This window comes from Bacillus sp. LR_5 (assembly GCF_042709275.1).
This window is the reverse complement of the sequence record NZ_JAVAXX010000013.1, coordinates 1-57,671: the sequence shown is the minus strand read 5'-3', so window position 1 is coordinate 57,671 and position 57,671 is coordinate 1. Positions and strand designations below refer to the sequence as shown.

The following is a 57,671-nucleotide window of genomic DNA, read 5'->3' as shown; positions in this document are numbered from 1 at the left end:
GCAAAGAGGATCAAAATTGTGCTTCATTCGTCGAAGTGGGAAAGCCTATTGATTACTGCCAAATTCGAATCTGTAATGAAGCAAACGAGAGATTGGAAGACGGATTTATCGGTCATATCCAGATCAAGGGGGAGAATGTAACCCAAGGGTATTATAACAACCCCGAAAGTACGAACAGAGCGCTGACTCCTGATGGATGGGTGAAAACGGGAGATCTTGGCTTCATTAGAAAAGGTAATTTAGTCGTAACCGGAAGGGAAAAAGACATTATTTTTGTGAACGGAAAAAATGTGTACCCCCACGATATTGAACGAGTCGCCTTTGAGATGAAAGACATTGATTTAGGAAGAGTTGCAGCCTGCGGTGTATATGATCAAGAGTCACGAAGCAGAGAAATCGTACTTTTTGCTGTTTACAAAAAATCAGCGGAGCAGTTTGCACCACTTGTTAAAGACATTAAAAAGCATTTGTACCAGCGAGGCGGATGGAGCATCAAAGAAGTCCTGCCGATCCGAAAGCTGCCAAAAACGACAAGCGGGAAAGTTAAACGCTATGAGCTGGCTGAGCAGTATGAGTCGGGGAAATTTGCGCTAGAGTCAACCAAAATCAAGGAATTTCTGGAGAGTCATTCGACGGAACCGGTACAGACTCCTATTCATGAAATCGAAACAGCATTGCTGTCTATCTTTTCCGAAGTGATGGATGGAAAAAAGATTCACCTAAATGATCAATATTTTGACATGGGTGCAACTTCAATACAGTTATCTCAAATTGCCGAACGCATTGAACAAAGGTTTGGTTGCGAGCTTACAGTTTCTGATCTCTTTACGTATCCTTCAATCGCTGATTTAGCGGCATTTCTTGTCGAAAGCCATTCCGCAATCAAACAAACTGATACAGCAAAGCCAAGCCGCTCCTCGTCAAAAGACATTGCCATTATTGGAATGTCTCTCAATGTTCCAGGAGCATCGGGTAAGAGTGATTTTTGGCACCTGCTCGAAAACGGCGAGCATGGCATTCGGGAATATCCTGCACCAAGAGTTAAAGATGCGATGGATTATTTACGATCCATTCAAAGCGAATTTAATGAAAAACAATTTGTAAAGGGCGGCTATTTAGATGAAATCGACCGTTTTGATTATTCGTTCTTTGGTTTAGCTCCCAAAACCGCAAAATTCATGGATCCCAATCAAAGGCTATTTTTGCAATCCGCATGGCATGCGATTGAAGATGCAGGCTATGCCGGCGACACCATTAGCGGGAGTCATGTCGGGGTATATGTAGGGTACTCGAAGGTGGGTTACGATTACGAACGTCTCCTTTCTGCGAATTATCCGGAGGAGCTTCATCATTATATTGTGGGCAATCTTCCCTCGGTGTTGGCGAGCCGAATTGCTTACTTTCTAAATTTGAAAGGGCCAGCGGTTACCGTGGATACAGCTTGCTCTTCATCACTTGTTGCTGTTCATATGGCATGTAAAGCATTGCTTACAGGCGATTGTGAAATGGCTCTTGCCGGGGGTATTCGAACTTCGCTATTACCGATGCGTATCGGTCTCGATATGGAATCTTCCGACGGGCTCACGAAAACGTTCAGCGAGGATTCGGACGGAACAGGCTCTGGCGAAGGCGTGGCAGCAGTCCTGTTGAAACCTTTGCAGGCTGCGATTCGCGATGGAGATCATATTTATGGTGTGATCAAGGGAAGCGCGATGAATCAAGACGGGACAACTGTTGGAATCACCGCACCGAGCCCGGCAGCTCAGACCGAGGTGATTGAGATGGCCTGGAAAGACGCTGGCATTACTCCTGAAACGCTGTCTTTCATCGAAGCGCACGGCACCGGAACCAAGCTCGGGGATCCTGTTGAATTTAACGGTCTTTGTAAAGCGTTTGAGAAGGTTACGGAAAAGAAACAGTTTTGTGCGATCGGCTCTGTTAAAGCAAACATTGGTCATTTGTTTGAAGCGGCAGGCATCGTTGGACTGATAAAATCTGTCCTTATGTTGAATCACAAAAAAATCCCTCCGCTGGCTCACTTTAATAAACCGAATCCATTAATTCCATTTCACTCTTCTCCATTTTATGTGAATCAAGAAGTGATGGATTTCACACCTGAAGACCGACCGCTGCGGGGTGGTATCAGTTCATTCGGTTTTAGCGGAACGAATGCACACGTAGTACTGGAAGAATATACTCCTGAAAGTAAGTATGCACCGGAGGAAGGGAATGATCCGCATTTATTTGTGTTATCCGCCCATACTGAAGCTTCACTATATGAACTGGCTCATCAGTATCGGCAATATATTTCGGATGACAGTCAATCATCATTGAGGTCAATTTGCTATACGGCCAGTACAGGAAGGGCTCATTTAGATTATTGTTTAGCCCTGATTGTATCCAGCAAACAAGAATTAATAGATAAACTGACCAGTTTGATTCAAGGCGAAAGAAATCTTCCCCAAGCACACTTTGGCTATAAAAACATCAAGAAAATGCAGCCTGCCGAAAAAGACGATCTGAGTAAACAAGTCTCTGATCTCATGCAGCATCGGGCCTGCACAAAGGATGAACGAATCATTTGGTTGAATCGTATTGCGGAATTATATGTGCAAAGAGCCGTGATTGACTGGCGAGCGGTTTATTCCAATGAAGTTGTACAAAAAACGCCATTGCCTTTGTATCCATTTGAACGGAATCGCTGTTGGGTTGAGGCTGTCCATGAAAGCGCCAAGGAAAGAAAAGAGAAAGGGGAAGTAGCATTGGATATAAATCATACGAAGACGCATATTGAATCCTTTCTGAAGACTGTCATCAGCAATGCATCGGGAATCAGAGCGGATGAGATCGATTCGAATGCCCATTTTATCGGGTTCGGATTGGATTCCATCATGCTGACACAGTTCAAAAAAGCGATCGCAGATGAATTTAATGTGGATATTCCGATGGAACGTTTTTTTGATACGATGAACAACATTCAAAATGTTGTCGATTATTTGGCAGAGGCTGTTCCATCAGCTGCATTCACTCCACCTCAAGAAAATGTTACGGCGCAGGAAGAGCTTGTTATTTCAGAAGCACAGCCCGAGTTGGAACATCAAGAGCATATGTTGGACAAAATTATTGCTTCACAGAATCAATTAATCCAGCAAACTTTACAAGCTCAATTGGATAGCTTTAATTTGTTGAGAAACAACAGCCATTCTGTATCGAAAGAATACGAGATTTCGCAAGATAAGTCGAGCCTTTCTCCCAAACCTGTCACTGTAAAAAAGAATTCGGCTCAAGAAGCAAAACCTTATGTTCCTTTTCAGCGTCAGACCTTGAATGAACAGGTCAACTATACTCCGAAGCAAAGACAATATTTAGAATCATTTATAGAAAAATACGTAGACAAAACGAAAGGTTCCAAGCAATATACGGACGAAACCCGATTTGCTCATGCCAATAACCGCAACTTGTCCAGCTTCCGATCTTATTGGAAGGAAATGGTTTACCCGATCATCGCTGAACGTTCGGAAGGTTCTAGAATGTGGGATATTGATGGAAACGAATATATCGATATCACCATGGGATTTGGGGTGAACCTTTTTGGACATCATCCGTCCTTTATTACTCAAACTGTCGTTGATTCAACACATTCTGCATTGCCTCCGCTTGGTCCGATGTCGAATGTTGCCGGAGAAGTTGCGGATCGAATTCGTGCATTCACAGGAGTTGAAAGGGTCGCTTTCTATAATTCCGGCACGGAAGCAGTCATGGTTGCCCTACGTTTGGCGAGAGCGGCAACAGGAAGAACGAAAGTGGTAGTGTTTGCGGGCTCTTATCACGGCACATTTGACGGCGTATTAGGTGTTGCCAACACAAAAGGCGGGTCTGCGCCTGCGAATCCGCTGGCTCCGGGCATACCGCAAAGCTTTATGAATGATTTGATTATTTTGCATTACAACAATCCTGATTCATTGGACGTGATTCGCAATTTGGGAAATGAATTGGCAGCCGTCCTGGTGGAACCGGTACAAAGCCGCAGGCCGGATTTGCAGCCGGAATCATTTTTGAAAGAACTACGGGCAATCACACAGCAATCCGGAACAGCCCTGATTATGGATGAAATTATTACAGGATTTCGGATCGGTCTCGGCGGCGCGCAGGAATGGTTCGACATTCAAGCCGATTTGGTCACTTATGGGAAAATCATCGGCGGCGGCCAGCCTCTAGGTATTGTTGCCGGAAAATCTGAGTTCATGAATACGATCGATGGCGGAACATGGCAGTATGGAGACGACTCCTATCCAACGGATGAGGCAAAACGCACGTTTGTAGCGGGCACCTTTAATACTCACCCGCTTACGATGAGAATGTCATTAGCCGTGCTTCGACATCTTCAAGCCGAGGGAGAAACTTTGTATGAACGGTTAAATCAAAAGACAGCCTACTTGGTTGATCAATTGAATTCCTATTTTGAACAATCGCAAGTGCCCATTCGTATGGTTCAATTTGGTTCCTTATTCCGGTTTGTCTCTTCGGTTGATAATGATTTGTTCTTTTACCATCTCAATTATAAAGGAGTCTATGTTTGGGAAGGACGCAACTGCTTCTTGTCTACGGCTCATACTTCGGATGATATTGCTTATATCATTCAAGCCGTTCAAGAAACGGTGAAAGATCTTCGCCGCGGCGGATTTATTCCAGAAGGGCCGAATTCTCCTGATGAAGGAGGCCATAAAGAACCCGAAACATACGAGCTTTCTCCTGAACAAAAACAATTGGCTGTAGTATCCCAGTATGGGAATGATGCTTCTGCGGCATTGAATCAATCTATTATGCTCAAAGTGAAAGGGGCGGTGCAGCATACGCTGTTAGAACAAGCGGTGCGAAATATTGTAAAACGCCATGACGCTTTACGCACGGTCATTCATGTCGATGACGAAGTACAGCAAGTGCAGGCTCGAATAAATGTTGAAATTCCTGTCATCGATTTTACCGGTTACCCCAATGAACAGCGAGAGTCGGAGGTTCAAAAATGGCTGACGGAAGATGCCAAGCGCCCGTTTCATTTCCAGGAACAGAAGCCCTTGTTTAGAGTTCATGTGCTTACGTCGAATCAAGACGAACATCTGATAGTGCTGACATTTCATCATATCATCGCCGATGGCTGGTCGATCGCTGTTTTTGTACAAGAGCTAGAGAGCACGTACGCTGCCATCGTACAAGGAAGACCGCTTCCATCTCATGAGGTTGCTTCGTTTCGCCAATATTTAGATTGGCAGCAAGCTCAGATAGAGAATGGTCATTATGAAGAAGGAGTTCGTTATTGGCGGAAGCATCTCTCTGAACCAATACCGCAGGCATTCTTGCCCAGCATGAGTTCTTCCCGTTATCCGCATGGTTACGAGGGAGATCGCTATACAGTTACACTGGACCGTCCATTGAGCGAGGCGATAAAGTCATTAAGCATTCGGATAAAAAATAGCGTATTTGTAACTATTCTGGGAGCATTTCATCTTTTTTTGCAGCAGCTTACCAAGCAGGATGGCCTTGTAATTGGGATTCCAACCGCAGGCCAATTGCATATGAAACAACATATGCTGATTGGAAATTGTGTCAACATGGTTCCCGTGAAGAACACTACTTCTTCAGAAAGCACATTAGCCGATTATCTGGGTCATATGAAGGAAACCATGGATCAAGTCATGCGACATCAAGATGTTCCGATGACATTAGTGGCCAGCCAGCTTCCGCACGATCAAATGCCGGATATGCGTATTATTTTTAATTTGGACAGACCTTTTCGAAAGCTTGACTTCGGACAGATGGAGGCTGAGCTCATTGCGTACCCTATAAAATGCATTTCATACGATTTATTTCTTAACGTAACGGAGCTGGATCAAGAGTATGTTCTTGATTTCGATTTTAATACGAACGTCATCAGTCCGGAAATCATGAACAAGTGGGGAGCGGGCTTTGTAAACTTGCTGAAAAAAATGGTTGAGGGAGACTCGGCTCCTCTTGATGCCTTAATCATGTTTTCCGAGGAAGATCAATTCGACTTGCTTGAGCTGTATGCCGATCATCAGCTGCGTATCTCTTCAACATTAGACCATAAGGGTGTTCGTGCCGTTTATGAAGAGCCAGAAAATGAAACAGAACGGCAAATTGCGCAGATTTGGGCGGAGCTTCTCGGCCTGGAGAAAGTGGGCAGATCTGACCACTTTCTGTCTCTGGGAGGAAACTCGCTAAAGGCGACACTTATGCTTTCTAAGATTCAGCAAACATTTAATCAAAAGGTATCTATAGGGCAATTCTTCAGCCATCAGACTGTTAAGGAGTTGGCGAATGTCATCCGGGGTGAAAAGAATGTCAAGTATCCCCCAATGAAGCCTGTTGAGCAGAAAGTCTTTTACCGGACATCTCCAGCTCAGCAAAGAGTATATTTCCTCCATCAAATGGAACCGAATCAAGTTTCACAAAACATGTTTGGCCAAATATCGATTATAGGGAAGTACGATGAAAAAGCCTTGATCGCATCCCTTCAACAGGTCATGAAGCGGCATGAAGCGTTTCGCACTTCTTTTCACATCATAGATGGTGAAATTGTGCAGCAGATTGCTGGCGAGCTTGGTTTTAACGTTCGTGTCCATTCGATGGACCGTGAAGAATTTGAAGCCTACGCAGATGGGTTTGTACAACCTTTCCGTCTGGAACTAGCTCCTTTGGTTCGTGCGGAGCTGATCAAGATCGATAATGAACAGGCTGAATTGCTCATCGATATGCATCATATCATTTCCGACGGCTATTCCATGAGCATACTTACAAATGAATTGTTCGCTTTTTATCACGGTAACCCATTACCGGAAATTAAATTTGAATATAAAGACTTCGCAGAGTGGCAAAACCAGCTGTTAATCGGAGAGGTCATGGAGCAGCAGGAAACATACTGGCTCGAGCAATTCAAGGAAGAAGTTCCTGTCCTTCAACTGCCGGCAGACGGTTCAAGAGCGATGGAATGGTCTTCCGAAGGACAGCGTGTGACCTGCTCCTTGCAGTCGAGTTTAATCCGTTCGCTTCAAGAAATGTCGCAACAGACGGGAACGACTCTTTATATGGTGCTTCTGGCTGCTTACAATGTGCTGCTTCACAAATATACGGGCCAAGAAGATATCGTCGTAGGCACGCCTGTTTCCGGAAGAAATCACCCGAATATCGAAAGCATGATCGGTATATTCATTCAAACCATGGGGATTCGCACGAAACCACAGGCTAATAAAAGGTTTACGGATTATTTGGAGGAAGTAAAACGGCAAACGCTTGATGCTTTCGAAAACCAGGATTATCCGTTTGACTGGCTAGTAGAAAAATTAAACGTACAACGGGAAACAACGGGTAAGTCACTGTTTAACACAATGTTCGTGTATCAAAATATTGAATTCCAAGAGATTCATCAAGATAGGTGTACATTTAGGGTAAAAGAACGTAATCCCGGAGTCTCTTTATATGATTTGATGTTAACGATCGAGGATGCAGGACAACAGTTAGATATTCATTTCGATTTTAATCCAAACCAGTTTGAACAAGAAACGGTGGAGCAAATCATAAGGCACTACACCCGTATTTTAGACAGCCTTGTTAAGGAGCCGGAGAAATCCTTGTCTTCCGTTCCTATGCTTTCTGACATCGAGAGGCACCAGCTTCTGATGGAGTGTAATGACACAGAGACGCCGCTTTCGCACAGCGACACAGTATGTCAATGGTTTGAAAAGCAAGCAGAACAGCGGCCTGATTATGAAGCCGTTATATTCGGCAATGAGCGGTGCACGTATAGACAGCTAAATGAGCGGGCAAACCAATTGGCGCGAACGTTAAGAAAAAAGGGTGTTCAAGCGGATCAGTTCGTTGCCATCATCTGCCCGCATCGCATCGAGCTGATTGTTGGGATTTTGGCTGTTCTAAAAGCCGGCGGAGCATATGTGCCAATTGATCCGGAGTATCCTGAGGACCGGATACAGTATATGCTGAAGGATTCAGAGGCTAAGATCGTTTTGACACAGCTCGATTTGCATAAACACTTAACGCTTGATGCTGACGTTGTGCTTTTGGATGAGGAAAGCTCATATCATGAGGATCGTTCCAATCTTGAACCGATCTGCGGTGCAAATGATTTGGCTTACATGATCTATACATCTGGCTCCACAGGGAACCCGAAAGGTGTACTCATTGAGCACCGAGGGTTAGCCAATTATATTGGATGGGCGAAAGAGGTTTATGTGAATGATGAGAAAACCAACTTCCCTTTATACTCGTCCGTCTCTTTTGACCTAACGGTGACGTCGATTTTCACACCGCTGATCACAGGAAATACCATTATTGTCTATGATGGCGAAGACAAAAGTGCGGTGCTATCAACAATTATGCAGGATCCGAGAATAGATATCATCAAATTGACGCCGGCGCATTTGCATGTGCTTAAAGAAATGAATATAGCAGAGGGAACAACAGTTCGGAAAATGATTGTCGGCGGAGAAAATTTAAGCACCCGTCTTGCCCAAAGTATCAGTGAGCAGTTTAAAGGCCAACTGGACATATTCAATGAATACGGGCCGACAGAAGCGGTCGTCGGATGTATGATTTATCGGTACGACGCTGAACGTGACAGGCGAGAATTTGTGCCAATAGGCACACCGGCCGCCAATACGAGCATTTATGTGTTGGATGCCAGCATGAACTTGGTTCCGATTGGCGTACCGGGTGAAATGTATATCAGTGGAGCCGGTGTAGCCAGAGGATACTGGAATCGTCCGGGTTTAACAGCAGAGAAGTTCGTTCACAACCCGTTTGCTCCGGGAACGATCATGTACAAAACGGGGGACTTGGCAAAACGATTACGTGATGGAAATCTCATATATTTAGGCCGAATCGATGAACAAGTCAAAATCCGAGGACATCGAATTGAACTTGGTGAAGTTGAAGCTGCCATGCATAAAGTGGAAGCGGTCCAAAAGGCTGTAGTTATAGCCAGAGAAGAAGAGGATGGCTTACAACAATTGTGTGCGTATTATGTGAGCAATAAACCTATAACAATTGCGGAGATTAGAGAACAATTATCACAGGAGCTCCCGGACTACATGATTCCGTCCCATTATGTCCAACTTGAGCAATTACCGTTAACGTCCAACGGGAAAATAAATCGTAAAGCACTGCCTGCACCAGAGGTAAGTTTAGAGCAGATAGCTGAATATGTACCGCCAGGCAATGAGGTTGAATCTAAGCTTGCAGCCTTATGGCAAGAGGTGCTCGGAATACACCGTGTGGGGATCAAGCATAATTTCTTCGATCTTGGAGGAAATTCCATACGAGCGACGGCCTTAGCTGCCAGAATCCACAAAGAACTGGATGTCAATCTGTCTGTAAAAGACATATTTAAGTTTCCTACTATTGAACAGTTGGCTAACATGGCGTTACGCATGGAGAAAATTCGATATGTATCAATTCCGTCTGCACAGGAAATGTCCTATTATCCGGTTTCTTCGGCACAGAAACGGATGTATTTGTTAAGTCATGCAGAAGGAGGCGAGCTGACGTACAATATGACGGGCGCCATGAGTGTAGAAGGGGCTATTGATTTAGACCGATTGACGGCTGCTTTTCAAAAATTAATTGAACGTCATGAAGTTTTGCGGACCAGCTTTGAACTATACGAAGGCGAACCGGCACAGCGAATTCATCCAAGCGTTGAATTTACAATAGAACAGATTCAAGCGAGAGAAGAGGAAGTGGAAGACCGTGTGCTTGATTTTATCAAATCGTTTGATTTAACCAAGCCGCCGTTAATGCGAGTCGGACTGATTGAACTTACACCTGAAAAGCATGTGCTGCTGGTCGATATGCATCACATCATTTCCGATGGCGTGTCTATGAACATTTTGATGAAAGATTTAAACCAATTTTATGAGGGAAACGAACCGGATCCGCTTCCCATTCAATATAAGGACTATGCGGTTTGGCAGCAAACGGAAACTCAAAGGAAAAACATCAAAAAACAGGAAGCGTATTGGCTCAATCATTTTCATGATGAGATTCCTGTATTGGATATGCCAACGGATTACGAGAGACCTGCCATACGCAATTACGAAGGCGAATCATTTGAATTTCTTATACCGACAGAATTAAAACAGCGCTTAAGTCAAATGGAAGAAGCTACAGGAACAACATTGTATATGATTTTAATGGCAGCTTATATGATTCTTTTATCCAAATACAGCGGACAGGAAGATATCGTCGTAGGTACCCCGGTCGCCGGCCGAAGTCATATGGATGTAGAGTCTGTTGTGGGAATGTTTGTCAATACCTTAGTCATTCGCAATCACCCAGCAGGCCGTAAAACATTCGAGGATTACTTAAACGAAGTGAAGGAAAACATGCTAAATGCCTATCAAAATCAAGACTATCCATTGGAAGAATTGATCCAACATGTACATCTTCCAAAAGATTCAAGCCGCAACCCTTTGTTCGATACGATGTTTGTGCTGCAAAATCTTGATCAGGCTGAATTAACGCTTGATTCCCTTCGATTTACGCCTTATAAGCTTCATCATACAGTTGCAAAATTCGATCTCACCTTGTCGATTCAGACAGGTCAAGACAAACATCACGGTCTGTTCGAATATTCGAAGAAACTATTTAAGAAAAGCAGAATCGAAGCTTTGTCAAAAGACTATTTACACATCTTATCCGCTATCAGCCAACAGCCAAGTATTCAAATCGAACATATCGAATTAAACGGCAGCACCGCGGAAGATGATAACATGATCCATTCTATTGAACTGAACTTTTAAAAAGCATGGGAAAGCATACATTATTTTCTTTATACTCTAAAAAATGAGGTGCTCCAATGTCGGTGTTTAAAAATCAAGTAACGTACTGGGATAATCTGTTTGATGAAGAGGATAGCCTTAGTGTAATCCCGTATTTTAAAACAGCGGAAAACGCATCATTAACCCGTGTTGGCTATCACGAAAAAAGCATCTATCGTTCCTTATCTCCAGAAGTGTCTCAAAGAATATTGACAATGGCCAATCATTCCGAAATGGCAACCTATTTGATTTTATTGGCAGGCATTGAATGTTTGTTGTATAAATATACGGATCGAGCGAGCACGATTCTGGGTATTCCAACGGTATCTAAGCAAAAAAGCAGCTCTTCAGCTGTCAATACCATTGTCCTATTGAAAAATACGCTTAGCTGCCAAAGTACATTTAAAACTGTGTTCGAACAACTAAAAAAAGCGGTTAATAATTCGCTAAAAAATCAAAACCTGCCTTTTCGAAAAATCGTCCAGCATGTAAATGTGCAATACGACAATGAGAACATCCCGTTAATTCATACCGTTGTTTCGCTCAATGAAATTCATTCCTTGCAATTTAAGGAAGACATTGCAACTGATACGTTGTTTCATTTTGACTTGGAGAATAGCGAGATTCATTTGAAACTTATTTATAACGGAAATCTTTATGATGAGGACTATATGGACCAAATCGTGTCCCATCTCGATCAGCTGCTGTCCGTGATCTTGTTCCAGCCCCAAGCTGCAATCCATACAGCACAAGTCATACCCGAAGCGGTCAAACAGGAAATTTTGTTTGACTTTAATGACACCGCCGCAGATTATCCTGGAAACAAGACTGTAAGTCAATTATTTGAAGAGCAGGCGGAAAGAACGCCTGATTATGTAGCTGTTAAGTTCGATAACAACCATATGACATTCAGAGAATTGAATGAGAAATCTAATCGTTTGGCAAGAACGTTGCGAAACTACGGTGTTCAAGCCGATACATTGGTCGCCATCATGTCAGAGCGTTCATTAGAAATGATCGTGTCCATCATGGCCATTTGGAAGGCAGGGGGCGCTTATGTGCCTCTTGACCCTGAATATCCGGAAGAGCGGCTTCAATATGTGCTGAATGATGCGAATGCAGATGTACTTGTTGTTCAGCGGCATTTCAAAAACAGCCTTGTCTTTGACGGCCCGATGATCGATCTGAATGACGAAACATCTTACCATGCTGATTGCTCACTGTTATTGCCGATTGCAGAACACAGCCATTTGGCCTATGTCATCTATACCTCAGGCACAACAGGGAAGCCGAAAGGGGTTATGGTCGAACACGGCGGGATTGTGAATTCGCTTCAGTGGAAAAAGGCGTTTTTTAAGCATTCTGCAGAGGATCGCGTCCTTGTTTTGTATCCCTATGTTTTCGATGCGTTTATTTTAAATTTCTTCGGTCCGCTAATCTCTGGCGCTGCTTTGTATCTTTTGCCTAATGAAGACAACAAAGATCTTTTTGCAATACAAAACGTTCTGAAGCAGGAGAGGATTACCCATTTCTCGACTTCTCCCCGGCTGTTACAAGCAATGACCGAACAGATGAGCGCAGAGGACTTCTTTCATGTTCAACATGTCGTTGTAGGCGGAGAGAAACTTGAACCCGACACGGTAGAGCGGCTGTTTTCTCTGCAGCCTCAGATTCGCATCAATAATGAATACGGCCCTACGGAAAATAGCGTGGTTTCTACGTTTCAACCTGTTTATTCTGCTGATGAACAGATCACAATTGGCAAGCCGGTGGCCAATCACCAAGCCTATATTTTAGGAGCACACCGCCAAATCCAGCCGATAGGCGTACCCGGAGAACTGTATGTCGGAGGATCTGGAGTGGCCCGCGGCTACCTTAATCAACCTGATTTAACTGAAGAAAAATTTGTTGACCATTTGCTTATCCCCGGCCGCAAGATGTATAAAACGGGGGATCTTGCTAGATGGCTGCCCGATGGAAGAATCGAATATTTGGGACGAATCGACCATCAAGTGAAAATCCGCGGCTACCGTATCGAGCTTGGCGAGGTGGAGGCGGCCCTATCCAACCTGGAAGAGGTTCGTGAGACGGCAGTCGTTGCGCGAGAGGGTCAAGACGGAACCAAGCAATTGTATGCCTATTATGTTGGAGAACCATCTTTGAGTACAGGGCAGTTCAGAGAGATATTATCACGAGAGCTGCCGGATTATATGATTCCTTCTTACTTTATCCATTTAGAACGAATACCACTCACTTCTAATGGAAAAATCGATCTGAAAGCTTTACCTGTTGCTGATGAAAAAACGCGGATGGAAAATGAATACATAGCACCGCAAAACTCAATAGAAGAACTGCTGGCGTCCATTTGGCAGGAGGTACTAGGCACTCAGCGTATAGGAATTCTAGATAATTTCTTTGATTTTGGCGGAGATTCGATTAAATCAATTCAGGTTTCTTCAAGATTGTATCAATCCGGATACAAGATTGACATGAAACACTTGTTTAAATATCCCACCATTGCGGAGCTAAGCCCATTTGTAGAGCCGGTTAGCAGAATGGCGGATCAAGGAGAAGTGAAGGGAAGGACAAGCCTGACCCCGATTCAGCATTGGTTTTTTGAACAAAATATGCCTCATGCGAACCATTATAATCAGGCCGTAATGTTATATTCAGCGCAAGGATTTAAAGAGACTCCGCTTCGCCGAGCGATAGAAAGTATTGCTGTGCATCACGATGCATTGCGGATGGTTTTTGAAGAATCGCCGAACGGATATGCTGCTCGAATTGCGGGCACAGAAGAAAGTAAATTGTACGAGCTGGAAGTGATGAATTGTAAAGAGGATGCCGATCCGGCTCATGCTGTTGCCAATAAAGCAAATCAGATTCAAAGCAGTATGGAATTGAGCCAAGGACCTTTGATGAAGCTTGGTTTGTTCAAATGTGCAGACGGAGATCATTTGCTTATTGCGATTCATCACTTAGTTATTGACGGGGTATCCTGGCGCATTTTACTTGAGGATTTCGCAAGCGGCTATGAGCAGGCGGAGCGCGGGCAAATGGTTCGGCTTCCGCAAAAAACAGACTCGTTTCCATTCTGGGCGGAGCAATTGTCCAAGTATGCACAGGAAACCGATATGGAGCGAGAGCTTGCCTATTGGAACGAGCTTACAAGGTTAGAGCTGGAACCATTGCCTAAGGATAACGCTGTTGAAGATTCATTATTGAAAGACAGCGATGACGTAACGATTCAATGGACAAGAGAAGAAACACAGCAATTATTAAAACAAGCGAATCGCGCTTATAACACAGAAATTAATGATCTTTTGCTGACTTCGCTAGGGCTGGCCGTTCACAGATGGACAGGCATGGAGGAAGTTGTCGTGAACTTAGAGGGTCACGGAAGAGAACCGGTTATTCCAGATGTGGATATCACTCGCACGGTAGGATGGTTTACGAGCCAGTACCCTGTCGTACTGAAGATGGAAGCAGGAAAAGAGCTGTCGCAGCGCATTAAGACTGTGAAAGAAGGGCTGCGCCTGGTTCCCAATAAAGGAATGAATTATAGTGTCATTCAATATTTATCCGGCCGTGCGGAAGCTGACAGCCTGCAGCTTCATCCCGAAATTCGGTTTAATTACTTAGGGCAGTTTGACCAAGACCTGCAGCAGCATGCTTTACAGGTATCTCCTTATTCGACAGGTGTATCGATGAATGAAAACCAGCCGAGAACGGCCGTACTTGATTTGAATGGCATGATTGCAGAGGGGAAATTATCGCTGACACTCAGCTATAGCCATAAGCAATATGAAAGATCGACCATGGAGCAATTTGCCCGAAATATAAAAGAAAGTCTGCAAGAAATCATTGTGCATTGCGTAAGCCAGCAGCAGACGTCACTGACGCCAAGTGATGTTTTGTTAAAGGATATCAAAATAGACGAATTGGAAGAGCTTTTGGACCAAACGCGTGAATTAGGCGAAGTGGAAAATATATATCCGTTAACGCCGATGCAAAAGGGCATGCTGTTTCACAGCTTGTTTGACTCAAGTTCCGGCGCCTATTTTCAGCAAACGACGTTTGATTTGCATGGAGATTTGGATATCGATTCATTTTCAAAAAGCTTGGATGATTTAACAAAACGATATGAAATTTTCCGCACGAACTTTCTCAAAGGGAAAGATCAGCCGCTGCAAATCATATGTAAAACGAAAAAGATTGGTTTCCAATTCATCGATTTGCGTGAGATGGATCAAGCGCAGCAAGATGACCGGATTTGTGCATACGCCAAAGAAGATAAGCTTCGGGGGTTCGACTTAGCGAAAGACGTGTTAATGCGCGTAATTGTCCTTCGCACGGATGATACGACATATCGCTTTATATGGAGTTTTCATCATATCTTGATGGACGGATGGTGCTTGCCGCTTATCACGAAAGAAATATTTGATCATTACTTTGCTTTGCTCCAGCAAAAGCAGCCCGAACAATCAGCGATTACACCATATAGTCAATATATTGAATGGCTTGATCGTCAAGATGAAGAAGAGGCCAAGCGTTATTGGGATCAATATTTGGAAGGGTATGAAGAACAAACCGTCCTTCTCAAGGACAGTCACCAAGCAGAGGATGAGCATTATTTTCCGGAGAAAGTGTCATGTGCCATCGACACCGATCTCACTTTGAAAATGAAGCAAACGGCCAGCAAGCACCATGTCACACTGAACACACTGCTGCAAACGGCGTGGGGGATTTTGCTGCAGAAATACAATCAAAGCCGTGACGTTGTTTTTGGAAGTGTTGTATCCGGAAGGCCTTCGGCGATTCCAAACGTGGAAACCATGATTGGCTTATTCATTAACACCATTCCTGTGCGAATCCAATGTGAAGCTGGAACCACTTTTGCTGAGCTCATGAAACGGACGCAGGAAAGGGCAGTAGCCTCTCAAAAGTATGAGACGTATCCGTTGTACGATATACAAGCTCTTACGACCCAAAAACAAAATTTAATTACACATTTAATGATATTTGAAAACTACCCTGTAGATCAGTACATGGAAAGTATCGGTCAACATAACGAATCGCCTATCGCAATTTCAAACGTTAAAATGGAAGAGCAAACCAACTACCATTTAAATTTAACTGTTATACCGGGTGATGTAATCAATATTAATTTTGAATATAACGCTAAGGTGTATGATCGCGAAAGCATGGAGCGGGTTCGCGGACACCTCTTGCAAATTTTGCATCAAGTCGTTGCTGATGCGGATATCCGGGTGGAACAATTGGAATTGTTGACGGAAGGCGAAAAAAGACAGCTTCTTCAGACCCTGAATGATACAGCCGCGCCATATCCGCAGACAACGGTTTATCAATGGTTTGAAGCGCAGTCGCAGCAAACACCAGATCAAGCTGCTGTTATTGATGAGGACAAGCAGATTACTTACCATCAGCTCAATGAGCGAGCAAACCGGCTGGCACGAACATTGAGAGCTAGGGGTGTGCAAGCGGACCAACCTGTGGCCATCATCAGCAGGAACAGCATCGAATTGGTGACTGGGATACTTGCCATTCTAAAAGCCGGGGGCGCCTACGTCCCAATAGATCCAGAATATCCGCAAGACCGAATTCAGTACATTTTGGAAGATTCAAAAGCCGGAATCATCTTGATGCCGCGTGACATCCTACAGCAGATTACCTATGAAGGCGTCGTGATTTTATTGGATGAGGAAAGCGCCTATCACGAAGAAGCCTCTAACCTTGAACCGCTCAGCAATGCGAACCATTTGGCTTATGTGATCTACACGTCTGGTTCCACAGGCAAGCCTAAAGGCGTATTAATCGAGCACCGGGGATTGAGCAATTATATTTGGTGGGCGAAAGAGGTCTATGTGAAGAGAGAGAAAACCAATTTCCCATTATACTCGTCCATCTCTTTTGATTTAACAGTAACTTCTATTTTTACACCTTTGGTCACAGGCAATACGATTATTGTCTATGACGGAGAGGACAAAACTGCTTTGCTTTCATCGATTGTGCAGGACCAAAGGGTGGATATCATTAAATTGACCCCGGCTCATTTGCACGTATTGAAAGCAATGAATATCGCCAATAAGACAGCGATCCGAAAAATGATCGTAGGAGGAGAGAATCTCAGCACTCAGTTAGCCCAAAGCATTCATGAGCAATTCGACGGCCAAATTGAAATATGCAATGAATATGGGCCGACGGAAACTGTTGTGGGATGCATGCTTTATCGTTACGATGCAGTCAAAGACTTGCGAGAATCGGTGCCAATCGGAACAGCAGCGGCCAACATGAGCATTTATGTGTTGGACGAGGATATGAAACCGGTGCCGATCGGCGTACCTGGAGAAATATATATAAGTGGAGCCGGCGTTTCCAGAGGATATTTGAACCGGCCGGAATTAACAGCTGAGAAATTTGTTAAAAACCCGTTTGTAACCGGAGCCAGAATGTACAAGACCGGGGATTTGGCGAAGTGGCTCCCGGATGGGAACATTGAATACTTGGGACGAATGGATGAGCAAGTCAAAATCAGAGGCTATCGCATCGAATTAGGCGAGATTGAAACAGCGATGCTTCAAGCAGAAGAGATCAAAGAAGCCGTTGTCATAGCCAGAGAAGATGCACATGGATTGAAGCAGCTGTGTGGGTATTACGTGAGCGGCCAATCCATAACGGTATCCCAGATCCGGGAGCAATTGTCTCAATCCCTGCCTGGCTATATGATTCCAGCCTATTTTACCGAACTGGAGAAAATGCCTTTAACGCCGAATGGAAAAATAAACCGAAAAGAGCTGCCGGCCCCTGATTTACAGCTGCAGGACAGAGTAGCATATAAGCCTCCTCGCACTCAGGTGGAACAACTATTAGTTTCGACTTGGGAGTCAGTATTAGGCGCTGAAAAGATTGGCATTCTGGATAATTTCTTTGATCTTGGCGGGGATTCCATTAAGTCGATTCAAGTGTCTTCCAGACTAAATCAACTGGGATACAAAATGGAAATCAAACACTTGTTTCAATATGCGACGATTGCAGAATTGAGTCCGCATATCGAGCAGAACGTGCGCATTCCCGATCAAGATGAAGTCAAAGGAAAGGTAAGCCTGACTCCAATCCAGCATTGGTTCTTTGAGCAAACAACGACAGATCCGCATTATTATAATCAAGCTGTCATGCTGTATGCGCCGCAAGGCTTTCAGGAATCGCCGCTTCGCCAAACGCTGCAAAAGCTTGGAGAGCATCACGATGCGCTCCGCATGACGTTCCATGCGACAGAACACGGATACAAGGCCTGGAATGCAGAGATCGCTCAAAGCGAGCTATATCATCTTGACGTCATCAATCTAAAAGCAGAAGCCGACCCAGGTCCGGCCATTGAAGCCAAGGCTAACCAGATACAGAGCAGCATGCAGTTAAGCGATGGGCCATTGATGAAAGCAGGATTGTTTCAATGTGCGGATGGGGATCATTTGCTCATTGCAATCCATCATTTAATTGTAGATGGGATTTCCTGGCGCATTTTAATGGAGGATATCGTTAGCAGCTACAAGCAAGCCGAGAACGGGCAAGACATTCAATTGCCGTACAAAACAGACTCTTTCCGGCTATGGGCCGAAAAGCTCTCGGCATATGCGCAAAGTGATGCCATAAAGCAAGAACAAGAGTATTGGGCACGGATAGAACAAACCGATGTGAAACCGTTGCCTAAAGATTTTCAGGAATCGCATACGTATTCAAAAGACAGTGAAACAGTAACTGTGGAATGGACCAAAGAAGAGACGGAGCAATTATTAAAACAAGCGAATCGCGCTTATAACACTGAAATAAACGATCTTCTGTTAAGCTCCTTAGGACTTTCCATATCACATTGGTCAGGACTTGAACAGATTGCATTTCATTTAGAAGGACACGGAAGAGAAGAAGTGATCCCGGATATGGATATCTCTCGCACGGTGGGCTGGTTTACAAGTCTGTTTCCGGTTGTGCTTCACATAGAACCAGGCAAAGAAATATCTTATTACATCAAGACGGCCAAAGAAGAGCTGCGCCAAATCCCGCATAAAGGGATCGGCTATGGAGTACTAAGGTATTTAAGCGGATCAACAGCGCCACTCCCAGCGAAAATGACTCCAGAGATCAGTTTTAATTACCTGGGGCAGTTTGATCAAGATTTTCAAAATCATGCGGTTCAATTATCTTCCTACTCCTGCGGTTCAGACTCGAGCGGAAATCAAATCAGACCATACGTATTGAATATGAACGGGATGATTGTCAATGATCGATTGATGGTGACGATTAGCTACAGCACCAAACAATACGCAAAAGAAACGATCGACCAGTTATCGGCAGTTATTCAAAACAACCTTCGAACAGTCATTGAGCATTGTGTTCATAAAGAACAAACGGAACTGACGCCAAGCGATATTTTGTTAAAAGGCATGACCATTGACGAATTAGACCAGCTTTTGATCCAACTGCCGAATTCAGGCGAGATCGAGAATGTGTATCCGTTAACTCCGATGCAGAAGGGGATGCTGTTTCACAGCTTGCTGGATGAGGATTCAAATTCTTATTTCGAACAAGCATCATTTGATTTACAGGGAGAATTAAAGATCGACAGGTTTGAAGCAAGCTTGGATCATTTATTTGCTAAGTATGCCGTGCTGCGAACCCGTTTTTATAGCGGCTGGAATGATATCCCCTTACAAATTGTCTATAAGACACAAAGAATGAAAGTTCATTTTACAGATTTACGTGACATAGATGAGAACCGGTGTAAGGATAAAATCGCATCCTACCAAAGTGAGGATAAAGCGAAAGGATTTGACTTGGCTAGGGATCCATTGATGCGCATCGCGATTTTCCGTATCGAAGAGCGCAAGTATCATTTGATTTGGAGTTTCCATCATATTGTTATGGACGGCTGGTGCCTGCCTCTTATTACGAAGGAAGTATTTGAACACTATATCGGTTTGCAAGAGGGCAGGGAAACAGACCTTGCGTATACTGATCCTTACAGTAAATATATCGAATGGCTTGATCAGCAGGATCAAAATGCGGCCAAACGGTACTGGAGTAAGTATCTTGAAGACTACAAAGGTGAAAACCGTATTCTTCACAAAAGACCGCAGCATGAACGAAAAGCGTATGCTTATGCCAATGAGATCAGCCGATTCGATCAAAAACAAACAAGACAATTGCAGCGGATCGCAAACCAGCATCATGTCACGGTAAATACGTTGATTCAAACACTTTGGGGAATTTTATTACAGAAATATAGTGGGACCGAAGACGTTGTCTTTGGCAGTGTCGTGTCGGGAAGGCCGGCAGAAATCTCTGAAGTGGAACAAATGATCGGTCTGTTCATTAATACAATTCCAGTTCGAATCTGCTGTGATAAGGGCAGCTCTTTCGTTGAAGCGATGAAAATGGTTCAAGACAAGGCACTGGCTTCGCAAGCATACGATACCTATCCGTTATATGAAATTCAGGCACAAACGGAGCAAAAGCAAAACTTAATTGATCATATTCTGATCTTTGAAAACTATCCGATAGGACAACAGGTGGAGCAAGGCCATGATGCTGCAGAGCTAAACATTATGAATTTTCATATGGAAGAGCATTCACATTACGATTTTAATATGGTTGTCATTCCTGGCGAACAACTGAACGTTCATTTTGGCTATAACCAAAACGTATATGAACAATCAGAAGTGAAGCGGATTAGCGGGCATTTTGAACAGCTAATGCATCAGGTATTAGAGCACCCAAACATCAAAATAGAAGAATTGGAGCTTTTGACTCAGCAAGAGAAGGAACAGCTGCTCAGCCGTTTTCAGACTAGAGAAATGCGCTACTCACGCGAACAAACAATTCATGAGCGATTCGAGGAACAAGCGCTCCGTACGCCAAATCGTGCAGCAGTTGTATTCGAGGGAGAATCGTTAACCTATGGCGAACTGAACAAACGAGCCAATCAGCTTGCGCAAGCCTTGCGAGTCGAAGGAATACAAGCGGGTCAACTCGTCGGCATTATGGCTGAACGTTCTCTGGAGATGATTGTAGGGATCTTCGGGATTTTAAAAGCGGGCGGGGCGTATTTGCCAATAGACCCTGATTCTCCTGTAGAACGAATTCATTATATCGCAAGGGACTCAGGCATTAACGTATTGCTTACACACGGCGAACTGCCTGAAAAACTCAACTTTTCCGGAACATGTATCAATATGAAAGAGGAACAAGCCTACCATGAAACAGATATCAATCTGGCGGTGCCATGCCAGTTCGATCAACTGGCCTATTGCATTTACACTTCTGGCACGACAGGTACGCCGAAAGGCACGTTGATTGAACATCGCCAGGTGATTCATCTCATCGAAGGACTGCGTAATGAGGTTTACTCCGCTTATGATGGGGTTTTGCATGTGGCCATGCTCGCTCCATATTATTTTGATGCTTCGGTCCAGCAAATGTATGCTTCCTTGTTGTTAGGACATACCTTGTTTATCGTTCCCAAAGAGGCTGTGTCTGATGGCGAGGCCTTATGCCAATACTATCGACAGCATCACATTGACGTAACCGACGGGACGCCCGCCCATTTGAAGCTGCTGGTAGCTGCAGATGATAGGGAAGGAGTACCGCTTCGTCATCTGTTAATCGGAGGAGAGGCACTTCCGAAAACGACGGTAACCAAGTTCATGCACTTATTTGGCGCTGATAGCGCAGTACCTGCCATCACAAATGTATATGGACCAACCGAAACTTGTGTCGATGCTTCCTTGTTCAACATCAAAGTTTCTGCGGACGCTTGGACTCGCAGTCAAGTTCATGTCCCTATAGGCAAGCCGCTGGGCAACAATCGCATGTACATTCTCGATTCGCAGCAGCGATTACAGCCAGTGGGCGTTCAAGGCGAGTTGTACATTGCTGGGGATAGCGTGGGGCGCGGATATTTGAACTTGCCGGAATTAACGAATGAAAAATTCGTTAACGATCCGTTTGTTCCTTCGGGTCGAATGTATAGAACCGGAGATCTGGCCCGTCTTTTGCCGGACGGCAATATAGAATTTATTGGGCGCGTCGATCATCAGGTGAAAATTCATGGTTTTAGGATTGAACTCGGTGAAATTGAATCGATAATGTTGAACATTCCTGAGATTCAAGAAGCCGTCGCTTCTGTCCTTGAAGATGCAGATGGCGAGCATTATATATGCGGGTACTATGTAGCGAACAAGCCATTCCCGACGAGTCAGCTTCGGGATTGCCTCACCCAGCATTTACCAGGATATATGATTCCGGCTTATTTTGTGCAAATGGATCAAATGCCATTAACGCCAAACGGAAAGCTGAATCGCAACTTATTACCAGAACCGGATGGAAAGCGATATGGGGGCTCGGAATATGTGCCGCCTCGAAATTCAACAGAAATGAAGCTCGCAAGGATTTGGCAGGATGTTCTCGGTTTAGAACAGGTGGGGATTCGAGATAACTTTTTTGATATCGGTGGACACTCCCTGCGAGCGACGACGCTCATTTCAAAAATTCAAAAGCAATTGCATGTTCAAATTCCATTGCGAAACATATTCCAGTTCCCAACAATTGAACAGCTCGCACAGGCAATCATGACGATGGAGGAAACCGGGTATGCTTCTATTCCTCTAATTGAAAAGAGGCCTTATTACCCAGTTTCTTCTGCACAAAAAAGACTTTATATTCTCAACCATTTGGAAGGCGGAGAGCTGAGTTACAACATGCTGGGCCTGATGACTGTCAAAGGTGAGCTGGATCGGGATAAGCTGCAGCAGGCCTTTGCCAAATTGATTCATCGCCATGAATCTTTACGCACCGGCTTCAAAATGGTGGACGGAGAACCTGTTCAGTACGTCTTGGATCACGTTGAATTTGCAGTAGAGTCGTATTATGCCAAGGAAGATGAAATCGATCATTGTATCAGTCAATTTGTTCGTGCATTTCAACTGGAGGAGCCTCCGCTGCTTCGTGTCGGGCTGATTGAGCTTCAACCCAATCAGGCAATACTGATGTTTGATATGCATCATATTATCTCGGACGGAACATCCATGAATGTACTGATCAAAGAATTTGTAAGAGCATACCAAGGAGCGGAATTACCGCCCCTGCGAATCCAATACAAAGACTACTCAGTATGGCAAACCGGAGAAGCGCGATTAGAACAAATCCAAAAGCAAGAAGACTATTGGTTGGAGCTGTACAGTGGCGATATCCCTGTCCTTCATTTGCCAACCGATTATATACGGCCTTCCACACGGGATTTTACCGGGGCGACGCTGCACTTTACGATTGATGAGAAAAGAAGCGAGGGATTAAAACAACTGGCACTCAAAACCGAATCCACTTTATATATGGTGCTGCTGGCGTCCTACACCTTATTGCTCTCCAAATACAGCGGCCAGGAAGACATTGTTGTGGGGAGTCCCATAGCAGGAAGACCGCATGCGGATTTGGATTCCATCATCGGGATGTTCGTCAACACACTGGCGATGCGAAATTATCCTGCCAAAGAGAAGACATTCTCTCAGTACCTCGCTGAAGTGAAGGAAAATGCATTAAAAGCTTATGAGCATCAAGATTATCCGTTTGAAGCGCTCGTCGACCAGCTGAACATCGCCAGGGATTTAAGCCGTAATCCATTGTTCGACACGATGTTTGTGTTGCAAAACACAGAGCAAGAACAATTAGGGATGGATGGTTTGACGTTTAAACCTTATCCTAGCAAGCATACGATGGCTAAATTTGATTTAACCTTAACGGCTGTAGAAGAAGAGACACACATTCATTGCACAATGGAATACCTGACGACACTGTTCAAACCGGAAACGGTAGTACGCATGATGCGGCATTTTGTGCAGCTGATCGATGCGATCATCGAACATCCTGAGGCAAGGCTCGCTTCTTTGGAGATGATGAGACCGCGAGAAAAGAATGAAATTTGGAATCTTTTTAATGATACTGCAGTAATCGATGAACGTATGCCAACAACAATACATCAACAATTCGAGCAGCAGGCTGAGGATACTCCTGATCGTGTCGCCATTTTGTTTGAAAATCAAACCTTTACCTATCGTCAGTTGAATGAACGCTCCAACCAACTGGCGCGTGTGCTTCGGAATCAAGGCGTAGGTGCCGATCGGGTGGTTGCCATTCTCACGGAGCGCTCGGCAAATATGATGATCGGAATATTAGCGATATTAAAGGCCGGTGGGGCATTTCTTCCTATAGACCCGGAACTCCCTGATGAACGGCGTGCTTATTTAATGGAAGACAGCGGCGCCGATGTACTTGTGACTTGTGTAGGGCATACCGTTCCTCCTTCCTTCGAAGGATCTGTAGTTCTGCTTGACGATCCATTGGTATATCAGGGTGATGCAAGCAATCTTAACCTTTCCTATGCGGAAAATCATTTATTCTATGTCATTTACACATCAGGTACTACCGGAAAACCTAAAGGGGTTCAATTAGAGCATAAAACCATGTTGAATTTACTCGCTTATGAGCGGGAATATACACAGCTGCGCTTTAACAGAGTGCTGCAATTTGCCGCAATGAGTTTCGATGTTTGCTATCAAGAGATTTTCTCCACGCTCTTAAGCGGAGGGACACTCTATATTATCGACAACGAGGCAAAACGGGAGATTCGTGAGCTCAACGAATTTGTCAAGACACACAGGATACAAACGGCATTTCTCCCGACTGCGTTCCTCAAGCTCCTTGCATCGGAGAAACAATATTTTGAACCGTTTGCCGAATGTGTGGATCATATTATCACAGCGGGAGAGCAGCTTATTATGACGAATACGCTACGTGAAATGCTGATGCGTCACCAAGTTACGCTGCATAATCATTACGGTCCATCAGAAACGCATGTCGTGACCATGTGTACCATCGATCCGGTAATTCATCAGGAGATGCCGCCAATCGGTAAACCGATTTCGAATACAGACATTTTAATCCTGAATGAAGCCGGGACGCTACAGCCTATTGGTATCGTTGGTGAGCTTTGTATTGCGGGGGTCAGTTTGGCAAGAGGTTATCATAACCGGGAATCCTTAACACGCGAAAAATTTGTTCCGCATCCCTATGAGGCAAATAAACGGATGTATAAAACTGGTGATCTTGCCCGCTACCTTCCTGATGGCAACATTGAATATGTGGGAAGAATGGACCATCAAGTCAAAATTCGTGGTTACCGTATCGAACTAAACGAGGTCGAGGCAGCTCTTCTCAACATTGAGCATGTACAGGAAGCAGTTGTTCTGGCCAGAGAAAACGCAGAAGGGCAAAGCGATTTGTATGCCTATTTTGTAGCGGAGCAAGCACTGCCAATCAGTCAACTCAAAGAAAAGCTTGCTCAGCAAATACCTGGCTACATGATACCTTCATACCTGATGCAGCTGGAGCAAATGCCGTTAACATCAAATGGAAAGGTGAATCGCAGTGCATTGCCGCTGCCCGTAGCAGGCATGCAAACCGGGATTGACTATGTTGCTCCAAGAACGAGACTGGAAGAACAGTTAGTTCTCATCTGGAAAGAAGTATTGAAGGTAGAACAAGTAGGCGTGAAAGATAACTTTTTCGATCTGGGCGGGCATTCGTTAAGAGGGATGACGCTCGTTGGCAAAATCCATAAGCAACTCAACAAAACGATTTCGTTAAGAGAAGTGTTTCAAGGGCCGACCATTGAGGAAATAGCAAAAGTCATCGCAAACTCGGAAACCTGCGGACCGGATTATATCCCTGCTGTAGAAGTGAAGGATGTTTATCCTGTATCTTCCGTACAAAAGATGGTTTACCTATCCACACAAATTGAAGGCGGAGAACTAAGTTACAACATGCCGGGGATTTTGACGCTGGAGGGAAGGATCGACATGGATCGTTTACAAACTGCGTTCCATAGACTGATTCAGCGCCATGAATCGCTGCGAACCGGATTTGAAATGATCCGTGGAGAACCGATGCAGATGGTCAAGCCGGAGGTGGAGTTCACTATCGAAAGGTACAAGGCAACGACTGAGGAGGTCGAGGAGCTGTTCCGCACCTTCGTACGTACATTCGATCTAAGCAAGGCCCCATTGCTTCGTGTTGGACTTATTGAATTGGAACAAGAAAAGCATATTTTCATGTTTGACATGCATCATATCGTTACGGACGGCGCTTCTATGAACATTTTTGTCGAAGAACTGATTCAATTGTATGACGGTAAAGAATTAGCACCGCTCCGGATTCAATACAAAGACTTCACTGCATGGCAGCAACAAGCAGCGCAGAAAGAACGGATGAAGAAGCAGGAAGACTATTGGCTGGATGTATTTCACGAGGCGCTTCCGTCATTTGAGTTGCCGAAAGATTTTGCCAGACCGCAAGTTCGAAGCTTTGATGGGAAACGATACAACTTTGTTCTCGACGAGTCTGTTGTCCAAGGTGTTAAACAGCTGGAAGAATTGACGGGATCGACTACGTATATGATCTTGTTCGCAGCCTATACCATACTGCTGGCCAAATATAGCGGTCAAGAAGATATCGTTGTTGGTACACCTGTTGCGGGAAGAGTGCATGAAGATTTACAACATATCATCGGGATGTTTGTGAATACATTAGCCATTCGCACGGCTCCGGCTGGAGAAAAGAACCTTATAGATTATGTAACAGAAACCAAAGAAACAATGCTAAAAGCTTATGAAAATCAAGAGTATCCTTTTGAAGAATTGGTTGAGAAGCTGGGAGTGCAACGAGATTTAAGCCGTAATCCGCTATTCGATACGATGTTTGTTCTGCAAAATACAGAGCAAACGGATATTGAAATAGATTCTCTTGCCGTCAGACCTTATGAAGAAACACATACAGTGGCAAAATTTGATTTGCAGCTGACCTTCGAGATGAACCAGCACGAGATTCAAGGCAGCTTTGACTACTGTACGAAGCTATTTAAAAAGAGAACCATTGCTACGCTGGCACAGGATTACGTGATGATCCTATCAGCAGTTATACAAAACTCATCAATTCCATTAAAAGAGATCCAATTAAGCGAGAAAGTAAACAAAAAGGAACACTTTGCAAGCGTAATCGAATTAGATTTCTAAAAACAGTCGGTAGCAGCTGTCTCCATCATGTTGATCATGCGGGGACAGCCGTCAGCCGCCTTCGAAGCAAGAATTTAAATTTACTGGAGGGATTTAAATGTCAGAATTTAAACAACAGGAACTGTTCTGGAGCAACATGTTCGACGCGGAAGATCGTCCCATTGCATTCCCTTCGTTTCACATGTCGGACTCATCAGCATTAGAGCACGATGCTTTAAACACCTCTAACAGTATTCATACTTCATTGCGATCCGATGTATCCCTGCGCATCATGACGATGGCGAATCAATCACCAATGGCCGTTTATTTGGTTCTCCTGGTTGGTATCAAGTGCCTTTTGCACAAATATACAGGGGAAGAGAGTATTATTGTAGGTGTCCCAACCTTCGAAGACGAAACCGATGAAGACCTTCGTTTGGATCAAATCATGTTGCTCAAACAAAACATAAATGAGAACAGTACGTTTAAATCCATATTTAATGAATTCAAACATACGCTGAACGATGCCATCTTAAATCAGGATGTTCCTTTTGATAAAATGGTCGGTCCATTAAATCTAACCTACAATTCCAACCATTTGCCAATGATCCCTGCGATCGTATCATTAGATCAAATTCACCTCACCCATTTTAAAGAGACAGCTGCTTCAGATACATTATTTCAATTTGACATCAAGAATGACGCTATTCATTTAAAAGTAACTTACAACGAACAAGCTTATGATCATCAGTATATGATGCAAGTGATCGAACATTTAAATCGCCTTTATTCAATCATACTATTTCAACCTGACATCACCATTAGCCAACTTCATATTTTGACTGACACGGAAATTAATACATTTCAGGACTATAATCAAACGGCGGCCGAGTATCCGCGAGAAAAAACGATTCATCAATTGTTTGAGGAACAAGCGAATCGTACGCCGGATCAAGTGGCTGTCGTGTACGAGGAAAGCCAGCTGACGTACAAGGAACTTAATGAAAAGGCGAATCGGATCGCTCGAACGCTGCAATCCGAAGGTGTGCATCCGGATCAGCCGGTTGGGATTATGGCCGAACGCTCCCTGGAAATGATCGTAGGGCTCTTTGGGATTTTGAAAGCTGGTGGTGCGTATGTGCCGATTGATCCGAGCTATCCTGAGGAACGGATTCGATACATATTGGAAGATTCAGATACGAAGTTGCTATTAGTGCAAAGTCATTTGCGGGAGAAAGTGCCTTTTACGGGGAAAGTGCTGGATATGGAAGATCCGCAAACCTTCAGCGAAGACGGTTCAAACTTGGAATCGACTTCCGGCCCGAATCAGTTGGCATATGTCATCTATACATCAGGATCAACAGGTAAGCCGAAAGGGGTTATGGTGGAGCACCGCTCAGTGATTAATCGACTGGTGTGGATGCAGGAAAATTACCCGCTGGATAAACGGGATGCAATTCTGCAAAAAACCGCGATCACTTTTGATGTATCGGTATGGGAACTGTTCTGGTGGTCAATCGTAGGCTCTAAAGTGGTATTGTTGCCAAACGGAGGAGAAAAGAACCCTGAGTTGATATTGGATACAATTGCACAAAAAGGTGTCACCACATTGCATTTTGTACCAGCGATGCTGCATGCTTTTCTGGAATCAATGGAACAGAAGCCCGGCGAAAAGCTAAAGCGAAAGCTGGCGTCATTAAGATATGTGTTTGCAAGCGGCGAAGCCTTAACGCCCAAACATGTGGACGGGTTTCAGCGCACTATAGCACCGGTGAGCCATGCTCAAATCATCAACCTGTACGGACCGACTGAGGCAACGATCGATGTATCGTACTTTGAATGCAAGGCGGACAAAAGGTATACCTCGGTTCCTATAGGCAAGCCGATTTCAAACATTCAATTGTATATATTACAGGCCGGACATATGCAGCCAGTTGGTGTGGCAGGAGAACTGTGCATAGCGGGAGATGGACTTGCGAGGGGCTATTTGAACCGCCCAGAGCTGACGGCGGAGAAATTTGTAGATAACCCGTTTTCAGCGGGAGAGCGGATGTACCGGACGGGAGATTTAGCAAGGTGGCTGCCGGATGGAAATATTGAGTATTTGGGCCGAATCGACCACCAGGTGAAAATTCGGGGTTATCGGATTGAAACTGGCGAAGTCGAGGCCGCTTTATTCCATATCCCGTCAATTCAGGAATCCATCGTTCTAGCACAAGAAATCAACGGGGAAACATCCCTGTGCGCCTATTACACCGCAAACGATACTTTAACGGCAGGCGAGCTTCGGGAACATCTATCCAGACAGCTGCCTTCCTATATGATACCTGCTTATTTCATTCAGCTGAAAGCGATGCCGCTAACTTTGAATGGAAAAATAGATCGCCGGGCACTGCCTTCTCCGAGAGAGAATCTCACAGGTATGAACTATACAGCTCCGCGGACAGAACTGGAAAAAATACTAGCCGCAACGTGGGAGTCAGTATTAGGCTTAGAGCGGGTCGGAGTCTCGGATCATTTCTTCGAATTAGGGGGGGACTCCATTAAGTCGATTCAAGTGTCCTCAAGATTATACCAAGCCGGGTATAAGTTTGAAATCAAACACTTGTTTAAATACCCAACGATCTCTGAACTTGTTCCCTATGTAGAACCGGTCACCCGAGTTGCAGAACAAGGGGAAATCAAAGGTCCGGCTTTGCTGACGCCTATTCAACATTGGTTTTTTGACCAGCAATACCCCGATCTGCACCACTATAATCAAGCGGTCATGCTTTATTGGAAAGAGGGATTGAATGTACCGATGCTTCGGGAAGTCATGAGAAATATCGTCGAGCATCATGATGCTTTGCGCATGGTCTATGTTCCTGCAAAACATGGATACGAAGCTCGAAATCGGGGGATCGACGAAGGGGATCTATTCAGTCTTGAAGTGTTCTCGTTACTCGAAGACAACAATGTTGCCCAAGCGATTGAAACATTATCCAATGAGATTCAGCAATCCATTCAATTAGCTGAAGGCCCGCTCATAAAACTGGGATTGTTTCAGTGTCATGATGGAGATCATTTGCTGATTGTGGCCCATCATTTGGTCATAGATGGCGTTTCATGGAGAATATTAATCGAAGATATAGCGGCTGCTTACGAGCAGCTGCAAAACGGAGAAGCGATCCAGCTTCCAAAGAAAACGGATTCCTACCTGTTATGGGCGGAACAGTTGAAACGTTATGCAGGAAGTCCGGAGTTTGAAATGAAAAATCAATACTGGTTCCAGCATGAACATATTCCAGCACCTAAACTGCCAAAGGATAACGAGCAGGAAATCGGCCTAGCCGAAGACCGGGAAACGATCATCGTCCAATGGACGGCAGAGGAAACAGAGCGGTTATTAAAAAACGCTCATCGAGCTTATACGACTGAAATAAACGATTTATTGCTGACCGGGCTGGGAATTGCTATTCATCGTTGGACTGGACACGAAGACATTCTCATTCATCTTGAAGGACATGGCAGAGAGTCTATTATTCCAGACCTCGATATTTCACGTACAGTGGGCTGGTTTACGAGCCAATACCCGGTATTCCTTCCCATCAAGGCGGACCAAGATATCTCGCAGCAGATTAAAACCGTGAAAGAACATTTGCGTAAGATTCCCCAAAAAGGAATAGGTTACGGCCTGATCAAGTATTTATCCGATCACCGAGAGGCTCGGGAATTTACCGGACAACCGGAAATTAGTTTTAATTTTCTGGGGCAATTTGATCAAGATTTACAAAAAGGGGGTATCGAAGTATCACCTTACTCCAGCGGAAAAATAGCCAGCGACAAGCATCCCATCACCTATGCCCTTGATATTAACGGCATGATTTCAAACGGACAATTGTCACTGGCAATCAGCTACTGCGGTAAACAATATCATAAAGAAACAATGGAAACATGCGCCGATCTGTTAAAAAGCAGTTTGCGACAAGTCATCGAACATTGTACGGCCCAGAATCAAGTTCAGCTGACACCAAGCGATATTTCGTTAAAAGAAATATCTATCGACGAACTAGATCAATTTGTGCAACAAGCACAGCATCTTGGCGAAATTGAAAATATATATCCGTTAACCCCTATGCAGAAGGGAATGTTGTTCCATAGTTTAATTGATTCGGCTTCTGGAGCTTACTTTGAACAAGCGGGTTTTGATTTGAAGGGCCTCTTGGATATCGAGGCTTTTATGATGAGTTTGTCGCAGCTGGCCAAAAGATATGACATTCTGCGAACTCAATTTTATACCGAATGGAAAGAACAGCCCTTGCAAATTGTGTTCCGGCATAAGCCGATTGAAACTGTCGTTGAAGATATTCGCAATATGAATGTTGATCAACGCAGCGAGTTCATTGCTGCTTTTGCGAGAAAAGATAAGGAGCGGGGATTCAATCTTACCCGCGATGCTTTAATGCGCGTATCGATCCTGCGAACCGATGAAGACAAAGCGCGATTGATTTGGAGCTTTCATCATATTTTAATGGATGGCTGGTGCTTGCCGCTGATTACGAAAGAAGTGTTTGAAACCTATTATGCGATTATTGACCGTAGGCAACCGAAGCGTGACGCCGTGACGCCGTACAGACGATATATCGAATGGCTGGATGAACAAGATCACGAGCAAGCTGCAGTCTATTGGCGGGATTATTTGGACGGTTATGAAGGGCAAACTGTTTTGTTGAAAGAACCATTTTCCGATCAGGCCAGAGGATATCAAAAACAAAAGCTTGCGTGCCGTCTCGGAAAGCAGCTCACAGAGGAAATCAAACGAGCCGCAAGCCAACATCATGTCACCGTTAATACATGGATGCAAACCGCATGGGGCTTGTTGCTGCAAAGATATAACGGTACTCAGGATGTCGTTTTCGGCACTGTCGTATCCGGCCGGCCGGCAGACATTCCGGGTATTGAATCAATGGTAGGCCTATTTATTAATACCATTCCCATACGTGTTTGTGCTCAACCAGAGATGACAGTTGCACAAGTATTGAAAATGAACCAGGAGCATGCACTGGCATCTCAACCATACGATACATTTCCATTGTATGAAATTCAGGCTCAAACCGAACAAAAGCAGCAGTTGATCAATCATATTATGGTATTTGAGAATTACCCGGTCGAGAAACAAATGGAGCATATGAAGCGGGATCACGACGTCTTAGACATTAGTGATTTCCATTTGGAAGAACATACTCATTACGATTTTAATTTCATCGTGATGCCGGCTGAAGATATGGAAATGCATTTTGTATACAATGCCAATGTTTATGATCAAGCAACTGTTGAACGGATACAAGCGCATTTTATGGAAATCATCAAGCAAATGGTAAACGATACGGCGATGCATGTTCAAGAACTCGATATCCTTTCGGCAGATGAGCGATCGCTCCTTATCGAAAAATGTAACGATACAGCGACCGAGTATCCAAAGGAAAAAACAATTTATCAATTGTTTGAGGAACAAGCGGCGCGAACACCTGAGCAGGTCGCAATTGTTTTTGAGGATCAGAAACTGACCTACCGCCAATTAAATGAACAAGCAAATCAATTGGCACGAACCTTAAGGGCCAAGGGAGTGAGGCCGGACCGAACCGCAGCTATCGTCAGCGACCACAGCATTGAACTGGTTGTGGGAATTCTGGCCGTATTAAAAGCCGGCGGCGCCTACGTGCCTATTGATCCGGATTATCCAGAGCAGCGCATACAGTATATATTAGACGACTCCAAAACAGAAATTGTCTTGACACAGAGCCATCTTCAGCAGCGATTGGCTCTTGAAGGCACGATCGTTCTATTGGATGATGAAAATTCTTATCACGAAGAGCGCTCTAATCTTGAGCGGATAAGCAATATAAAAGATTTGGCGTATGTCATCTATACATCGGGCTCTACAGGAAAGCCTAAAGGGGTATTAATCGAGCATCAAGGCTTAACAAATTATATTTGGTGGGCTGACAGGATGTATGTAAAAGGTGAGAAAACGACCTTTCCGCTATATTCATCCATTGCTTTCGACTTAACGGTAACATCTATTTTTACACCGCTCATCAGCGGAAATGCCATCATTGTCTACGGAGATAAAGACAGGACGACTTTGCTTTCATCCATTGTTGAGGATTCCAGGGTTGATATTATCAAGCTGACCCCGGCTCATTTGCAGTTATTGAAAGAAATGAACATCTCGCCTGAGTGCACGATCCGGAAAATGATTGTCGGCGGCGACAATTTAAGTACACGGCTGGCACAAAACATCAGCGCACAATTTCAAGATCAAATTGAAATCTTTAACGAATACGGGCCAACGGAAACTGTAGTCGGATGTATGATTTATCTCTACGATCCGAAGAAAGACAGACAGGAATCGGTGCCAATTGGTACACCTGCGGCCAATATGAACATTTATCTGCTGGATTCGGGTATGAAACCGGTGCCGATCGGTGTCCCCGGAGAAATGTATATTAGCGGAGCCGGAGTAGCCAGGGGATATTTGAACCGTCCTGACTTAACGGCCGAAAAATTTGTTGAACATCCGTTTGCCGCAGGCGAGAAAATGTACAAAACGGGCGATGCCGCCCGCTGGTTGCCGGATGGACATATGGAGTATTTGGGACGAATCGATCATCAGGTGAAAGTCCGAGGCTACCGTATTGAACTCGGCGAGGTCGAAGCGGCTTTATTGCAAGTGGAATCTGTTAAAGAAGCGGTCGTCCTCGCGGTCGAAGAAGAGAGCTCCAACCAGTTGTGTGCTTATGTGACAGGAGACGAATCATTAAAAACGCTCCAGCTCAAGCAGCAATTGCAGGACAAACTGCCCGCTTATATGATTCCAGCCTACTTTGTACGGGTAGATGAAATGCCTTTAACAGCCAATGGCAAAATCGATCGAAAAGCTTTGCCCGCTCCTGATGGAAATATGCTGGCCGGAACCGAGTATGCTGCTCCCCGAACGTTGATTGAAAAGCAGCTGGCTGAGATATGGAAAGACGTTTTGGCTCATTCTGAGCTGGGGATTAAAGATAACTTCTTTGACGTTGGCGGCCATTCACTCAAAGTATTACAATTAGTTGATCAAATTAAAGCCGTTATGGGAATCAAATTGCATTATCACGTCGTTTACGAAGCCTCTACCATCGAAACAATGGCACGGGCTATTCAAGCCGCGGCTTTACCGTCCAAGACGGAAAACGTATTCGTCAAGTTGAATCAAAACGGTTCGATCGCTGTGTTCTGTTTCCCTCCATTAATTGGGTATGGGTTGGTTTATAATGAAATGGCGAACAGGCTTGATGGCGACTGCGTTGTCTATGCCGCTGATTTTACAGAAGACCCATCCTATGAGAAACCGATAATTGACCGGTATGCAGAAAGCATGATAGACATTCAAGAACAGGGACCATTTGTTTTGCTTGGATATTCTTCAGGATCGAATTTGGCTTTTGAAGTGGCCAAAGCCTTGGAGCAGCGAGGACGCACCGTATCTGATGTGATTATGCTGGACTCTCAAATCACCACTTCGTTGACTCATTTATCTGAAAAGGAAGTAGAAGAGATCGTCCATCTAAATCTGGATATTATTCCGATTTATTATAGAGAGATATTAACCATTCCTTCAATAAAAGAAAAAATTAGAGGCTATCTTGCATATCATAATCAACTGATCAATTCCGGCACCGTCAATGCCAACATTCATCACTTGTTATGCGACGATATGACCGAAAGAGGTTGGACGCACTCAACCGCTCACAATTACCAGGAATATGAATTAAAGGGAGACCACGTTACAATATTTGATCCTCAATATATTGAAGAGAACGTGAATACGATTCGGTCTATCATACAAAGTATTGAAGAACGGCATTTTGGTGAGCTTGTACCTCATGAACAACTGCCATATACGAGTCGCACAAAATCTGAGCGAAAATAAGGTGCTGGTTGAAGAACGCTTTAACTTCAACCATAAAGTTGAGGCAGCAGATTAGCGGACAGGGGCCATTCTCTGTCCGTCTTTCTTTTTGTATTAAGAATGGATAGCAGACACTTGGGAATGATAACATCATCCTTTTTCTTGGAGGCTTGTCATGGATCGTCTTTCTTTGCTTACTTTTATCATGTTGATTCTAGCCAGTTACAGGCTGACACATTTGATTGTATTCGATAAAATCACGGAATTTATCCGAAAACCTTTTATGAAAAAGAAAAGGATCGTTGATCAAAACGGACATGTAGACGAAAAAAGCGTGCCAGCTTCTAACTTTGGATACATGCTCAATTGCTACTGGTGTGCCGGCGTTTGGTGTGCAATCTTGATTGGACTGGGATATCTCTTTTTGCCTCGTATTGCAGTTCCAGTCATCTTTATTTTAGCCATCGCAGGAGCACAGGCGATTCTTGAAACAGCTGTCGGTGTCGGCGTAAAACTCATTGATGTGTTAAAGAGCCTGCAAACCATGATAAATGATAAAAAGTCCTAAAGCAGCGGAACAAAATGCTTCAGGACTTTTTTCGTTTATCTGGTGATATAGACATAAATCCTGATTTCTTCAATCCGATTAAGCACCCTTTTACAGCCCGGGAATACCGTAATAGCGAATAGTGAAAGTGATGTAATGGGGGAGAAGAAACAGAATGAAGGTTTGTCAAAAGTCGATTGTCCGTTTCCTTGTCAGCTTGATCATTGGAACGTTTGTCATCTCCGTTCCGTTTATGGCCAATGCGCAGCCTGACAGGGAACTGAGAGCCGTATGGATTGCTTCCGTATTGAACATTGATTGGCCGTCAAAAAAAGGTTTATCGGTGGAAGAGCAAAAGCAGGAGTATATCAAACTGCTGGACGATGTGCAAAAAATGGGGATGAATGCCGTTATTGTTCAGATTAAACCGACGGCAGATGCCTTTTATCCGTCCGCTTACGGACCTTGGTCTGAATACTTAACCGGTGTCCAAGGGAAAGACCCGGGCTATGATCCGCTTGCATTTATGATTGAAGAAACCCATAAACGAAATTTAGAATTTCACGCATGGTTTAATCCTTACCGCATTACAATGAATCATACGGACCTCAATAAATTGTCTAAGGATCACCCGGCAAGACAGCATCCAGACTGGGTTGCCGCTTATGGAAACCAGCTTTATTATCATCCGGGCATTCCTGAAGCGAGAGATTTTATCGTCAAAGGTATCGAAGAAGTGGTAAAACAGTATGATATCGACGCCGTTCATATGGATGATTATTTTTACCCTTATAAAATAGCGGGACAGGAATTTCCTGATCAAACACAGTATGAACAATACGGAAAAGGCACTTTTTCCAATATTGATGACTGGCGGCGGGATAATGTGAACCAGCTTGTCAAACAAATCAACCAAACAATTAAAGCTGCAAAGCCATATGTCAAATTCGGCATCAGTCCCTTTGGTGTATGGAGAAACGCGGCAGATGACCCAACCGGATCGAATACCAAAGCAGGCGTCAGGAACTATGACGACCTTTATGCAGATACGAGACATTGGATCCAAGAAGGCGACATCGATTATATTGCTCCGCAAATCTATTGGAGCATCGGCTTCAATGCAGCAGCTTACGACGTACTGGCTGATTGGTGGAGCAATGAAGTCAAAAATAGGCCTGTTCATTTATATATTGGCCAGGCAGCCTATAAAATCAATAATAACTTTGATCCGCCATGGTCCGACCCCGAGGAGTATGTAAGACAAATCACCTTGAACCGTCAGCTTGAGCTTGTGAAAGGAAGCATGCATTTCAGCCTCAAAGACCTCAACAAAAATCCGCTTGGCATCAAAGACAGGCTCATCATCGAGCTTTACAGCAAACCGGCACTGGTTCCGCAAATGCCTTGGCTTGACAGTACCGCCCCAAATAAACCGAAGCTTACGAAGGTCACCGAAGACAAAAACGGCAATCTTCTGCACATACAAGACCACCCATCAAATCAAGAAACGAAAGAAACAGCCTATTATGCGATATACAGAGCCGAAGGGAAAAAGCACAAAACATTGCTGGCAACCGCTAGAAAAACAAATGAGCAGCAAACCTTCTTAGATGAGACGGCAGACCCAAACAAGAAATATACGTATTATATCACTTCAGCAGACCGGCTCCATAACGAAAGCAAGGCTTCCAAAGGAAAGATAAAATAAGAAATGAGAAGGACGGCTTTCTAAGTCGTCTTTTTTTAAAAAGTTATTTTGGTAGATAAGATACTTATGATGAGCCGCTGAATTTGTTAAAGAAAAGCAAGGGAGGGACTCACATGAATATGGAAGCGGTTTTTGGACATTTCCCAGTATTGGAATCTGAGAATCTAGTACTAAGTAAAATCAAAGAGATGCACGCACAGGATGTATTTTCAATCTACGATCATGACAAAATATTCGAATACTGCGGCATCATTCCGAAACATAACATAAAAACAGTAGAGAAAATGATTAGCCATTTTGATAGGGATTACAACAAAAAAAGCAGAATCAAGTGGGGAATTTTCCCAAAGAGTCAAGAGAATACATTGACGGGAATCATTGAAGCGATGGATTTTAACCAAAAAGTAAACATGGTAACGATTGGATACTACTTGGCTGAAGAATACTGGGGGAAAGGCTTTGCCACTGAATCCGTCCGCATGCTTGTCTCATTTTTATTTGAGAAAGTCAATGTAAATAGAATTCAAGCTAAAGTCATGCCAGCAAACGAGAATTCAAAAAACGTCCTCTTAAAAAACAATTTTATGAAAGAAGGGTTAGTCAGACAAGCTTCCTATTGGTCCGGTAAAGGCGTTGTCGATTTAGAAATGTACGGCATTCTTAAGAACGAATACATATAAGTCTTTTCTTTTTCAAAAAAACCCTACGGATAGAAGATTTAAAAAGTCAGTTATTGAACTAACTAACTTTTAAGGAGGAGCACCATGGCAAAACCAAATATCATTTCCAAAGAAGCACTCATTCAATCAGCCAAAGCATGTATCGTAGAAAACGGTTTAGAACAACTGACATTACAATCAGTTGCGAAACAAGCCAATGTCACCCAAGGAACGGTTTATTATCATTTCCGTACAAAAGAAAATCTTATGATGGAGGTCGTTCGCCACGTATGCGGCAGCTCCTGGGCGAACGTAAAGAACAGCTCGCTCCCGTCAAGTGAAAAGCTGAGAATGGCATTGCTGTCAGCAAAATCGCGAACAAAAGAAAATGGTGATTATCACCGGTTATATTTATCACTTGTCGTATTAAGCTTTCAAAATAAACAGATCAAAGAGCAGCTAAGTTATCTGTTACAATCTGAAAATCAATGTGTGACAGAAGAACTCACTCAATTGTGGGGCGAATCTCCGATTAAAGGCGTTTCTTTAACGACATGGGGAATCATGCTGAATGCTTTAATTGACGGGCTTGCCATACAGTCTCTCGTTTCCGGTGATTTTCCATCAGAAGATGTTTATCAAGAGCTCGAATGGATCTAGGAGAAGCTGACTGAAAAAATGACATAACACGAAAGGAGATCAAACATGTTTACTCAAAAATTAGGTCTTGTCCTTACGTTTTCATTTCTCGTCTGGTTCGGTGCCACGCTATTTTTTGTTCTGTTCGGAGACGCTGTATTAACTGATCCGGCTGAAGAACCTTTTTTGCTGAACTTTCTTCTTCTGGAAGCTGGCACTGCTCGTTTTATGCCTTGTGTTCTTTCTCTATCAAAGATCACAGGACACGGTGATCAAGCTGGGCATATGGGGATCAGCGGTCGGTTTATTGATTGATACGATTTCCCTTTGGAATCATCCCCTTATCTTCCCGGCTCTATCAAAGGGCCAAGTCATTGCGTTTGCGATATGGATGGTATGCGCCTACGGCATGTATTTGCTCATTCCGCTGATATTATCACATAAAAAATGATTCAGTTTTAATTTTCAGACTTTTCTTGTCAGGGAATGATTATAGAACTCGCCTAATAAAATGTTACAAAGATGTGAAGGAGGAAACGATGTGAATTTTGAGCTGACAAAAGAACAACAAATGGTGCGTGAAATGGTAAAAGATTTTGCGAAAAAAGAAATTGCTCCTCACGCTGAACATGTAGATCAAACGGGCGAGTTCCCGATCCAAACATTTAAAAAAATGGGTGAACTTGGGCTGATGGGTATTCCATTTCCAGAAGAGTACGGTGGATCTGGCGGTGATACGATTTCATATGCCTTAGCGGTTGAAGAAGTCGGCAAAGCTTGCGGCAGTACTGGATTAAGCTACGCTGCAGCGGTCTCATTAGGCGCCAGCCCTCTCTATTACTTTGGAACAGAAGAACAAAAACGGACGCATTTGACGCCGCTGGCTTCGGGCACAGCACTCGGATCATTCGGCCTGACGGAACCAAATGCCGGCTCAGATGCGGGGGGCACTCAAACAAAAGCGATTTCAAATGGTGACGAGTATGTAATCAACGGCGAAAAGTGCTGGATTACAAATGCAAGCTACGCACGGACAGTTATTGTGACCGCGGTAACAGGCAAAACCAAAGACGGAAAAAACATCATCTCCGCATTGATTGTGCCAACTGACACACCAGGACTCACGATTACGAGCCCGTACGATAAAATGGGCGTCCGTGGTTCGAATACAGCAGAAATTTTGCTTGAGGATGTAAGAGTGCCTGCGGGCAACTTACTCGGCGATCCAACAAAAGGATTTAAACAATTTCTATATACGCTGGACGGCGGGCGAATCTCCATTGCTGCTCTTGCGGTTGGCATTGCCCAGGCGGCACTTGACGCATCATTGGCATATGCGAAAGAACGGAAGCAATTTGGACAGCCGATTTCTTCCTTCCAAGCGATTCAATTTAAGCTTGCTGACATGGCGATGGAAATTGATCTGGCACGGCAAATGGTGTTAAAAGCCGCCTGGCTGAAAGACCATAACCGCCCGTTTACAAAAGAAGCGGCGTACGCCAAGCTGTTCGCTTCTGAAATGGCGACTAGAGCTTGCAATCAAGCCATTCAAATCCATGGAGGTTCAGGATATATGAAAGAGTACGGGGTGGAACGGATGCTGCGGGATGCAAAATTAATGGAAATTGGTGAAGGCACATCTGAAATTCAGCGCCTCGTGATCGCCAGACAGCTTTTAAAATGAAAATGTAAACGCTTTCTAATCATTAAGAAAGGAGGAACAATCAATGGCTGAACTCATCCATTCCACAATCGGCAGGCTGCTGGAACAAACAGCTGAAGCGCATCCCGATCGAGACGCTGTTGTTTATCCAGACCGGAATATCCGCTATACGTACGCCCAATTTGACAGTCTGTGCCGTCAAACCGCTAAAGGTCTCATGCGGATGGGGATTGGAAAAGGAGATCACGTCGCCATATGGGCTTCTAATATCCCTGAATGGCTTGCCGTCCAGTTCGCAACTGCGAAGATTGGAGCCGTGCTCGTAACCGTCAATACCAATTATCAAGCACACGAGCTTGATTACTTGTTAAAGCAATCGGATGCCGCAGCGCTTATCATCATGGATTCATACAGGGGCACTTCTTATCCAGACATTGTGAACAGTTTGATACCAGAACTGCAAGAAGCAAAGCCCGGCCAACTGAAATCAGAACGCTATCCCTTTTTAAAAACACTGATCTATATTGGCAATAAACGATTGCCTGGCTTATATCATTGGGACGATATAGAGAGATTGGCGAAAACAATGACAGATGCTGAGCTGGAAGCAAGAATGAACAGCCTGGATAAAGACGATGTGATTAACATGCAATACACATCAGGAACAACAGGGTTTCCTAAAGGCGTGATGCTGACCCATTTTAATGTCATCAATAACGCTGCCAATATTGCTGAATGTATGGCTTTATCCGCTCAAGACCGCATGTGCATCCCGGTTCCGTTTTTTCACTGCTTCGGATGCGTGCTCGGGGTTTTGGCATGTGTGTCCGTCGGGGCAGCCATGATACCTGTTCCAGAATTTGACCCCGTTACCGTTCTTAAAACGGTAGAAAAAGAGAAATGCACAGCGCTGCATGGTGTGCCTACCATGTTTATCGCCGAGCTGCATCATCCGGATTTTGATGCATATGATCTATCAACGCTCCGAACAGGCATCATGGCCGGCTCTCCTTGTCCAAGTGAAGTAATGAAAGCTGTGATTGAAAGGATGGGCATGAAAGACATTACGATCGCCTATGGACAAACAGAAGCCTCGCCGGTCATTACGCAAACGAGAGCAAATGATTCCTTCATAAGAAGAGTCGAAACAACCGGCCGAGCCCTGCCCCATACTGAAGTGAAAATTGTAGAGCTCGGGACATGCCAAGAAGTTCAAAGAGGCGTGCAGGGAGAGCTATGCACCCGCGGCTATCACGTCATGAAAGGCTATTATAAAGACAAAGAAGCGACCAGAAAAGCAATCAATCATGACGGATGGCTATTTACAGGAGATCTTGCTGTCATGGATGAAGACGGGTACTGCCGTATCACCGGAAGATTAAAAGATATGCTCATCAGAGGCGGCGAGAACATTTACCCGCGGGAAATTGAAGAATTTTTATACCGGCATCCCGCTGTTTTAGACGTACAGGTCGTTGGTGTGCCTGACGCCAAATTCGGGGAGGAGGCTGCAGCCTGGATTAAACTAAAAGACGGGAAAAGCGTTTCATCTGATGAGCTTAAAGCCTATTGCAAAGGAAAAATCGCCCGCCACAAAATTCCGCGTTATGTTATTTTTACAGACGACTATCCGATGACGGCTTCAGGTAAAATTCAAAAATATAAACTGCGAGAAAAAACCATTGAAATGTTCAACTTATCATCAACTCAATGAGGTGAAATCATGTTTACTAAAGTACTGATCGCCAACCGCGGAGAAATTGCAATGAGAATTATCCGAACGTGCAGCCGTCTAGGCATCAAAACAGTCGCGGTTTATTCAGAAGCAGACAAGGAAGCGCCCCATACAAAAGCCGCTACAGAGTCTTATTTGATCGGGGAATCAAGAGTCAGTGAAAGTTATTTAAATATAGAGAGAATCATAGAGACGGCAAAAAAAGCAAATGCCGACGCGATCCACCCGGGATATGGATTGTTATCAGAAAACAGCCGATTTGCTGAACGCTGCAAGCAAGAAAACATCGTGTTTATCGGACCTTCACCCGATATCATCGCAAAGATGGGCAGCAAAATTGAAGCGCGCAAAGCAATGGAGGCTGCGGGTATCCCTGTGGTGCCCGGCGTTTCAGAACCCCTCGAAGACATAGAGGCAGCCTGCCGCACTGCTAGTCAAATCGGATATCCTGTCATGCTGAAAGCTTCAGCGGGCGGAGGCGGCATCGGAATGCAGCTTGGTGAAAATGAAGAAGCATTAAAAAAAGCGTACGAGGGGAACAAAAAGCGCGCGGCAGATTTTTTCGGTGACGGATCAATGTATATAGAAAAAGTCATTGAACATGCACGCCATATCGAAGTTCAGCTTTTAGCCGATCAACACGGCCATACAGTACATCTGTTTGAACGCGATTGCTCAGTTCAGAGGCGCCACCAAAAAGTCATTGAAGAAGCGCCGTCTCCATTTGTAGACGATGAACTGAGAATGAAGATTGGGCAAACGGCAGTAATAGCAGCAAAGGCAATCGGCTATACGAACGCAGGCACCATCGAATTTATAGTTGACCAAAAGCAAAATTTTTACTTCCTCGAAATGAATACGAGACTGCAAGTTGAACACCCCGTGACTGAAGAAATAACAGGCCTGGACTTAGTTGAGCAGCAACTGCGAATTGCTGCGGGCCATACACTCACATTCTCTCAAAAAGACATCAAACGAAACGGGCATGCGATAGAGGTGAGAATATACGCGGAAGACCCCAAGACCTTCTACCCGTCACCAGGCACGATCACTGCGTTCTCACTCCCTGACCATAAAGGGGTCAGACACGAATGTGCGGTAGCAAAAGACAGCATTGTTACCCCTTTTTATGACCCGATGATCGCTAAGATGATCGTCAAAGGCCAGTCCAGAACAGAAGCGATTGAAAAACTGGAGACAGCGCTTCGCGACTACCATGTAGAAGGAATCAAAACAAATCTTCCGCTTCTCATACAGGCTGCGGCATCAAAGGCATTTAAAGAAGGGGATGTTACGACTGACTTTTTGAAACAACACCTATAAAGGAGGCAGTTGTTATGACAGTTAGCATACAAATGGCAGGAAACCTGTGGAAAGTCCACGTCAAAGCCGGCGACAAAATTGAAAAAGGCCAGGAGGTTGCCATTTTGGAATCGATGAAAATGGAAATCCCGATCGTTGCCGATCGAAGCGGAGTCGTAAAAGAAGTTAAAAAAAATGAAGGCGACTTTGTAAATGAAGGCGACGTACTGCTCGAACTAAGCGATTCCACTCAATAATTTGGAGGAAGACCATGTCATATCCTAAAAAAGTGACAATCAAAGAAGTCGGCCCGCGTGACGGCTTACAAAACGAGTCCGCATGGATCGAAACAAAGGATAAAATAACCTGGATCAACCAGCTTTCCCGGACAGGGCTTTCGTATATTGAAATCACATCCTTCGTTCATCCGAAATGGATTCCAGCGCTTCGAGATGCTATTGATGTAGCAAAAGGCATTGACCGTGAAAAAGGGGTAACGTACGCGGCGCTTGTCCCGAATCAAAAAGGACTGGAGAATGCGCTTGAAGGAGGCATTAACGAAGCTTGCGTTTTTATGTCCGCCAGCGAAACGCACAACAGAAAAAACATCAATAAATCCACTTCTGAAACTCTTCGTGTACTCAAACAAGTAAACAATGACGCAAAAAAAGCAAACCTCACAACAAGAGCCTACCTCTCGACTGTTTTCGGCTGTCCGTACGAAAAAGTTGTCCCCGTTGAACAAGTCATTCGCCTTTCAGAAGCTCTATTTGAATTTGGGATTTCTGAACTGTCACTTGGAGATACGATTGGAGCGGCTAATCCCGCCCAGGTTGAAACTGTACTTGAAGCTCTATTGGCACGATTCCCCGCGAAACAAATCGCCCTGCATTTTCATGATACGAGAGGAACGGCGCTCGCCAACATGGTCACAGCGCTCCAAATGGGCATCACGGTATTCGACGGCTCGGCAGGCGGGCTTGGCGGATGTCCATATGCGCCGGGTTCATCAGGAAACGCCGCAACTGAGGATATCGTGTACATGCTTGAACAGATGGGCATCAAAACAAATGTAAAGCTCGAAAAACTGCTATCTGCGGCCAAATGGATTGAAGAAAAAATGGGCAAACAGCTGCCGAGCCGAAATTTACAAGTATTTAAATCATCTTGATATAAGAGAGGACGCATACAATGGGAGAATCTATTCTTTTCACTGTGAAAAATGAACATATTGCGTTGATCACCTTAAACAGGCCTCAAACGGCAAATGCTCTTTCAGCAGAAATGCTTAGAAACCTGCAAATGATTCTTCAAGAAATTGAATTCAACTCAAACATTCGCTGCGTCATCCTCACCGGCACCGGCGAAAAAGCGTTCTGTGCGGGGGCAGACCTGAAAGAACGAATAAAACTAAAAGAAGATCAGGTTCTGGAAAGTGTATCTCTCATTCAAAGAACAGCGTCTTTCCTTGAAGCCTTGCCGCAGCCAATCATAGCCGCGATAAACGGCAGCGCATTAGGCGGCGGGCTAGAATTGGCATTGGCATGCGATCTTCGAATTGCATCTGAATCAGCTGTGCTGGGACTTCCGGAAACAGGGTTAGCTATTATCCCAGGCGCTGGAGGGACCCAAAGACTGCCTCGGCTGATTGGCAGAGGAAAAGCCAAAGAATTAATTTATACCGGCAGACGCGTAACCGCTCATGAAGCAAAAGAGATAGGCCTTGTAGAGCATGTCACGGCTCCTTGTGACCTTATGCCAAAAGCAGAGGAACTGGCTGCAGCCATTTCTGCCAACGGGCCGATCGCTGTCCGTCAAGCTAAATTCGCAATCAATAAAGGATTGGAGACAGATCTCGCTACAGGTCTTGCGATTGAACAAAAGGCGTATGAACATACCATTCCTTCAAAAGACAGGAGAGAAGGACTTCAGGCGTTTCAAGAAAAAAGACGGGCCGTATACAAGGGAATATAAAAGGGAGGAAATGCTCATGGATTATGAAAAGGAACGAACAGAATTGGCCGAACGAATCCGAAAAGGCGGAGCGGAAAAGTATCACCAAAGCAATCGAGAAAAAGGCAAGCTCTTTGTCAGAGAGCGGCTCTCGCTTCTCTTTGACGATGGCATTGAGCTAGAAGACGCTTTTTTTGCGGAATGCATGTCAGACGGCCTTCCCGCTGACGGAGTGGTGACGGCGATCGGCAAAATCGGCGGCCAAACTGTTTGCGTCATGGCAAATGATTCAACAGTGAAAGCGGGCTCCTGGGGAGCTAAAACCGTTGAAAAAATCATCAGAATTCAAGAAACTGCCGAAAAACTAAACGTTCCGCTCATTTATTTAGTCGATTCAGCAGGCGCCAGAATCACCGATCAAATCAATGTCTTTCCAGGGAGACGCGGAGCAGGAAGAATTTTTTATAATCAAGTTAAATTATCGGGACGCATTCCGCAAATCTGTTTGCTTTTCGGACCGTCTGCGGCAGGAGGCGCTTATATTCCGGCCTTCTGTGATATCGTCGTTATGGTAGACGGTAACGCCTCCATGTATTTAGGCTCGCCAAGGATGGCGGAAATGGTCATTGGCGAAAAAGTGTCTCTCGAAGAAATGGGCGGCGCTCGTATGCATTGCTCCATCTCCGGCTGCGGAGATATTCTTGCAGAAACTGAAGAAGAAGCCATACATCTGGCGCGGGCTTATTTGTCTTACTTTCCGGCAAATTTTCAAGATAAGGCGCCCATTCATGAGGAACGCCCGCCAAAACACTTCGACATCCCGCTTGCCGACGTCATTCCCCAAAACCAAAACGCACCTTTTGATATGCATGAGCTGATTGAGCGGATCATTGATGAAGGGTCATTTTTTGAGATCAAAGCCTTATTTGCACCAGAATTAGTAACAGGCTTCGCACGGATCGAGGGACAGCCTGTCGGCATTGTTGCAAACCAGCCGAAGGTTAAAGGCGGCGTCTTATTCCACGATTCAGCAGACAAAGCGGCTAAGTTTATTACCTTATGTGACGCATTTCATATCCCGTTGCTGTTCTTAACGGATATTCCCGGTTTTATGATTGGCACAAAAGTGGAACAGGCGGGGATTATCAGACACGGAGCGAAAATGATTTCTGCGATGTCGGAGGCAACTGTTCCAAAGCTCTCTGTCATTGTCCGAAAAGCGTACGGAGCGGGGTTGTATGCAATGGCAGGGCCTGCCTTTGAACCGGACTGCTGTCTAGCGCTCCCAACCGCCCAAATCGCCGTTATGGGCCCTGAAGCTGCTGTAAACGCTGTCTACGCTAAAAAAATCGCCGAACTGCCAAAAGAAGAGAGAGCCGCATTTATCGGCAACAAACGGGAGGAATACAAAGAGGACATCAATATCTACCGTCTGGCTTCAGAAATGATCATTGATGCTGTTATCCCAGCCAATTCGCTGCGTGATGAGCTGGCCAAACGGCTGAAGGCCTACATGACAAAGGAAATGACATTTACCAATCGAAAGCATCCGGTTTATCCGGTATAAAAAAGCAAGAACTTAGGAGCGCCAAAAGCGCTCTTTTATATATTCACAATAATAATATTATGTAAACTAATCGCCTTTGCATAAAACGCTTTGTTTTTTAGAATAGTAAATAAAGGCTGCCGCATCTTTAGCGGCAATTGTCAGTTTATCATAAAAAGGGGCCTACATTATGTATCATTTATATTCACATAACGACTTGGACGGAGTAGGATGCGGAATCGTAGCAAAATTGGCATTCGGAAAAGACGTTGAGGTCCGGTATAACTCTGTCAACGGCTTAAACGCACAGGTGCAGTACTTTTTAGAAAAAATGAAGGAGAGCAACAGACAAGATGCATTATTCATCACCGATCTCGCCGTCAATGAAGAAAACGAACAGAGATTGAATGATTATGTTCATGCAGGGGGCAAAGTGAAGCTTATTGACCATCATAAAACAGCCCTTCATTTGAATGAGCATGAATGGGGATTTGTCCAAGTGGAATACGATGATGGAAGGCTCACATCCGCGACGTCACTTTTATATGGCTATCTCGTTGAAAATGGATTCATGAAACCGACAAATGCCTTAGACCAATTCACAGAGCTCGTCCGCCAATACGATACATGGGAATGGGAGCGGTACGATCAAAAACAGGCGAAGCGGCTTAATGATCTTTTCTTTTTGCTGTCAATTGATGAATTTGAGGCAAAAATGATTCAGCGCCTATCCTCGCACGACGAATTTTTCTTCGATGATTTTGAAGAAAAGCTGCTTGATTTAGAAGACGAAAAAATTGAGCGTTACCTCCGAAGAAAGAAAAGGGAAATGGTACAAACCTTTGTGCACGAACACTGTGTAGGCATTGTTCACGCTGAATCGTACCATTCAGAACTGGGAAACAGGCTAGGGAAAGATAATCCGCACCTCGATTACATTGCGATTTTAAGCATGGGATCAAAACGAGTCAGTTTGCGCACCATTCATGATTACATCGATGTGTCAGAGATCGCCGGCAGATATGGCGGCGGAGGGCATGCAAAGGCATCCGGCTGTTCAATAACCGATGAAGTATACGAGTTGTTTGTAACTGAAGCTTTCCGGATTGATCCTGTACGGCCTGATGCTTTCCGTAACATCTATAATCTAAAAGGATCTGCGAACGGATCATTATATGAAAATCGTGCTCAAATGAGATTTTTTCTGTTTCCTTTAGACAACAAGTGGAATATCCAAATTAATGGGGAAACACAGGATGAAACATTCGCAGCGTTTGAAGAAGCAGAATGGTTCATTAAAAGAAATTATGCCGCATCGCTCGTGCGGGATGAAGTGTTTGTCGCATTTTTAGCGGAGAATCTGAAGCTGGCAAATCAGCATCGCAAGTAAACAAATATGCATAGGGGAGCGTCATTCACCCCTATGCATATCCGCTAGCTATCGTTTAAATATGGCTGTACGTTTCTTAATCACAAAATAAAGGGCTATCACGACAACAGCCAATATCATAATCGGTGTTGTATAAGTACCCGCTATGTTCTCTACATCATCCCACTGGCTTCCCAGCTGTATGCCTAAATAAACAAACAGGATAGACCATGGAATGATAGCAAGCACAGTCAGTACCACAAACTTGAGAAATGGCATTCTGGCAATACCTGCAGGAATGGATATCGCATGTCTGACAACCGGTATAAAACGAGCCGAGAAAACAACCCCGGCGCCGTACTTTTGAAACCAGTTTTCCGACATGTCGATATGATGCTTTTTAATCAATAGATACTTCCCGTATTTGTCCAGAAATGGCCTGCCGCCATAGCGACCGATCCAGTAAATAAAAATCTGGGCAATGGTACCTCCGATAACACCCGCAATAATTGCGCCAATAAATCCAATCGTGCCTTCCGATACCATATAGCCGCCATAAGCTAATACAATCTCACTCGGAATGATTTCAATCATTAACCCAATCGCAATACCCGCATATCCCATGTTCGTCAGCCATGTTAAAATTTCGCTTATCAAACTGCCCACATTCTTCACAACCTGTCCTAATCTTTTTCACTATTATATGACTGATTGACGAGCAAGATGGTTACAATTTTTTTACCGCAGCATTTCTTTCGTTTCCCGTTTGATTACACCTTCTAAATAGGTCAAAAGCTGAGATCTCATTTCGGGACGCATTAAGCCGATTTCAGTGCTCGCTTTAAAACAGCCCAGCTTATCGCCAATGTCATATCGATTTCCTTCCAGCAGCCGAGCATGGATCGGCTCATTACGGCAAACCTCACGAAGCGCATCTGTGAGCTGAATTTCATTTCCCGCGCCTCTGCCAATTGACCTCAAAACGGGGAAGATCGAAGAATTCAACACATACCGTCCCATTACGGCGATGTCGGAAGGCGCTTCTTCAGGTGAAGGCTTTTCAACTAAATCTTTCACTTCATACACATGTCCGTGAGTTCCAGACGTATTAATAATACCATATTTGCTGACATCCTCAGGGAGAACTGACTGTACACCGACAACCTCTGTGCCATAAACGTCATATACATCCATTAATTGCCGAAGAGCCGGTGTTTCAGACACCATAATATCATCACCTAAGAGAACGGCAAAAGGCTCATCTCCGATAAAATGCTCCGCACACAGTACCGCATGGCCTAATCCGAGCGGTTCTTTCTGGCGGATGTAATGAATGTTGGCCAAATCGGCGATCTGCTGCATTTCTTCAAGTGTCTCCGTCTTGCCTTTTTCCCGGAGATTAAATTCCAATTCCGCTGATCGGTCAAAATGATCTTCAATCGAGCGTTTGTTTCTCCCTGTAATAATCAGTATATCTTCAATTCCTGACTCTACGGCCTCTTCTACAATATATTGGATTGCTGGTTTGTCGACGATTGGGAGCATTTCTTTAGGCTGCGCCTTTGTCGCCGGCAGAAATCTCGTTCCTAAACCCGCTGCGGGAATAACCGCTTTTCTCACTTTTTTTCTCATTCATCTTCACTCCTGATCCTGTATATTTTTCAGCGAATCTCCAAATACCCAGATTCGGTTTCCGATAAAATTCATCATCATTCCGCCGATAGTGGCGGCGAGCTTACTCACCAAAAGCGAGCATCCGCAGTTTTGAAACAAATAAAGCAGCAAAAAGGTGATCCCCGACGCGGCAATATTAATCATGAGAAAGCGTACGATCTCTTTCCCGTCAGCCTTACGTTTTACACGAAATGTCCAATTCCGGTTCCACACATAGCTGTTGATGATACCTGCCGAATAGGAGCAGATCTGCGCCGACAGATAAGGGACATGACAAGCAGTAAGGAGAAAGAAGACACCAAAATCTATCAGCGTATTGCCGACGCCTACGGTGCAAAAGCGTCCTAATGTTTTTATTTTTTCTTTCAGCATAACGGCACCGACCTCCCTTCATAAAAGATGCGAATAGCTGCCATATTTGTTGATATGGATTACTTTAACGGACAGTGTTGAATAAACAATTAATAAAATATGAACAAAACATGAAAAAACGGGTATACCGCTCTCTTTACATAAGGATAGACAAAATATGCAGTATGTCGAAGGGGAAGAGGGCGGAATGATAACGAAATGTCTTACAAAGAAGAGAACAATGTAAACAGGAATCAGCAGAAAAAGCGGGCAGAATTCAATAGATTGAGAAGTTTCGAGCCATGATTTCCTATCTGCTCTAAAACAACGAGATTCGAGTGAACGGGAAGCAAAGAAGAAGTCGGTAACAGCCGTCTATGTTAGCCTCATCTTATCAATGAATAAATGTATCCAGTTCCTTTGTAGAATCGAACACGAATTCCTCCAAAAGTATCCTATACACAATTTTTTTAATAAGGTAGGATGTTAGACAAAGGGATATTTTGGATAAATATGCATCTCCGTTCAATGGGTTTAGTGGTGCGACTTCATGACCTGTTGTTATCAAATTCCAAAAGAAAATCCCCCCATTTTAAGGAAAAAGGAGGATGTTAAGTGATGAGGAAAAAGTGTAGCGTATGTTTATGGATTCTAGTTTTATTATTGAGCTGCTTATCTGGAAAGTCTGCGTATGCTGCCACCAGTAGTACAATTGCAAAACATATAGGGAATTCAAACCCGCTTATCGACCATCATTTGGGAGCAGATCCGATTGCGCTGACCTATAACGGAAGGGTTTACATTTATATGTCAAGTGATGATTATGAATATAATAGCAACGGAACAATTAAAGATAATTCATTTGCCAATTTGAATAGAGTATTCGTCATATCTTCAGCGGATATGGTGAACTGGACAGATCACGGAGCCATTCCGGTAGCAGGTGCCAATGGAGCTAATGGAGGCCGTGGAATTGCAAAATGGGCAGGTGCGTCATGGGCACCGTCAATCGCAGTTAAAAAAATAAATGGCAAGGATAAATTCTTCCTTTATTTCGCAAACAGCGGCGGAGGTATCGGGGTTCTCACCGCAGACAGCCCGATTGGTCCATGGACCGACCCAATCGGAAAACCGCTCGTAACGCCAAGTACGCCAGGAATGTCTGGTGTTGTATGGCTTTTTGATCCGGCTGTATTTGTAGATGATGACGGCACCGGTTACATGTATGCCGGGGGAGGCGTTCCTGGCGGTTCAAATCCAACGCAGGGACAATGGGCCAATCCTAAAACGGCAAGAGTCATAAAATTGGGGCCTGATATGACGAGTGTTGAGGGAAGTGCATCCACAATTGATGCGCCTTTCATGTTTGAAGATTCGGGATTGCACAAGCATAACGGAACATACTACTATTCCTATTGCATCAATTTCGGCGGCGCGCACCCGGCCGATAAACCCCCAGGTGAGATCGGCTACATGACCAGTTCAAATCCCATGGGTCCCTTTACATATAGAGGGCACTTCCTGAAAAATCCGGGTGCATTTTTCGGAGGCGGCGGAAACAACCATCATGCTGTTTTCAATTTTAAAAACGAGTGGTATGCAGTGTACCATGCGCAAACTGTCAGTTCCGCTCTGTTCGGGGCCGGCAAAGGTTACCGTTCTCCCCATATTAATAAGCTGGTGCATAACCCAGATGGATCCATCCAAGAGGTAGCAGCAAATTATGCAGGTGTAACACAGCTTTCCAATTTAAACCCATATAACCGGGTAGAAGCTGAAACGTTTGCCTGGAATGGACGCATTTTGACAGAGAAGTCCACAGCCCCCGGCGGGCCAGTAAATAATCAGCATGTAACAAGCATTCAAAATGGAGACTGGATTGCTGTAGGAAATGCAGACTTTGGAGCGGGCGGTGCCAGGTCATTTAAAGCAAATGTAGCATCCACTTTAGGCGGAAAAATAGAAGTGCGCCTCGACAGTGCTGATGGTAAGCTTGTTGGAACCCTGAATGTACCTTCCACAGGCGGAGCGCAAACGTGGAGAGAGATAGAAACTGCAGTAAGCGGGGCAACCGGTGTGCACAAAGTATTCTTTGTATTTACCGGAACAGGTACAGGAAACTTGTTTAATTTTGATTACTGGCAGTTTACACAAAGATAGGATTCGTAATGGGACCGTTTAAAAACGAGACGGGTGGCCAGCACCGGAATAGCCCGCCATTATGAATTCTCTAATACCGTAAAAGACACATGACGAAGGAGCGAAATAAATGTTTCCACGTTTTAAAAAAACAATTTGTATATTATTAGTATGTTTCACTATGCTGTCAGTCATGTTAGGGCCAGGCGCTACTGAAGTTTTGGCAGCCAGTGATGTAACAGTTAATGTATCTGCAGAGAAACAAGTGATTCGCGGTTTTGGAGGGATGAATCATCCGGCTTGGGCTGGGGATCTTACAGCAGCTCAAAGAGAAACGGCTTTTGGCAATGGACAGAATCAGTTAGGCTTTTCAATCTTAAGAATTCATGTAGATGAAAATCGAAATAATTGGTATAAAGAGGTGGATACTGCCAAGAGTGCAGTCAAACATGGGGCAATCGTTTTTGCTTCTCCCTGGAATCCTCCAAGTGATATGGTTGAGACCTTTAATCGTAATGGTGATACATCGGCTAAACGACTGAAATACGATAAGTACGCCGCATATGCGCAGCATCTTAACGATTTTGTTACCTTCATGAAGAATAATGGTGTGAATCTTTACGCGATTTCGGTCCAAAATGAGCCTGATTACGCTCACGAGTGGACGTGGTGGACGCCGCAAGAAATACTCCGCTTTATGAGAGAAAACGCCGGCTCGATCAATGCCCGCGTCATTGCGCCTGAGTCATTTCAATACTTGAAGAATTTGTCGGACCCGATTTTGAACGATCCGCAGGCTCTTGGCAATATGGATATTCTCGGAACCCATCTGTACGGCACTCAGGTCAGCCAATTCCCTTATCCTCTTTTCAAACAGAAAGGAGCAGGGAAGGACCTTTGGATGACGGAAGTATACTATCCGAACAGTGATAACAACTCGGCGGATCGATGGCCCGAGGCATTGGATGTTTCACAACATATTCACAATTCGATGGTAGAGGGAGATTTTCAAGCTTATGTATGGTGGTACATCCGAAGATCATATGGTCCTATGAAAGAAGATGGTACGATCAGTAAACGCGGTTACAATATGGCTCATTTCTCGAAGTTTGTGCGTCCCGGCTATGTAAGGATTGATGCAACGAAAAACCCGAATACGAACGTTTACGTGTCAGCCTATAAAGGTGACAACAAGGTCGTTATTGTTGCCATTAACAAAAGCAACACAGGGGTCAACCAAAACTTTGTTTTGCAGAATGGATCTGCTTCAAACGTATCTAGATGGATCACGAGCAGCAGCAGCAATCTACAACCTGGAACGAATCTCACTGTATCAGGCAATCATTTTTGGGCCCATCTTCCAGCTCAAAGCGTGACAACATTTGTTGTAAATCGTTAAGGACACCTAAGGCAAGCGGTACCGCATTGGAGCGGATACGGACATTAACCGCCGAGGGTGCCGCAAATAAACCTGCACAGGAATAAAAAAGTCGAAGTCAGAAAAAAGCGATTTTCCGATCAGAAAATCGCTTTTTTTCGTGTCGTGCGTCGTTTTGAAGACACATGGTTCAAGGTTTTTAAATGCGGGAGGGCATCAGCTTGTTAAAATAAATGTATAAGGAATAAACATAAGGTTTATAAACAAATAAATATTTTATCATTTAATGGATTCACTTTTATGTTCTCTTTACAGAAAGTAAAACTAGATCCATTCTGAACGACAACTGGTGCACTATTACTGAGATAGATATTATGAATATTCAGGGAAGGGAAATGTAGAACACTATCGAAAGTTTGACTTGTTGACAATTCAAACTTTAAGAAAAGAAAAGACCGGAAGGCCAAGATTTAATAACCAACTACTAAAAGAATTCGCTTTTTAGTTTACATAATATATATTCTAGGAAGTAAACAAAATAAATGAATTTCTGTCTCAATATCAAAGTATACTTAAGTTAGTGAGACAGAAATTGAAATTTTACTGTGGGAGGTCTAATCAAAAAAATGGCGTTGTCAATCCATAATAAACTGCTTCTAAATCTTCCAGCGTCATATCGCCATATGCGCATTTGATAACCGAGTCAGCAAATACATCGTAGTCATAATCTGTAGAAAAACCTTGCTGTAGCTGTTTTTCGTAAGCTTCGATCTGTTCTTTTTGATGTTGGATGTCTTTTTCCTTACCTAGATAGTCCGGACCATTTATCGCATTATTCATTTCTTTGAACAGCATCATATACTGCTTCAGTGTTTCATCCACAATCTAAACCTCCTTGTTTTGCTATATAAGATAATGAAAACGGACATCATTGCTGATGCCCGCCAAAAGCTAAACTATTTGGGTTCTGTTCCCCAAATCAGTTTTCCGTGATTATATAATGTGATTTTTTTCGTTGTTTTAAACATATTTGATTGGAAAAAGGAATAATCCTCACCCTGTGCATAATTGCTCCAGTCATCATTGTGAAGACGAAGCTGAATATCCCCTGTGTTTGCTCCCGGTGACAGCGTTCCATTTTTAAACCCTAGTTCCAGATAGGTATCTGCACCCTGCTTAGGTTTATGTAACGCCACAAACTTGTGGGTCACATTGCCGCATCCAATCTGCGCGTAGTCACAGTCAAAGTTTTGAGGTTTGTTTTTTGCGTTATACCAGTAACGGACAGTGATATCTTTTAAATCAACCCTGGTGTTGCCGTTATTTTTTATGTGAAGCTGCGGGCGGATTTGGTTCCCGTTCACACTTCCATCACCTGCCCTGTATTGCACAGAAATGCTGTTTTTCTGTGTGGATTGATCTTGTGTTGGCGTTTCAGGAATGTCCTTCGTCGAATCTTTGGTACCGAGAATGTTTTCTCTTACGAATGCTCCTGAAGCGGATAAACCTGATAACGGCCAGCCGCCTGTTTTAGATGCTCCCGGCTTTAAAGCTGAAGATGATTCCTGCTTATCAGAAAGATTCCAGTTTACCCAGCTGATGTTCTTGCTGTTGAGATAATTCAGCCATTCCCTCGACTGGTCAAGAAATACTCCACCATTTCCGGAAGCATCGCTTGTCCCCCACTCCGTCACAAAAATAGGTGCTCCTTTGCTGAGTGCATAGTTTGCTTTATCCCGTAAAAACTGGCCATGTGTGCCGGCATAAAAATGAAGCGCGTACATGACATTTGCATCCTTTAGCTGATCATCGGCAGCATCATTCACATCCTGGCTCCATGTACCGGTACCGACAATAATGATGTTGTCGGGATCGTTTTTGCGGATAACGGAAATCACTTCTTCCGCATACGGTTTAATATCACGCTTCCAGTTCACATCGCCGTTTGGTTCGTTCGCAATTTCATAAATGACGTTTGGCGTGCTTCCGTAAAGGCTTGACATTTCCTTGAAGAATTCTTTTGCCTTCTCTTTATTTTGATTTGGATTGCCGTCATTTAAGATATGCCAGTCAATGATGACATATATCCCAAGCTCTTTTGCCGCTTCAACCGCTTCTTTTACTTTGTTTTTCACAGACGGATTATCAATATAACCGCCGTCGGCCGTATACATCGCCGCGCGGAAAACCGTAATGCCCCAATCGTCTCTCAGCCATTTTAAGCTGTCTTTATTGACAAAATCGCCATACCATTGCAATCCGTGTGAACTGATCCCCTTCAGCTGCACCGCTTTGCCGTTTTGATTGACTAGCTGTGTACCTTTTATGCTAAGCTGGCCATTTATGGATACTGGCGTTTTTGTCACTGCTGCAGATGCTTCTGGAGCAGTCAAGCCGCTATTTGCTAGTAATGCAATAAATAAACATACAATTAAGATAGAGACTGAACGTTTCATAATATTCTTTCCTCCTTCAAATGATTATGTAAAACATATGCCTAGTACCGTTCTCCTCCCTTTCGCTTTTTTAGCACGGACTCATTGTAAAAATCTTTCTTATGATTGTCTATCAACCTAATTTCTTGTTTTTAGGCGGTTTAAAAACCTGCCAATTTGCTCTTTTTGTCTTGTTTCAGATACTGCTGATACATGCGGACCACATATAAAAGTATGTAACCAGGACTTTACACGTTATTTTTTTATGAAATCAAAACATTCCGCTTCTTTTCGCCAAATAAAAAGCTGCATTCAATTGATTGAATGCAGCCGTGTTCTTATGCTTCTTGTCTTTCATCTTCCCAAGTTTCAGTGTTTTTAAGACCCGGGATGTTTTTCGCTTTGAATACAGGATCAAGTCCTTGTTTACGCTGTTTCGCGTAATCTTTATACACTTTGTAAGCAACGTTCGACAGCAGTGTAATTACAATTAAGTTAATCAGCGCCATGATACCCATAAAGAGGTCCGCCATGTCCCACACAATCTGGAACCCTGCTACACATCCAAAGACAACCATAGCAATAACCGCGATGCGGTAAATATTCAGCCATGTTTTGCTTGTTTTAATAAATTCAATGTTTGTCTCCCCATAATAGTAGTTTCCGACAACTGAACTAAAGGCAAACAAGAACATTGCAATTGCTATGAAACCAGGCGCCCAGCCTCCAATATGGTGGCTCAGAGCAGCTTGTGTAACCTGGATGCCGTCACCTTTTGGTGTTACACTGTATAGTAAGATGATAAACGCTGTAGACGTACATATGATAAATGTATCGAAAAACACGCCTAATGTTTGAATAAAGCCCTGCTTTGCCGGATGCGAAACATGAGCTGTCGCAGCAGCGTTAGGCGCGCTACCCATTCCCGCTTCGTTAGAGAAAAGCCCGCGCTGTGCACCGATGACGATGATAGCTCCCAGTCCGCCGCCGACAACTTGTTCAAATCCCAAAGCATTTTTGACAATTATCGCAATAACGCTTGGAAATGCAGAAATATTGGTGAATACAACATATAGTGCAATGAGAATATAAAGACCAGCCATCACTGGAACAATCAATTGTGTCACTGCGACTACACGTTTTAAACCGCCGAAAATAATAAAAGCCGTTAAAGCAGCAAGAACAATAGCCACAACTGTTTTGTTCACATGAAATGCGCCTTCTAACGCTCCCGCAATTGTATTGGATTGAACAGCGTTAAAGATTAAACCGAATGACACGGTAATTAAGACAGCGAATACGATGCCGAGCCATCTGACTCCAAGACCTTTTTGAATATAGTAGGCCGGTCCGCCGCGGAAATCGTTTCCGTCCTTCACTTTATAAAGCTGTGCTAACGTACTCTCAACAAAGCTTGAAGCCATACCTACAGCAGCTACAACCCACATCCAAAATACAGCGCCTGGTCCACCTGTCGCAATTGCTAAGGCAACACCAGTCAAATTCCCTGTACCGACTCGGGATGCAGCAGAAATAAAGAACGCCTGCATAGACGAAACACCTTTATTTCCTTCAGGCTTCTCACCTACTATTCTGAACATTTCAATAAAATAACGGAATTGGATAAAACCAAAACGAAGTGTAAAAAATAGTCCAAGTCCTATTAAAATATAAA

The 57,671-nt window shown here is 44.1% G+C and carries 22 protein-coding genes and 2 pseudogenes (1 of these 24 running past the window's edge); 18 read left to right on the top strand and 6 right to left on the bottom strand.

Annotated features, from left to right (window positions below; all coding sequences use genetic code 11):
- The 16 genes and pseudogenes from RAC86_RS05090 to nrnB form a co-directional block, all read left to right on the top strand.
- Nucleotides 1-10,832: the 3' portion of a non-ribosomal peptide synthetase gene (locus RAC86_RS05090; protein WP_072566357.1), read on the top strand. It extends 1,084 nt beyond the left edge of the window; 10,832 of the gene's 11,916 nt are visible here — the last part of the coding sequence; its start codon lies off the left edge, out of view; its stop codon occupies nt 10,830-10,832.
- 56 nt (nt 10,833-10,888) lie between these two features.
- Nucleotides 10,889-26,986, top strand: coding sequence for a non-ribosomal peptide synthetase (locus RAC86_RS05085; RefSeq protein WP_072566356.1), 16,098 nt, complete (start codon nt 10,889-10,891; stop codon nt 26,984-26,986).
- Between the two features lie 97 nt (nt 26,987-27,083).
- Nucleotides 27,084-34,919 (top strand): non-ribosomal peptide synthetase, encoded by a 7,836-nt coding sequence (locus tag RAC86_RS05080; protein ID WP_072566355.1) that lies wholly within the window; start codon nt 27,084-27,086, stop codon nt 34,917-34,919.
- Between the two features lie 154 nt (nt 34,920-35,073).
- Complete coding sequence (locus tag RAC86_RS05075) at nt 35,074-35,466, top strand: DUF1360 domain-containing protein (RefSeq protein WP_003220186.1); 393 nt, start codon at nt 35,074-35,076, stop codon at nt 35,464-35,466.
- A 154-nt stretch (nt 35,467-35,620) separates the two neighbouring features.
- Nucleotides 35,621-37,153 carry a glycoside hydrolase family 10-like protein gene (locus RAC86_RS05070; protein ID WP_072566354.1) on the top strand — a complete coding sequence of 511 codons (1,533 nt, stop codon included), beginning with the start codon at nt 35,621-35,623 and terminating at the stop codon, nt 37,151-37,153.
- Between the two features lie 113 nt (nt 37,154-37,266).
- Nucleotides 37,267-37,833: a GNAT family N-acetyltransferase gene (locus RAC86_RS05065; RefSeq protein WP_072566353.1), complete on the top strand. Its 567-nt coding sequence runs from the start codon at nt 37,267-37,269 to the stop codon at nt 37,831-37,833.
- 84 nt (nt 37,834-37,917) lie between these two features.
- The gene (locus RAC86_RS05060; RefSeq protein ID WP_072566352.1) at nt 37,918-38,472 is read left to right on the top strand and encodes a TetR/AcrR family transcriptional regulator; all 555 of its coding nucleotides are present in this window, start codon (nt 37,918-37,920) and stop codon (nt 38,470-38,472) included.
- A gap of 120 nt (nt 38,473-38,592) precedes the next feature.
- Nucleotides 38,593-38,902 (top strand): annotated as a pseudogene (locus RAC86_RS05055) (DUF5367 family protein).
- A 90-nt stretch (nt 38,903-38,992) separates the two neighbouring features.
- The gene (locus RAC86_RS05050; RefSeq protein ID WP_040083013.1) at nt 38,993-40,135 is read left to right on the top strand and encodes an acyl-CoA dehydrogenase; all 1,143 of its coding nucleotides are present in this window, start codon (nt 38,993-38,995) and stop codon (nt 40,133-40,135) included.
- A 43-nt stretch (nt 40,136-40,178) separates the two neighbouring features.
- Nucleotides 40,179-41,828: an AMP-binding protein gene (locus tag RAC86_RS05045; protein WP_072566351.1), complete on the top strand. Its 1,650-nt coding sequence runs from the start codon at nt 40,179-40,181 to the stop codon at nt 41,826-41,828.
- A 9-nt stretch (nt 41,829-41,837) separates the two neighbouring features.
- Entirely contained in the window at nt 41,838-43,172 is a 1,335-nt protein-coding gene (locus tag RAC86_RS05040) for an acetyl-CoA carboxylase biotin carboxylase subunit (protein WP_072566350.1), read from the top strand.
- Between the two features lie 14 nt (nt 43,173-43,186).
- Nucleotides 43,187-43,408, top strand: a complete 222-nt coding sequence (locus RAC86_RS05035; RefSeq protein WP_014664155.1) for an acetyl-CoA carboxylase biotin carboxyl carrier protein subunit — start codon at nt 43,187-43,189, stop codon at nt 43,406-43,408.
- Between the two features lie 14 nt (nt 43,409-43,422).
- A complete protein-coding gene (gene ldeG, locus RAC86_RS05030) occupies nt 43,423-44,322 on the top strand; it encodes a hydroxymethylglutaryl-CoA lyase (RefSeq protein ID WP_072566349.1) in 900 nt (299 codons plus the stop codon).
- 20 nt (nt 44,323-44,342) lie between these two features.
- Entirely contained in the window at nt 44,343-45,125 is a 783-nt protein-coding gene (locus RAC86_RS05025; RefSeq protein ID WP_072566348.1) for an enoyl-CoA hydratase, read from the top strand.
- Between the two features lie 10 nt (nt 45,126-45,135).
- Complete coding sequence (locus RAC86_RS05020; protein ID WP_072566347.1) at nt 45,136-46,671, top strand: acyl-CoA carboxylase subunit beta; 1,536 nt, start codon at nt 45,136-45,138, stop codon at nt 46,669-46,671.
- Between the two features lie 169 nt (nt 46,672-46,840).
- The gene (gene nrnB / locus RAC86_RS05015) at nt 46,841-48,040 is read left to right on the top strand and encodes an oligoribonuclease NrnB (RefSeq protein WP_072566346.1); all 1,200 of its coding nucleotides are present in this window, start codon (nt 46,841-46,843) and stop codon (nt 48,038-48,040) included.
- Between the two features lie 48 nt (nt 48,041-48,088).
- On the opposite strand, the gene uptA is transcribed toward nrnB, so the two are convergent.
- The 3 genes and pseudogenes from uptA to RAC86_RS05000 form a co-directional block, all read right to left on the bottom strand.
- On the bottom strand, nt 48,089-48,685 hold the full coding sequence (gene uptA, locus RAC86_RS05010) for an undecaprenyl phosphate transporter UptA (RefSeq protein WP_003231529.1): 597 nt from the start codon (nt 48,683-48,685) through the stop codon (nt 48,089-48,091).
- A 72-nt stretch (nt 48,686-48,757) separates the two neighbouring features.
- The gene (galU, locus tag RAC86_RS05005) at nt 48,758-49,651 is read right to left on the bottom strand and encodes a UTP--glucose-1-phosphate uridylyltransferase GalU (protein ID WP_072566345.1); all 894 of its coding nucleotides are present in this window, start codon (nt 49,649-49,651) and stop codon (nt 48,758-48,760) included.
- A gap of 6 nt (nt 49,652-49,657) precedes the next feature.
- Nucleotides 49,658-50,109, bottom strand: a pseudogene (locus RAC86_RS05000) (GtrA family protein).
- A gap of 553 nt (nt 50,110-50,662) precedes the next feature.
- Between RAC86_RS05000 and xynD the strand changes: the two are divergent.
- Together xynD and xynC are read left to right on the top strand one after the other, a co-directional pair.
- Entirely contained in the window at nt 50,663-52,204 is a 1,542-nt protein-coding gene (gene xynD / locus RAC86_RS04995; RefSeq protein WP_072566344.1) for an alpha-L-arabinofuranosidase, read from the top strand.
- Between the two features lie 109 nt (nt 52,205-52,313).
- A complete protein-coding gene (xynC, locus tag RAC86_RS04990; protein WP_072566343.1) occupies nt 52,314-53,582 on the top strand; it encodes a glucuronoarabinoxylan endo-1,4-beta-xylanase XynC in 1,269 nt (422 codons plus the stop codon).
- Nucleotides 53,583-54,179: 597 nt separating this feature from the next.
- Here the strand turns inward: xynC and RAC86_RS04985 are convergent.
- From RAC86_RS04985 to RAC86_RS04975, 3 genes are all read right to left on the bottom strand, one after another.
- Nucleotides 54,180-54,443 carry a YnfE family protein gene (locus tag RAC86_RS04985; RefSeq protein WP_072566342.1) on the bottom strand — a complete coding sequence of 88 codons (264 nt, stop codon included), beginning with the start codon at nt 54,441-54,443 and terminating at the stop codon, nt 54,180-54,182.
- Between the two features lie 74 nt (nt 54,444-54,517).
- Nucleotides 54,518-56,017: a cellulase family glycosylhydrolase gene (locus RAC86_RS04980; RefSeq protein WP_072566341.1), complete on the bottom strand. Its 1,500-nt coding sequence runs from the start codon at nt 56,015-56,017 to the stop codon at nt 54,518-54,520.
- Between the two features lie 317 nt (nt 56,018-56,334).
- On the bottom strand, nt 56,335-57,671 hold a 1,337-nt coding region (locus RAC86_RS04975), incomplete at its 5' end, for an alanine/glycine:cation symporter family protein (RefSeq protein WP_377885421.1).

Coding starts and splice junctions, on each gene's coding strand:
- nrnB (WP_072566346.1), top strand. CDS start 46,841: ATGTATCATTTATATTCACATAACGACTTGGACGGAGTAGGATGCGGA.
- RAC86_RS05065 (WP_072566353.1), top strand. CDS start 37,267: ATGAATATGGAAGCGGTTTTTGGACATTTCCCAGTATTGGAATCTGAG.
- xynC (WP_072566343.1), top strand. CDS start 52,314: ATGTTTCCACGTTTTAAAAAAACAATTTGTATATTATTAGTATGTTTC.
- RAC86_RS05020 (WP_072566347.1), top strand. CDS start 45,136: ATGCTCATGGATTATGAAAAGGAACGAACAGAATTGGCCGAACGAATC.
- RAC86_RS05045 (WP_072566351.1), top strand. CDS start 40,179: ATGGCTGAACTCATCCATTCCACAATCGGCAGGCTGCTGGAACAAACA.
- ldeG (WP_072566349.1), top strand. CDS start 43,423: ATGTCATATCCTAAAAAAGTGACAATCAAAGAAGTCGGCCCGCGTGAC.
- RAC86_RS05070 (WP_072566354.1), top strand. CDS start 35,621: ATGAAGGTTTGTCAAAAGTCGATTGTCCGTTTCCTTGTCAGCTTGATC.
- RAC86_RS05040 (WP_072566350.1), top strand. CDS start 41,838: ATGTTTACTAAAGTACTGATCGCCAACCGCGGAGAAATTGCAATGAGA.
- RAC86_RS05080 (WP_072566355.1), top strand. CDS start 27,084: ATGTCAGAATTTAAACAACAGGAACTGTTCTGGAGCAACATGTTCGAC.
- xynD (WP_072566344.1), top strand. CDS start 50,663: ATGAGGAAAAAGTGTAGCGTATGTTTATGGATTCTAGTTTTATTATTG.
- RAC86_RS05085 (WP_072566356.1), top strand. CDS start 10,889: ATGTCGGTGTTTAAAAATCAAGTAACGTACTGGGATAATCTGTTTGAT.
- galU (WP_072566345.1), bottom strand. CDS start 49,651: ATGAGAAAAAAAGTGAGAAAAGCGGTTATTCCCGCAGCGGGTTTAGGA.
- RAC86_RS05075 (WP_003220186.1), top strand. CDS start 35,074: ATGGATCGTCTTTCTTTGCTTACTTTTATCATGTTGATTCTAGCCAGT.
- RAC86_RS04980 (WP_072566341.1), bottom strand. CDS start 56,017: ATGAAACGTTCAGTCTCTATCTTAATTGTATGTTTATTTATTGCATTA.
- RAC86_RS05060 (WP_072566352.1), top strand. CDS start 37,918: ATGGCAAAACCAAATATCATTTCCAAAGAAGCACTCATTCAATCAGCC.
- RAC86_RS05035 (WP_014664155.1), top strand. CDS start 43,187: ATGACAGTTAGCATACAAATGGCAGGAAACCTGTGGAAAGTCCACGTC.
- RAC86_RS05025 (WP_072566348.1), top strand. CDS start 44,343: ATGGGAGAATCTATTCTTTTCACTGTGAAAAATGAACATATTGCGTTG.